Annotated in this window: 61 protein-coding genes and 1 tRNA gene (2 of these 62 cut by a window edge); 41 read left to right on the top strand and 21 right to left on the bottom strand. The window is 49.4% G+C overall.

Annotation, left to right across the window (positions count from 1 at the left end; all coding sequences use genetic code 11):
* The 9 genes from L3N51_RS05045 to L3N51_RS05005 form a co-directional block, all read left to right on the top strand.
* Positions 1-1,086 carry the 3' portion of an NADH-quinone oxidoreductase subunit D gene (locus tag L3N51_RS05045; protein ID WP_428846155.1) on the top strand. Its footprint begins 132 nt before the window's first position, so the window shows 1,086 of its 1,218 coding nt (coding positions 133-1,218); its start codon lies beyond the left edge, outside the window; the stop codon is at positions 1,084-1,086.
* Complete coding sequence (gene nuoH, locus L3N51_RS05040; RefSeq protein WP_238025850.1) at positions 1,086-2,144, top strand: NADH-quinone oxidoreductase subunit NuoH; 1,059 nt, start codon at positions 1,086-1,088, stop codon at positions 2,142-2,144. Before L3N51_RS05045 ends, nuoH begins: the two co-directional genes overlap by 1 nt.
* Positions 2,132-2,641 carry an NADH-quinone oxidoreductase subunit NuoI gene (gene nuoI / locus L3N51_RS05035; RefSeq protein WP_238025849.1) on the top strand — a complete coding sequence of 170 codons (510 nt, stop codon included), beginning with the start codon at positions 2,132-2,134 and terminating at the stop codon, positions 2,639-2,641. The genes nuoH and nuoI overlap by 13 nt, the downstream gene beginning before the upstream one ends.
* Entirely contained in the window at positions 2,622-3,122 is a 501-nt protein-coding gene (locus tag L3N51_RS05030) for an NADH-quinone oxidoreductase subunit J family protein (RefSeq protein WP_238025848.1), read from the top strand. Before nuoI ends, L3N51_RS05030 begins: the two co-directional genes overlap by 20 nt.
* A 1-nt stretch (position 3,123) precedes the next feature.
* Positions 3,124-3,414 (top strand): NADH-quinone oxidoreductase subunit NuoK, encoded by a 291-nt coding sequence (nuoK, locus tag L3N51_RS05025; protein ID WP_238025847.1) that lies wholly within the window; start codon positions 3,124-3,126, stop codon positions 3,412-3,414.
* Entirely contained in the window at positions 3,415-6,873 is a 3,459-nt protein-coding gene (locus tag L3N51_RS05020) for a proton-conducting transporter membrane subunit (RefSeq protein WP_238025846.1), read from the top strand. It abuts the gene before it with no gap.
* On the top strand, positions 6,873-8,264 hold the full coding sequence (nuoN, locus tag L3N51_RS05015; protein ID WP_238025844.1) for an NADH-quinone oxidoreductase subunit NuoN: 1,392 nt from the start codon (positions 6,873-6,875) through the stop codon (positions 8,262-8,264). Before L3N51_RS05020 ends, nuoN begins: the two co-directional genes overlap by 1 nt.
* Entirely contained in the window at positions 8,261-9,286 is a 1,026-nt protein-coding gene (locus L3N51_RS05010; RefSeq protein WP_238025843.1) for an inositol-3-phosphate synthase, read from the top strand. The genes nuoN and L3N51_RS05010 overlap by 4 nt, the downstream gene beginning before the upstream one ends.
* Positions 9,287-9,434: 148 nt before the next feature.
* Entirely contained in the window at positions 9,435-11,738 is a 2,304-nt protein-coding gene (locus L3N51_RS05005) for a hypothetical protein (RefSeq protein WP_238025842.1), read from the top strand.
* A 212-nt stretch (positions 11,739-11,950) separates the two neighbouring features.
* Here L3N51_RS05005 and L3N51_RS05000 read toward each other — a convergent pair whose 3' ends face one another.
* Positions 11,951-12,421, bottom strand: coding sequence for an STK_08120 family protein (locus tag L3N51_RS05000; RefSeq protein WP_238025841.1), 471 nt, complete (start codon positions 12,419-12,421; stop codon positions 11,951-11,953).
* 424 nt (positions 12,422-12,845) lie between these two features.
* Here L3N51_RS05000 and L3N51_RS04995 point away from each other — a divergent pair.
* Together L3N51_RS04995 and L3N51_RS04990 are read left to right on the top strand one after the other, a co-directional pair.
* A tRNA-Arg gene (locus L3N51_RS04995) sits at positions 12,846-12,920 on the top strand.
* Between the two features lie 171 nt (positions 12,921-13,091).
* Positions 13,092-15,710 (top strand): DNA-directed DNA polymerase I, encoded by a 2,619-nt coding sequence (locus tag L3N51_RS04990; RefSeq protein WP_238025840.1) that lies wholly within the window; start codon positions 13,092-13,094, stop codon positions 15,708-15,710.
* Positions 15,711-15,785: 75 nt separating this feature from the next.
* On the opposite strand, the gene L3N51_RS04985 is transcribed toward L3N51_RS04990, so the two are convergent.
* The 3 genes from L3N51_RS04985 to L3N51_RS04975 form a co-directional block, all read right to left on the bottom strand.
* A complete protein-coding gene (locus tag L3N51_RS04985; protein WP_238025839.1) occupies positions 15,786-16,229 on the bottom strand; it encodes a DUF2286 domain-containing protein in 444 nt (147 codons plus the stop codon).
* Positions 16,226-16,654, bottom strand: a complete 429-nt coding sequence (locus L3N51_RS04980) for a protein-lysine N-methyltransferase (protein ID WP_238025886.1) — start codon at positions 16,652-16,654, stop codon at positions 16,226-16,228. Before L3N51_RS04980 ends, L3N51_RS04985 begins: the two co-directional genes overlap by 4 nt.
* Positions 16,655-16,743: 89 nt before the next feature.
* On the bottom strand, positions 16,744-17,058 hold the full coding sequence (locus L3N51_RS04975) for a hypothetical protein (protein WP_012021837.1): 315 nt from the start codon (positions 17,056-17,058) through the stop codon (positions 16,744-16,746).
* A 48-nt stretch (positions 17,059-17,106) separates the two neighbouring features.
* Between L3N51_RS04975 and pgsA the strand changes: the two genes are divergently transcribed.
* A complete protein-coding gene (gene pgsA, locus L3N51_RS04970; protein ID WP_238025838.1) occupies positions 17,107-17,682 on the top strand; it encodes an archaetidylinositol phosphate synthase in 576 nt (191 codons plus the stop codon).
* Here pgsA and priL read toward each other — a convergent pair.
* Positions 17,655-18,578 carry a DNA primase regulatory subunit PriL gene (gene priL / locus L3N51_RS04965; protein ID WP_238025884.1) on the bottom strand — a complete coding sequence of 308 codons (924 nt, stop codon included), beginning with the start codon at positions 18,576-18,578 and terminating at the stop codon, positions 17,655-17,657. The genes pgsA and priL overlap by 28 nt on opposite strands.
* 66 nt (positions 18,579-18,644) lie before the next feature.
* Between priL and metG the strand changes: the two genes are divergently transcribed.
* Complete coding sequence (gene metG / locus L3N51_RS04960) at positions 18,645-20,351, top strand: methionine--tRNA ligase (RefSeq protein WP_238025837.1); 1,707 nt, start codon at positions 18,645-18,647, stop codon at positions 20,349-20,351.
* Here the strand turns inward: metG and L3N51_RS04955 are convergent.
* Positions 20,344-22,461, bottom strand: a complete 2,118-nt coding sequence (locus L3N51_RS04955; RefSeq protein ID WP_238025836.1) for a V-type ATP synthase subunit I — start codon at positions 22,459-22,461, stop codon at positions 20,344-20,346. The two genes, metG and L3N51_RS04955, sit on opposite strands and share 8 nt — an antisense overlap.
* A 69-nt stretch (positions 22,462-22,530) precedes the next feature.
* On the opposite strand from L3N51_RS04955, the gene L3N51_RS04950 reads away from it, so the two are divergent.
* From L3N51_RS04950 to L3N51_RS04895, 12 genes are all read left to right on the top strand, one after another.
* Entirely contained in the window at positions 22,531-22,833 is a 303-nt protein-coding gene (locus L3N51_RS04950) for a V-type ATP synthase subunit F (RefSeq protein ID WP_238025834.1), read from the top strand.
* A 4-nt stretch (positions 22,834-22,837) separates the two neighbouring features.
* On the top strand, positions 22,838-23,416 hold the full coding sequence (locus L3N51_RS04945; RefSeq protein ID WP_238025833.1) for a V-type ATP synthase subunit E: 579 nt from the start codon (positions 22,838-22,840) through the stop codon (positions 23,414-23,416).
* A gap of 1 nt (position 23,417) precedes the next feature.
* Positions 23,418-25,193, top strand: a complete 1,776-nt coding sequence (locus tag L3N51_RS04940; protein WP_238025831.1) for an ATP synthase subunit A — start codon at positions 23,418-23,420, stop codon at positions 25,191-25,193.
* On the top strand, positions 25,193-26,593 hold the full coding sequence (locus L3N51_RS04935; RefSeq protein WP_238025830.1) for a V-type ATP synthase subunit B: 1,401 nt from the start codon (positions 25,193-25,195) through the stop codon (positions 26,591-26,593). Before L3N51_RS04940 ends, L3N51_RS04935 begins: the two co-directional genes overlap by 1 nt.
* Positions 26,590-27,231, top strand: a complete 642-nt coding sequence (locus L3N51_RS04930; RefSeq protein WP_238025829.1) for a V-type ATP synthase subunit D — start codon at positions 26,590-26,592, stop codon at positions 27,229-27,231. Before L3N51_RS04935 ends, L3N51_RS04930 begins: the two co-directional genes overlap by 4 nt.
* Positions 27,221-27,382 carry a hypothetical protein gene (locus L3N51_RS04925; RefSeq protein ID WP_238025828.1) on the top strand — a complete coding sequence of 54 codons (162 nt, stop codon included), beginning with the start codon at positions 27,221-27,223 and terminating at the stop codon, positions 27,380-27,382. Before L3N51_RS04930 ends, L3N51_RS04925 begins: the two co-directional genes overlap by 11 nt.
* Positions 27,383-27,417: 35 nt before the next feature.
* Complete coding sequence (locus L3N51_RS04920) at positions 27,418-27,714, top strand: V-type ATP synthase subunit K (protein ID WP_425598005.1); 297 nt, start codon at positions 27,418-27,420, stop codon at positions 27,712-27,714.
* Positions 27,715-27,756: 42 nt separating this feature from the next.
* Positions 27,757-29,199: a proline--tRNA ligase gene (gene proS / locus L3N51_RS04915; protein WP_238025826.1), complete on the top strand. Its 1,443-nt coding sequence runs from the start codon at positions 27,757-27,759 to the stop codon at positions 29,197-29,199.
* 34 nt (positions 29,200-29,233) lie between these two features.
* Positions 29,234-29,521, top strand: coding sequence for a 30S ribosomal protein S26e (locus L3N51_RS04910; RefSeq protein ID WP_012021849.1), 288 nt, complete (start codon positions 29,234-29,236; stop codon positions 29,519-29,521).
* A 49-nt stretch (positions 29,522-29,570) separates the two neighbouring features.
* The gene (pdxS, locus tag L3N51_RS04905; protein WP_238025825.1) at positions 29,571-30,584 is read left to right on the top strand and encodes a pyridoxal 5'-phosphate synthase lyase subunit PdxS; all 1,014 of its coding nucleotides are present in this window, start codon (positions 29,571-29,573) and stop codon (positions 30,582-30,584) included.
* A complete protein-coding gene (gene pdxT / locus L3N51_RS04900) occupies positions 30,581-31,177 on the top strand; it encodes a pyridoxal 5'-phosphate synthase glutaminase subunit PdxT (protein WP_238025824.1) in 597 nt (198 codons plus the stop codon). The genes pdxS and pdxT overlap by 4 nt, the downstream gene beginning before the upstream one ends.
* A gap of 62 nt (positions 31,178-31,239) precedes the next feature.
* Positions 31,240-32,745 carry a PINc/VapC family ATPase gene (locus L3N51_RS04895; protein ID WP_238025823.1) on the top strand — a complete coding sequence of 502 codons (1,506 nt, stop codon included), beginning with the start codon at positions 31,240-31,242 and terminating at the stop codon, positions 32,743-32,745.
* Here the strand turns inward: L3N51_RS04895 and hjc are convergent.
* From hjc to L3N51_RS04865, 6 genes are all read right to left on the bottom strand, one after another.
* Positions 32,742-33,176, bottom strand: coding sequence for a Holliday junction resolvase Hjc (gene hjc, locus L3N51_RS04890; protein ID WP_238025821.1), 435 nt, complete (start codon positions 33,174-33,176; stop codon positions 32,742-32,744). The genes L3N51_RS04895 and hjc overlap by 4 nt on opposite strands.
* Before the next feature lie 18 nt (positions 33,177-33,194).
* On the bottom strand, positions 33,195-34,202 hold the full coding sequence (gene ilvC / locus L3N51_RS04885; RefSeq protein WP_238025820.1) for a ketol-acid reductoisomerase: 1,008 nt from the start codon (positions 34,200-34,202) through the stop codon (positions 33,195-33,197).
* Positions 34,171-34,557: an ACT domain-containing protein gene (locus L3N51_RS04880; protein ID WP_238025819.1), complete on the bottom strand. Its 387-nt coding sequence runs from the start codon at positions 34,555-34,557 to the stop codon at positions 34,171-34,173. The genes ilvC and L3N51_RS04880 overlap by 32 nt, the downstream gene beginning before the upstream one ends.
* The gene (locus tag L3N51_RS04875) at positions 34,535-36,253 is read right to left on the bottom strand and encodes an acetolactate synthase large subunit (protein ID WP_238025818.1); all 1,719 of its coding nucleotides are present in this window, start codon (positions 36,251-36,253) and stop codon (positions 34,535-34,537) included. The genes L3N51_RS04880 and L3N51_RS04875 overlap by 23 nt, the downstream gene beginning before the upstream one ends.
* A 195-nt stretch (positions 36,254-36,448) precedes the next feature.
* The gene (locus L3N51_RS04870; RefSeq protein ID WP_238025817.1) at positions 36,449-36,943 is read right to left on the bottom strand and encodes a magnesium-dependent phosphatase-1; all 495 of its coding nucleotides are present in this window, start codon (positions 36,941-36,943) and stop codon (positions 36,449-36,451) included.
* Positions 36,921-37,718: a GTPase gene (locus L3N51_RS04865; protein ID WP_238025816.1), complete on the bottom strand. Its 798-nt coding sequence runs from the start codon at positions 37,716-37,718 to the stop codon at positions 36,921-36,923. Before L3N51_RS04865 ends, L3N51_RS04870 begins: the two co-directional genes overlap by 23 nt.
* 33 nt (positions 37,719-37,751) lie before the next feature.
* On the opposite strand from L3N51_RS04865, the gene L3N51_RS04860 reads away from it, so the two are divergent.
* On the top strand, positions 37,752-38,714 hold the full coding sequence (locus tag L3N51_RS04860) for a hypothetical protein (RefSeq protein ID WP_238025815.1): 963 nt from the start codon (positions 37,752-37,754) through the stop codon (positions 38,712-38,714).
* Here L3N51_RS04860 and L3N51_RS04855 read toward each other — a convergent pair.
* Positions 38,670-39,524 carry a UbiA family prenyltransferase gene (locus L3N51_RS04855; RefSeq protein WP_238025813.1) on the bottom strand — a complete coding sequence of 285 codons (855 nt, stop codon included), beginning with the start codon at positions 39,522-39,524 and terminating at the stop codon, positions 38,670-38,672. The genes L3N51_RS04860 and L3N51_RS04855 overlap by 45 nt on opposite strands.
* A gap of 40 nt (positions 39,525-39,564) precedes the next feature.
* Between L3N51_RS04855 and L3N51_RS04850 the strand changes: the two genes are divergently transcribed.
* Positions 39,565-39,765 (top strand): PolB1-binding protein PBP2 family protein, encoded by a 201-nt coding sequence (locus L3N51_RS04850; protein ID WP_238025811.1) that lies wholly within the window; start codon positions 39,565-39,567, stop codon positions 39,763-39,765.
* Here L3N51_RS04850 and L3N51_RS04845 read toward each other — a convergent pair.
* Complete coding sequence (locus L3N51_RS04845) at positions 39,732-40,607, bottom strand: NAD(P)/FAD-dependent oxidoreductase (protein ID WP_238025810.1); 876 nt, start codon at positions 40,605-40,607, stop codon at positions 39,732-39,734. The two genes, L3N51_RS04850 and L3N51_RS04845, sit on opposite strands and share 34 nt — an antisense overlap.
* Complete coding sequence (gene speD, locus L3N51_RS04840) at positions 40,607-40,981, bottom strand: adenosylmethionine decarboxylase (protein ID WP_238025883.1); 375 nt, start codon at positions 40,979-40,981, stop codon at positions 40,607-40,609. Before speD ends, L3N51_RS04845 begins: the two co-directional genes overlap by 1 nt.
* Before the next feature lie 186 nt (positions 40,982-41,167).
* On the opposite strand from speD, the gene L3N51_RS04835 reads away from it, so the two are divergent.
* Entirely contained in the window at positions 41,168-41,449 is a 282-nt protein-coding gene (locus L3N51_RS04835; protein WP_238025808.1) for a DUF211 domain-containing protein, read from the top strand.
* Positions 41,446-42,387, top strand: a complete 942-nt coding sequence (locus L3N51_RS04830; protein ID WP_238025806.1) for a TIGR00269 family protein — start codon at positions 41,446-41,448, stop codon at positions 42,385-42,387. The genes L3N51_RS04835 and L3N51_RS04830 overlap by 4 nt, the downstream gene beginning before the upstream one ends.
* A gap of 115 nt (positions 42,388-42,502) precedes the next feature.
* Here L3N51_RS04830 and L3N51_RS04825 read toward each other — a convergent pair whose 3' ends face one another.
* Complete coding sequence (locus L3N51_RS04825; RefSeq protein ID WP_238025805.1) at positions 42,503-43,030, bottom strand: cob(I)yrinic acid a,c-diamide adenosyltransferase; 528 nt, start codon at positions 43,028-43,030, stop codon at positions 42,503-42,505.
* 74 nt (positions 43,031-43,104) lie between these two features.
* Here L3N51_RS04825 and leuS point away from each other — a divergent pair, with 74 nt between their 5' ends.
* Positions 43,105-45,921: a leucine--tRNA ligase gene (gene leuS, locus L3N51_RS04820; RefSeq protein ID WP_238025882.1), complete on the top strand. Its 2,817-nt coding sequence runs from the start codon at positions 43,105-43,107 to the stop codon at positions 45,919-45,921.
* On the opposite strand, the gene L3N51_RS04815 is transcribed toward leuS, so the two are convergent.
* Positions 45,922-46,509 carry a hypothetical protein gene (locus L3N51_RS04815; RefSeq protein ID WP_238025804.1) on the bottom strand — a complete coding sequence of 196 codons (588 nt, stop codon included), beginning with the start codon at positions 46,507-46,509 and terminating at the stop codon, positions 45,922-45,924.
* 34 nt (positions 46,510-46,543) lie between these two features.
* On the opposite strand from L3N51_RS04815, the gene hisC reads away from it, so the two are divergent.
* The 11 genes from hisC (at position 46,544) to serS (ending at position 54,842) form a co-directional block, all read left to right on the top strand.
* Positions 46,544-47,638 carry a histidinol-phosphate transaminase gene (gene hisC / locus L3N51_RS04810; RefSeq protein ID WP_238025803.1) on the top strand — a complete coding sequence of 365 codons (1,095 nt, stop codon included), beginning with the start codon at positions 46,544-46,546 and terminating at the stop codon, positions 47,636-47,638.
* The gene (hisG, locus tag L3N51_RS04805) at positions 47,610-48,467 is read left to right on the top strand and encodes an ATP phosphoribosyltransferase (RefSeq protein ID WP_238025802.1); all 858 of its coding nucleotides are present in this window, start codon (positions 47,610-47,612) and stop codon (positions 48,465-48,467) included. The genes hisC and hisG overlap by 29 nt, the downstream gene beginning before the upstream one ends.
* The gene (gene hisA, locus L3N51_RS04800; RefSeq protein ID WP_238025801.1) at positions 48,464-49,150 is read left to right on the top strand and encodes a 1-(5-phosphoribosyl)-5-((5-phosphoribosylamino)methylideneamino)imidazole-4-carboxamide isomerase; all 687 of its coding nucleotides are present in this window, start codon (positions 48,464-48,466) and stop codon (positions 49,148-49,150) included. Before hisG ends, hisA begins: the two co-directional genes overlap by 4 nt.
* Positions 49,143-49,724, top strand: a complete 582-nt coding sequence (gene hisBd / locus L3N51_RS04795; protein WP_238025800.1) for an imidazoleglycerol-phosphate dehydratase — start codon at positions 49,143-49,145, stop codon at positions 49,722-49,724. Before hisA ends, hisBd begins: the two co-directional genes overlap by 8 nt.
* The gene (gene hisF / locus L3N51_RS04790; protein ID WP_238025799.1) at positions 49,721-50,476 is read left to right on the top strand and encodes an imidazole glycerol phosphate synthase subunit HisF; all 756 of its coding nucleotides are present in this window, start codon (positions 49,721-49,723) and stop codon (positions 50,474-50,476) included. Before hisBd ends, hisF begins: the two co-directional genes overlap by 4 nt.
* The gene (hisD, locus tag L3N51_RS04785) at positions 50,473-51,660 is read left to right on the top strand and encodes a histidinol dehydrogenase (RefSeq protein ID WP_238025798.1); all 1,188 of its coding nucleotides are present in this window, start codon (positions 50,473-50,475) and stop codon (positions 51,658-51,660) included. The genes hisF and hisD overlap by 4 nt, the downstream gene beginning before the upstream one ends.
* On the top strand, positions 51,653-51,934 hold the full coding sequence (gene hisE, locus L3N51_RS04780) for a phosphoribosyl-ATP diphosphatase (protein ID WP_238025797.1): 282 nt from the start codon (positions 51,653-51,655) through the stop codon (positions 51,932-51,934). The genes hisD and hisE overlap by 8 nt, the downstream gene beginning before the upstream one ends.
* Positions 51,931-52,518: an imidazole glycerol phosphate synthase subunit HisH gene (gene hisH, locus L3N51_RS04775; protein WP_238025796.1), complete on the top strand. Its 588-nt coding sequence runs from the start codon at positions 51,931-51,933 to the stop codon at positions 52,516-52,518. The genes hisE and hisH overlap by 4 nt, the downstream gene beginning before the upstream one ends.
* Entirely contained in the window at positions 52,515-52,877 is a 363-nt protein-coding gene (gene hisI / locus L3N51_RS04770) for a phosphoribosyl-AMP cyclohydrolase (RefSeq protein WP_255776136.1), read from the top strand. Before hisH ends, hisI begins: the two co-directional genes overlap by 4 nt.
* Before the next feature lie 87 nt (positions 52,878-52,964).
* Positions 52,965-53,375, top strand: a complete 411-nt coding sequence (locus tag L3N51_RS04765) for a metal-sulfur cluster assembly factor (RefSeq protein ID WP_238025795.1) — start codon at positions 52,965-52,967, stop codon at positions 53,373-53,375.
* A 99-nt stretch (positions 53,376-53,474) separates the two neighbouring features.
* The gene (gene serS, locus L3N51_RS04760; protein ID WP_238025794.1) at positions 53,475-54,842 is read left to right on the top strand and encodes a serine--tRNA ligase; all 1,368 of its coding nucleotides are present in this window, start codon (positions 53,475-53,477) and stop codon (positions 54,840-54,842) included.
* Here the strand turns inward: serS and L3N51_RS04755 are convergent.
* From L3N51_RS04755 to L3N51_RS04740, 4 genes are all read right to left on the bottom strand, one after another.
* The gene (locus tag L3N51_RS04755) at positions 54,839-56,350 is read right to left on the bottom strand and encodes a B12-binding domain-containing radical SAM protein (protein ID WP_238025793.1); all 1,512 of its coding nucleotides are present in this window, start codon (positions 56,348-56,350) and stop codon (positions 54,839-54,841) included. The genes serS and L3N51_RS04755 overlap by 4 nt on opposite strands.
* A gap of 13 nt (positions 56,351-56,363) precedes the next feature.
* Positions 56,364-56,594: a hypothetical protein gene (locus L3N51_RS04750; RefSeq protein WP_238025792.1), complete on the bottom strand. Its 231-nt coding sequence runs from the start codon at positions 56,592-56,594 to the stop codon at positions 56,364-56,366.
* Between the two features lie 163 nt (positions 56,595-56,757).
* Positions 56,758-57,033, bottom strand: a complete 276-nt coding sequence (locus tag L3N51_RS04745) for a DNA-directed RNA polymerase subunit M (protein ID WP_238025791.1) — start codon at positions 57,031-57,033, stop codon at positions 56,758-56,760.
* 153 nt (positions 57,034-57,186) lie between these two features.
* Positions 57,187-57,216, bottom strand: partial view of an Lrp/AsnC family transcriptional regulator gene (locus tag L3N51_RS04740; RefSeq protein WP_238025790.1) — the end only. The gene runs 441 nt beyond the window's last position; only the last 30 of its 471 coding nucleotides appear in the window; the start codon falls outside the window, past its right edge; it ends in the stop codon at positions 57,187-57,189.

Raw genomic sequence — 57,216 nt, 5'->3', positions numbered from 1 at the left:
GGTGACATAATAGAGGACGCTGAGATAGACCCCGGATATGTGCACAGGGCGGTGGAGAAACTGGGAGAGAACAGGAACTACATTCACCTGATCCCTCTGGTGGAGAGGCCTGCCATCCTTGACTCGGTGAACATGAATCTGGGATATATCCTTGCAGTTGAGAAGATACTCAACGTCGACGTGCCTGAGAGGGCGCAATATCTGAGAAGTTTCGCAGCGGAGATCAGCAGGATAGCGAGCCACCTTTACGGAATGGGCATCCTCGCGATATTCATTGGTCATTCCACTGGTTTCATGTGGGGGTTCGGAGACAGGGAAGTGTGGGTTCAGATTCTGGAGGCCTTAACGGGAGCAAGGGTCACGAATTCCTACATTCTTCCAGGAGGGGTAAGAAGGGATCTCACTCCTGCCGTCATAGAGATGACAAAGAAAGCCATAGCCTATCAGCGCAAAAAGATGAAGGACTGGGAAAGGATTTTCCTCAACAACCCAAACATTAAGGCAAGGTTGCAGGACGTGGGAATTATGACAAGGGAACAGGCCATTGAGTGGGGAGCGGCCGGGCCAAATCTCAGGGGCTCAGGTGTGTATTACGACGTGAGGAAGGCTGAACCCTACGGTGCTTACTCCAAGTTGGACTTCGAAATACCTGTATACAAGGAGGGAGATGGTTACGCTAGGACGCTGGTCAGATTTGAGGAGATAGAGCAGAGCCTGAGGATACTTGAGCAGGTAATAAAGGATATACCCGAGGGGCAGATCCTCAGCGACAGGTTCTTCAAGCAAATTCCACCCACCAGACTAAAGAAGTGGTGGGAAGGGCAAAGGAGGATAGTCATGCCGGGATATTACGCGTCTTTCCGACCGCCCAAAGGCGAGGCAATATCCAGGGTTGAGGCAGGTAGAGGGGAACTGGTATATTACGTGGTAAGTGACGGTTCAGCTAAACCCTACAGGTTAAGGATGATAACTCCGTCATATAGGTCAATCTACGTAATGAAGAACCTTCTCAAGGGAGCTAGATACGCGGATCTGGTCTCCATTTATGGTAGTCTGGATTATTTCCCACCGGAGGCTGACAGATAATGAACATTCTATTTGATATCAGATATTATATTCTCTATCCTTCATTTTTCGCCCCAATTATCCTTCCGGGACTGATATTCACATCTATACTCCTCCTCACAACTATCTGGTTTGAGAGGAAAGCTGCAGCTAGGGTTCAAATGAGAGTTGGTCCCTATTACGCTTCCAAGAGGCTGGGTGGATATCTTCAACTGGTTGCAGATGCCCTCAAGTTCGTGTTCTCGGAGGTCATTGTGCCAGACGGCGTTAATCCTACCCTGTTTGCTCTCACTCCAGTGCTAGTTGTGGCCATGTCCTTCCTCCCCCTTGCCGTCATACCAGTGTCAGTGATTCCACCCTCAGGTTCAATTTTCTCCATCTATTTCCATGATTTCTATGATCCCAACGTTGGGCTGGGGGTACTGGTTGGCCTGTTTACACAGTACAACATGTTACTGATTCTCGCCATAGAATCCATTTACCCGGCAATGATCATACTGATGGCCTGGAGTACCAACAACAGATTTGCCATAGTAGGTGCCGTGAGGGAGTCCTACCTTTCCGTTTCCTACGACGTCCTCCTCCTGATGTCAACCATATCCATGGCCTTGGAATATCACACGCTTGATCTGGTGAAGATAGTGCAGTCCGGGGTTCCTGGGATACTGGCAAACCCCTTAGCAGCAGTTACCTTCTTCATTGCGATGATAATAGGAAGCGCCAGGTTCCCCTTTGACATAGCTGAGGCGGATACTGAACTGGTTCTTGGACCCGCGACGGAGTATAGCGGTCTCCTCTTCGTGTTGACCATGGCTGGCTCATATGTGGGCAACTTTGTGTATGCCTTGGTTTTCACCGACATGTTCCTGTGGGGCTGGTACCCATTGTCAGGGTTCCCTGGAGCCCTCCTGACCGTGATCAAGGCATCCATTCTAGTGTTTTTCTCTGTGTTTCTCAGGTCTGTGTACGGGAGATACAGGTTAGATCAGGCCCTTAGGGGTAGCTGGAAATACATATTCCCCTTGGCCGTTGCCTCCATGTTTCTAGGTTTGGTGGTGGGTTATCTATGGATTCAGTAAAAATTAAGGAATACAAAAAGGGAGAATCTCCTTTTAATGTGGTCTCTGGACATCTTCAGGCCGTTGGGGCTGGAATAAAGTATTTCGTGAAGCCCCAACGTATTACCCTGAAGTATCCAGACGAGTCGATGTCACTTCCCACGGGTTACAGGGGAATGATCAGGCTCTACAAGGACGTTTGTATAGGTTGTACCCTATGTGCCATGGTTTGTCCAGCCGACGCTATGAAGATGGTCACAGATCAGGGTAAGAAATTCCCCACAATTAACTACGGAAGGTGCGTTTTCTGCGCCTTCTGTGTGGATATTTGCCCAGTGGATGCACTCAAGGAAACCGGCGTACATGACGCAGCTTTCTCCAACAGGAGGGAACTCATATTTAATCCCGAAAAGTTCGATCAGGACTTCGATCAGCCACCCTTGCGTCCCGTGGTTAGGAAGGTAAAGGCGGTAATAGATGAGGATAAGGGGATAAAGTATGTACCTGACACCGAGTGACCTTCAGATTGGGATATTCTTCCTTTTCTCCATTTTTGCGTTAGCCACCGCTCTCTTCATAGTAAATTCCAAGAACGTATTCTATTCCGCAGTGTCCTTGGCCTTCCTAGGAATATCTGTGGCGGTGTTAATAGCAGACCTGGATCCTGAGGCTTACTCCCTGTACTCGGCCTTCCATCTCCTTCTGTACGTGGGGGCAACGGTAGTTTTCCTTTCAATCTCTCTCGTTATGTTCAGGGGACTGGAGGTGAAGGAGGTGAGAACTCCCTGGGCACCTGCAATGGCCCTTCTCTCTGCCGTGGCCTTCTTCGCAGTTCTGGTTCTCTCCACAAGCTCTATCACCCCGGTGCAGGTTCAACCCCTTAACCTGGCAGTGATTGGCGAGAAGATAGTGTCCCAGTACTGGTTCCCCGCGGTGGTCCTCGTGATAGCCCTGCTCACCACAATGATCGAGGCCCTATCCTTGGCAAGGAGGGATTGAAATGAACCCCATAGTTGTGGATACGGCACTGGTCGTGGCGAGCCTTCTGGTGGCCATAGGGATCTATGGGCTACTGAACAGCAAGAACGTGATAAGGGTGCTCCTGTCCTCTGAGATTATCCTTAACGCTTCAATCCTTCTGATCTTCTCCATGTCCTCCCTGGCGGGAAAGTCCTATACCCCGCTGATTTTTTCCGTGTTCGCCATAGGTATGGCCCTGACTGAGGTGGTGGTGGCGTTCGCTTCCGTGATCCTGTATTATAGGCAAAAGGGTACTCTGGAGGTGGAGTGAATGTTGGGCATCTATCTTCTGGTGGTTTCCCTTGCGCTCTCGTCACTGGTGTTTTTCCTCAGGGAGAAGAGGTCCTCGGCTGTCTTGACGGGAATGGCAATAGCGCTCAACGTATACTTCCTGTTCAGGAGAGGATTGTTTGAGAACTTCTTCGTGGCGAAGACCATTGGTTCCTTTGGATTGACCGTGACGGACCTGAACTTTCCCTTCGTGATCACCATTCTTGCGGTAACCATTCTCACCATCCCCTATTCCCTGAGATACATGGAGGAAAGGTTCCACGAACTGGGCTCTGGCAACTGGGGCCTGTTCTTCGGGCTCTACTCCCTCTTCTCGGTCTCAATGCTCTACACGGTGCTGTCCACCAACCTCCTGGAGATTTACATTTTCCTGGAGATTGCCCTGATAACTTCCTTCCTGCTAATCATGCTCTACGGCTACGGAGATAGGAGAAGGATAAGTCTACTCTACTTCATCTGGACTCACGTGGGTACAGTGCTGTTGCTCGCGTCAATAATTGTGATAGGACTGGAGACAGGTTCCATGGACGTTTACTCTGCCCTGAACCTGTTCCACGATTACTCCACTGTGGGTTACGCTGTGGCCATCTTCCTTCTGGCAGTGGTGGGAATGATGGTCAAGGGAGCACAGGCTGGAGTGAACGTCTGGTTACCCTACGCTCACGGTGAGGCTCCAACTCCCATTTCCGTGCTACTTAGCCCCAACATGGTGGGACTGGGCGTATTCGTGGTCATCCTCTATTTCTACATGTTCCCAGGGATGCAGTTCCTCGCTCCCATCTTTGTGGGATGGGCTCTCCTCACCATGATATACGGTGGAATTAATGCGTTAGCCCAGAGGGACTTCAAGAGGTTCCTGGCGTACTCCAGCGTCTCACAAATGGGGTATATGATGCTTGGAGCTGGGGTTGCGTTCCTGATGGGATTGACCTTAAGCTTGAACAGTCTTCCCCTTGGGATAATAGCTTCTGTCCTAATTTACGTGTCCCATGGCTTTGGAAAGGCGCTTCTCTTCATGAGCGCTGGGGCCAATATAACTGAGGCCCACGAGAGGGACATAGAGAAGCTGGGTGGGTTATATCAGAGTTCGCCTCTTCACACCACTCTTTCGTTCTTTGGACTGCTGAACATACTGGGTCTACCTCCCACGGTGGGATTGATAAGCGAGGTACTCCTCCTCTTTGCCACAGGGGAGCTGGTGCAGAGGGTGGGCATTTCCTGGTTCTTGGTTGTGGCCATAGGACTGTTCATAGCCATAGGCCTTTCCTCAGCCTACGCCACCTACCTCTTCAAGAAGGTGTATGCGGGAAAACCCCAGAACCCGGTGTCTCTGGACAAAATAGCGGAGTATAGCGTGCCCATGCTTATCCTGGCAGGACTCAGCGTTGTCCTCTTCTTCTTCCCGCAGGTTAGTGTGGAGTCACTCGTTAACTTCATACAGTTCGTCTCTGGACAGGACCTTTACCTACCCCTGATAGTCTTCCTTCCAGCACTGGGTTCCCTCCTGGCATTGATCACCACATCTAAGCTGAGCAGGGACGTGAGGGGGTGGATGGTTAACATCACGCTGGGCATTAGCATGATCCTAGCCTGGCTGAACCTGGGATCTACGCTGATTTTGAACAGAACGTTCTTCGTTCCTTCCCAGTTCTACACCATGTTTGGCTACCTCTCCTTCAGCTCCTCACTGCTCCAGTCAATTCTAGCGGTCTTCGTCTCAACCCTCTCCTTCTTCATAGGAATCTACAGCGTGGGTTACATGAGGGAGGACAACGTACTGAGGAGGTACTGGGGATTCTTCGGATTCTTCGTATCCTCCATGTTGGCTGTGGTTCTCTCCAATAACGTTCTTCTCTTCATGGCCGGCTGGGAGGGAACTAGCCTGGCCTCATACGGCCTAATCAGTTACTGGTTAGATGACAACGAGAAGAACGTGGTCGGGGACAAGGGCAGGTTCGTGTTCAACGTGGAGTTCCTATCCAAACCCACGACCTCCGGGATAAGGGCCATGATATTCACCAGGGTTGGGGACGTGGGCTTACTGCTGGGCTTGGGATATCTCGTTTACCTGACGTCTACCTCCACCCTAAGCGGGTCCACCCTTCTTTTCACGCAGATTGGAAACCTGCCTGGAGTGTTCCAGGTGCTGGGTGAGATGGCTACTCTCCCCTTTGGGTTGGCTATGTTGATCCTTCTTTTCCTGGGAGGTCTATCAAAGAGTGCACAGTTCCCCTTCACACAGTGGCTGGTTACGGCCATGACGGGTCCAACCCCAGTTAGCGCCCTGATCCACGCTGCCACCATGGTGAATCTGGGGGCCATGTTCACCTTCCTCACTTACCCCTACCTCGCCTTCCAGGCCAACAACCTGGATGTGACCACCCTCCTGACCTTCTTCTCCATCATGGCCGGGATATCGCTTTTCACTGCCCTCTACACCAGCTTCAACGCCCTGGTCTCCAATGAGCAGAAGGTGGTTTTAGCCAACTCAACTGCAGATCAGATCTCCCTCATGATTTTCGCCTCCTCCATGGGAGGTGTTCTAGCAATTCTTGACGGTAATCTAATACTTCTTTTCTCCGGCATAGCCATTGGTCTAATCCAGATGATTGCACACGGAATATACAAGGCTAGCCTGTTCATGAACGCGGGTAGTGTGATCCATTATACGGAGTCGAGGTACATGGGAACGGCATCAGGGCTTTACAGGGAATTGAAGTGGGTCTTTATCCTTCAGTTAATAGCTGCACTTAACCTTGCCAACGTGCCTCCCCTGATAGGATTCTGGGCACACTCCTATATTTCCTCATTGACCTCTGTCAGTCCGCCTCTCAACGTGTTCTATCTCTTCCTAGAATTTCTGGGGGCGATATACATCATAAGGTATGTGATGAAGACCTTCCTGTGGAGAGGAGAGTCCCACGAGGAGGAGAGGGGACACGTTTACCCTGAGATGCTGGTCTCTCCAACGGTTCTAGTGCTGGCGTCCATAGGGCTGGGCGCATCAATCTCCCTTCTCACTGGGTTCATGGCATCCCACTTCTTCGCTGTGGGATTCGGGCTGGACCTGGTGGAACTTGGACTTTCCCTTGTGGGGATAGCCATAGCTGTCGCAGTGTACCTGTCCCCAAGGGACTTTGCCAAGTACGCTGGATTGAGACCCCTCATCAACTTCCTCTACTACGGATGGTACATCTACCCAGCCCTCGATAGGCTAGGCATCTCCCTGTATAGGGGTGCACTGGCCACGTACAGGGCGCTGGAGTACGGTACCATTGATATGGGCCTCAATGTGAAGCTTCCCTCCGTGTTAATCTCAGCCGGCAACAAGTACTTCAAGGACATTCAAACAGGGCTACTGAGGGACTATGTTGGCCTTTACGTGGGTGGTCTGATCCTCTTGATGGTTATAGTTCTCCTAGTGTTCGGGGTGATCTAATGAACCTAGCTCCATATCTTCCAGTCGTTATCCCTTCAATCCTCATCCTTTTCTCCTCCATTGCAGTTCTCTTCATGGATAAGGATGATAGGGGATATCAGGGCGCCTTGGGGTTAACTGCAGGAACCCTGCTGGCTTCACTTGTGGTTCTTGGCGTCTCCCTGATTCTCAGGATGTATGGCTACTCCATTTTCACTGGCTCCCTGTACCTGGACGTCCCCGGTTACCTTCTTTCCATGGTTACGTTGGTGGGTACCCTGATAGCCCTTGCAGGACTGGGAGGACATATGAGGGATTGGAAGACAAGGTCCTCCATGCTCTCCCTAATGATGTTAACGGACCTGGGCGTGATCTACATGTCCTTTGCCTATGACGTTCTCATAATACTCACGGGCTGGGCGATCTCCTCTGCAGCCACCTACGCAATCACCATGTTAAGGAAGGACAGGAAATCAGTGGACGCAGGTATGAAGTATCTGATCCTGGGCCTTGTTTCGTCCTCCTTCATGATACTGGGCTTCGCTGCATACGTTGTTGCCACTGGAACCCTATCGCTGGCGTATTCGTCTCTGAGTTACCCTGACCTTCTGATCCTGGGCATAGCCCTGCTTTCAATGTCCTTCCTGTTCAAGATAGGGGCCTTTCCCTTCCAGGGTTGGTTACCGGACGTTTACACCATGGCCGATAGGGGATCCATCTCCTTCGTGTCCAGCGTGGGTAAGCTGGTGGGTATTGTACCCCTTCTCAGGATTCTCACGCTGGGCGATCCCAGCTATGAGGAGGAAATAGCAGTGATAGCGCTGTTTGTGACGATCTCGATCCTCAGTATGGTTGTGGGGAACATAGTTGCCTTCTCCAGGAATGACGTCGCCTCCATCCTTTCCTTCAGCAGTATCGCCCAGGTCGGTTTCATACTCATAGGCTTCGCCGTGATTCAGGTCAACACAGCGCTGGCGGAGGCAGGAATATTCACTCAAATTCTAGCCTATGTTATCGCCCAGGCAGGTCTGTTCAACTTCCTAGGTCACTTGGAGAAACTGACAGGTACCACAAATCTGGAGGGCCTCAGGGGTCTAGCTAAGGGTGATAGAGCCCTAGCTGCCTCATCCACGATACTCCTTCTAAGCTTACTGGGAATACCCCCTATCCTAGGTTTCTGGGGGAAACTGTTCCTGTTCGAGTCTGCCTATTCTCTTCCGTGGTTAGTGGTTATAGCCGTGATTAACAGTGCAGCGTCTGCGGGTTACTATATACCTGTTATCAGGGAGATGTTCAGGGAGGGTTCAGTGAAGGTTGTAAGGTCCGGCGAGAGGAACAGTGTTATAATCGCCGCAGTTCTCAGTATTGTAGTGGGAATATTGGCTCCCCTGGTGCTGGTGGTGTTCGGTTGATAAGAGTTGGTCTAGTGGGCGTAGGGAACGTAGCGTCGTCTCTAGTTCAGGGTGTGGAATACGTTAAGCAGGGCGGAGTTATACCAGGAATACTCGACCTTGAATACAAACCTGAGGACATAGAGATAGTTACTGCGTTTGACATTGACGAGAGAAAGGTGGGCAAGAGACTATCTCAGGCCATCTTCGAGAAACCCAACGTCGTGGGAAAGTATGTGGACGTGAATTCAGATGTGATTGTGTTGAGGGGACCTACCCTCGATGGAGTCGAAGGAATTCTGGGAAGGGTAATAGAGGAGTCCAAGGAGAAACCGGTTGACGTCAAGTCAGTTCTTAAGGAGAACAGGGTCGATGTAGTGGTTAACCTTTTACCAACAGGAGTTGAGAGGGCAAGTGAGTATTACGCCACCACTTCGTTGGAGGCAGGCTCTTCCCTGGTTAACGCTTCCCCAGCTCCCCTGGTGGAACTATTCGGAGAGAAGTTCAGGTCCGCAGGGTTACCGCTTCTCGGGGACGATCTAATAAGTCAGATAGGTGGAACTGCTCTACATGCTGGGATAATCAACTTCCTTACGGAGAGGGGAGTTAAGGTTACCAGATCCTATCAGATAGATATCTCGGGTACCACGGAGACCCTTGTTACCCTTGAGGACTCAAGAAAGGAGCTCAAGAAGAGGATTAAATCCTCCTACATATCCAGCCAACAGGACGGTGTGGAGGTGGTAGCTGGAACCTCGGATTACGTAGAGTTCCTTGGGGACAGAAGGGTGAGTTACATGGTGATTGAGGGAGAGTACGCCCTGGGTGCGAAGGTGAGAATAGATGTCTCCATGAAGAGCCTTGACGGCCCCAACGCTGTGGCTCCCCTCTTAGACCTGATAAGGCTGGCCAAGATACTGAAGGAGAAGGGAATAGGAGGATCTCCACCTCAGGTATGCTCCCATTACTTTAAGGGGTATAACGGTAAAGTGAGTGGAGATACTAGGGCTCGCCTCATCAGTTTCCTTCAAGCCCTGAAGTGATGAGTGAACCCCGGCCTGATATGTGATGGTTTCCGTGTGAGGTCTGATCTCCTGACAGACTTTTCTATTCAGGTTTTTCACAATGAGGAAAAACGAGATTTGGGTAAATCCTTTTTAAGCCTTTTCAAGACGTGCAGTTAGATCTAATATGGATGGTAAAATTGTAGGATTCTCCATAGCCATAATAGTCCTCCTCATAGCTTCAGTGGTCGGTTTTTACGAATACTCAACTGCATCGGGATCTCTAGCCTCTCTTCAAAGTTCCTACTCATCCCTCCAGAGCACGGTAAGTCAACAGAACAAGACCATCTCCTCCCTTTCCTCAGAGATAGCGTCCCTCAACTCATCCCTGCAGACTTACAAGGCACAGCTAGCCTCCGCTGAGCAAAATGCCTCAAAGTACGCTAACCTCTACATGATGTATCTCTCCATGTTCAACCAGGCGGAGAGCAATTACACCATGTACAAACAAATGTATCAACAACTTCTATCTCAGATTAGTACAGGCGGTGCCTCCTACAAGGAGGGAGCAGCGCTGGATACGGCATTCAAATTCTGGGATGGAATAGCTATTGAGAGCTTTGCTGACGTAACTCCCTACCTGGCCACCAACTTCTCCGCCACTATAATGGGTACACCCTTCCCCGGAACCTACTCCTACAGCTCCTTCAATCAGACATGGTTGAGCTCCTTCTTCAGCAACTACGAGACTGTCTACTTCTACACCACCGCCCTGCCCACCATAACTCCCATGAACAATAACACCTACCAGATATCTACCGTGATACAGTACTTCGTTGCTCCCACCAACGATCCCATCTATCTGCAGGTGTTCAATGCGTCAATAACTCTCACTGTCCAGTACATACAGGGAACTCCCCTGATCACCAAGTTAACGTGGATGGGAAATGAAGTACCGCCCTCCACCGTGATAGCGGGTTATCCATCCCAGCATGCCCTAGCCCAGTGGACCGCCCTCTCAGAGGTGCTATCTGAGATTAACGGTATGGGAGCGGAGTTCCCAGGTCAAGTCACGGCCCAGTACTTCTCACCTGGCGCTACCCTCACCATCACAGGCCAACTGCCTCCAGGTCTCATGAACGGAACATACTCTGGCCTCTCCTCAATAGAGAACTTCTTTAACACATGGGACAACTACTCCATATTCGTGATGGAGTACTCCCAGAACCTACTGCCCAATGGTACTGCAATTCCTCTGCAAGTTCACGTGATACTTAACTCCACCAATCCAGGAATGGCAGAGGTCGTAGCCAACGACACACCGTTCATGCTGTTCGTGAATCAGGGACAGCCTGGATTCCCTGGAATATATGATATTCACGTAAATATGGTATCCTATCTCATGTACAACTCCACTGCTGGTGAATGGCAGATAGTGAAGCAGACATGGACTGTAACACAAGTACCAACAATGAGTGATACCGTGTACTACAACCTCAATACTCCCACGTTCAACGTGATAGGTGAGCAAACAGTTACAGTCAACGCTACTCAGGGGGCAATTCTCAAGGTTGGACCTGTGATGACTATAGTCAAGCCCGGAACTTACGCTCTACTGCCCAATGGAAATATGTCGAGCCTTTACAACTTCTCACTCATTCTACTCAGCACCCAGGCAGTGCTGCCTCCAGCACCGGACTACAACAACCTAACCCCAACCTACGCGTTTGCCTTTGCAATCAACGGGCAAATATCACCAGCATACTCTCTGGTGAACAGCACTAAAGGACCAGATCCAGCAATAACCGTGGTGTACGCACCAAACACGTGGACAAGTTGGACTTGGTTCGGTGGCAAATTTAACGGTACCACTTACGTCGGAGGGTCATACAAGTTCGCGGATCACTGGATATACGGTAACGGCGTTATGGTGAACACCCAGTTCTTCAAGCCTGTAATATGGATATTCGAGGCCGGTGAGACACCACAGGGACCAGTAGCACCTCAGTCCTCTGTGCAGGTATCCACGGTTTACGGTCTCACGCCCATTAATGCTTACACTGAGGTTATCAACTCCCAGCAGGGAGGAGTCATAGTTGCAGGGAATATAATCACCGTGGTTCAGCCCGGTACCACAATAAGTACACCTGTGGGACAGCTCAGTAACTATAACTTCTCAGTTGTGTTCTACGCTCCGCAGAACGTCACCTCACCCGAGTCCGGACAGGTACCTTCACTGGTATTTGCATATGCGGTAAATGGTAACGTGACGTTCTCTTACACAGCGTCAAAGCCCTTCATTACCATCATCACTACTCCAAGTATGGGAGCGCAGATGTGGACATGGGGTTCCAAGAACGGAATGAACACTTACATATTCCACGACCCACTACTGGTGGGTAACGGAGTGGTAGTGAATCTGTCCTTCGTTAAGCCAGTACCCTGGGTGTTAACATTGCCTGAGATAATGTCAAGCTCTACAATGACATAATCAGGAACTTCCTCAGGAGGTTCGGGCTATTATTAACCAAGATCCTGTATAACAATATTCTTTTTTATCCTCTATCTAGAAACTTTCTCAATATACTCGTTTTATCCGCTTTAAACTGCGCCATAGATGTATGCACTTTACGTTAACCGTATCCAATTAGTTCTTGTATACAAATTACCAGGTCCAATTACCTAAATCAAGCCACTTAATTCTTATAAATGTCTCGAAACTCTTTCCTTCCAGATAACATCGTCAAGGTTCCTCAGGGACTTAAATCTTTTTGTAAGAGAGTTAACAACCATTTTCTCCCTCTCTCCCTCGTAGTCGAATTCAACATTGATTGAGGAACCCGCTCTGTTCACAGTAATCTTACCGTTACCCTTTGGTGGGGTAGGTTTGAAGGATCTATCAAGTTCCTTTCCAGGCGGTAGCTTAACTAGTCTAGGAGCCACGTTAAGAACATAAATAACCCCAGCATGGGAAACGTACCTAGTAACTTTAGCTTCTATGTCAACAAGGGAGAAAAGTGAAGTTAGCTCTCCGTAAATGAAGAAGTTGTTTTGATTTTCAAACTCCATTATTTTGAATTGTAGAAGCATTTCAAAGAAGAACTTTGGGTCAGAGAACAGCGCTATTATTATATCTGGCTCATGTTTGCTCTGAACTGAAACCGAAATCTTCACAAGTATGTTTTATAAAGTAATCTTTTAAATTTTCCCCTTATTGGTCAAGAAAGTATATTAAGTTCAGGGATGGGGTATGGCACAGTATTAAGGTTGAGTCACACTCATGGTGCCGTGGTAACAGTCTTCGGTTTAATTGAGAGTGTACAGATTCAGGTAAGGCAAGGCTACCTCGGATTGTCATTGTTCTTAAATCACTGAAACGTAAACGTTAATTGATACAATACTTGGCCTAGAAATGAAGGGATATAAAGATCATGACATGATCTTTCGCGAGAGAAAATAGAGGTACAACGTTTATGTTTAAGAGATATGAACGGTGAGGGAAAAGGGTATCTCACTTCCTCAATTGGTATGGTAAACTTTTATCTTTCTGCAAGGAGAAATGGGGATGTGGGGACAGAGCCCCCACAGTGGAAGGAAAGGACCCGTGGCTCAGCCAGGACAGAGCGAAGGCCTGCGGAGCCTTAGGTCCCGGGTTCAAATCCCGGCGGGTCCGCTGAGGATAACCTCCTCACTTTATTGGATCTCTGCCCTTGTGGTCATGGAATCACTTTCTAGAGTTTTTCAAATCAGCTGAAAACAGGATTACCCTAAGACGGATCTCCCTTTTTCCTCTAGTCCCTCTTAACCTCTAAGGTTTAAAGAACTTTGAGGGGATATAATTATAATGGCTAGACAGCTCACCCTTACTGACTTCTCGATAGTCAAGAAGGAGGAACCCGTCAAGCAAGAGGAAAAACAGGAGGAGAGGGTCCTAGAGAGGCCAGCCAGAATCAGGCAGGAAGCAGTCAAACAGGCTCAGGAGGAGAGGAGATACTTTCTTCTATCTGTGGACTATGACGGTAAAGCGGGTAAGGCACTGTGCAAGCTTTATGATCCTGAGACGGGTGAGCTACACGTTCTTTACGATAATACGGGTCACAAATCGTACTTCCTTGTGGACCTAGAACCTGATCAGATTCAGAAAATACCCAAGATCGTGAAGGATGAATCCTTTGTTAGAATAGAAAGGATCGTCAAGATAGATCCCTACACTTGGAAACCCATCAACCTGACCAAGATTGTGGTGAACGATCCACTTGCCGTCAGACGGCTGAGGGATCACGTTCCAAGGGCTTATGAGGCACATATTAAGTATTTTAACAATTACATTTACGATTTCAGCCTTATACCGGGGATGCCCTACGTGGTAAAGAAGGGGAGGCTTGTTCCCCTTAAGCCAGAGGTTGACGCCAGGGAAGTGAAGGAGGCATTCAAGGACGCAGATCAGATAGCCCAGGAGATGGCACTAGACTGGGCCCCACTTTTCGAGTCCGAGATTCCGTCAGTGAAGAGGGTAGCGTTGGATATAGAAGTATATACTCCCATGATGGGTAGGGTGCCCGACCCAACCAAGGCTGAGTACCCAGTGATAAGCGTGGCACTTGCAGGGAGCGATGGCCTTAAGCTGGTTCTGGTGCTGGATAGGGGAGAGGGTCCCATACAGAACCAGGAGGTGAAAGTCGAGGTTTTCAACACCGAGAAGGAGCTTCTCTCCAGGTTGTTTGAGGTCCTCAAGGACTATCCCATGGTTCTTACCTTCAACGGCGACGACTTCGATGTCCCCTATCTCATATTTAGAGGTTTGAAGCTCGGCCTCTTTCCGGAGGAAATTCCCTTTGAGATTTCGGGTTTTGGGAAGAAACCCGATGCCAAGTTCAGGTATGGATTTCACATAGATCTGTACAGGTTCTTCTTCAATAAGGCAGTCAGGAACTATGCATTCGAGGGGAGGTACTCGGAATACAACCTTGACACGGTGGCGCAAGCCCTTCTGGGGCTCTCCAAGGTTAAGCTGGACGAGTCCATCAGCGACCTCAATGCGTCTAAACTCGTGGAGTACAACTACAGGGACTCGGAAATCACACTGAAACTGACCACGTTCAATAACGAACTGGTGTGGAAGCTCATTGTCCTGTTCTCTAGGATATCCAAACTGGGCATTGAGGAGCTGACCAGAACTGAAATATCAGCTTGGGTTAAGAACCTCTATTACTGGGAGCACAGGAAGAGGAACTGGTTGATCCCCCTCAAGGAGGAAATCCTCGAGCGTTCCTCTGGGCTCAAGACAGCTGCAATTATCAAGGGTAAGGGGTACAAGGGAGCGGTGGTGATAGATCCACCTGTGGGAGTTTACTTTGACGTTGTAGTTCTGGACTTCGCCTCACTGTACCCCTCAATCATCAGGAACTGGAACCTGAGTTACGAAACCGTTGACGTGAAGGAATGTAATAAGAAGAGGGATATAAGGGACGAAAGTGGTGCCAAGATCCACGAGGTATGCGTGGATAGGCCAGGAATAACTGCGGTGGTCACGGGACTGCTTAGGGACTTTAGGGTAAAGATCTACAAGAAGAAGGGGAAGCAGAGTAATATTGACGAGGAAAGGAAGATGCTCTACGACGTGGTACAGAGGGGTATGAAGGTGTTCATCAATGCGACCTACGGCGTGTTCGGCGCAGAAACTTTCCCCCTTTATGCCCCTGCAGTTGCCGAGAGCGTTACAGCCCTTGGTAGGTATGTGATCACGTCCACAAAGGAAATGGCCAATAAACTGGGGCTTAAGGTAGTGTATGGGGACACCGATTCTCTCTTCATTCATCAGCCGGACAAGGAAAAACTGGATAAGCTGGTGGAGTGGACCAGACAAAACTTTGGCCTTGATCTTGAGGTGGACAAAACCTACAGGTTCATTGCTTTCTCCGGGCTGAAGAAGAACTATTTTGGTGTATTCAAGGATTCCAAGGTTGACATAAAGGGCATGCTGGCCAAGAAAAGGAACACCCCCGAGTTCCTGAAGCAGGCCTTTAATGAGGCTAAGGCTAGACTTGCCAAGGTCCAGACACAGGAGGAGCTGGAGAAGGCTATCCAGGACCTCACGGCTCAGGTCAAGGAAGTGTACAGGAAACTGAAGATGAAGGAGTATAACCTTGACGAGCTAGCTTTCAGGGTAATGCTATCCAGGGACGTGAAGTCATACGAGAAGAACACTCCGCAACACGTTAAGGCTGCAGCCCAGTTGGCGGAGATGAACGTACAGGTCATGTCAAGGGATATAATCAGTTTCGTGAAGGTGAAAACGAAGGAGGGAGTGAAACCTGTTCAGTTAGCCAAGCTTTCGGAAATTGACGTGGATAAATATTACGAGAGTGTGAGAAGCACCTTTGAGCAGTTGTTGAAGAGCTTCAATGTGAGCTGGGATAGGATCGAGTCAACAACGTCCATAGACGCTTTCTTCAAGACTTGAGGTGGAAGTGTTAACGCGCCTCAACAGGATTTTACAATCATGTTGAGACCTGCAAGTTCAAAAACATCGCCACTTTTACTCCTCTAAGTCCTCGTCCTCTTCTTCCATTTCTTCCTCTTTCTCCTCTTCCTCTGAAGTAACCTGCGCTGCGTAATCCGTCAATTCCTTTTTCAGTTCATCATTTATATAATAGGAGATGACGTACACCCTCTTATCCTGGAAGTTCTCCTCTTTCCACTGGTTCTCAAAGCTTATGATGAAAATTGGCAACTTTAGTATGGCAGAAGTCTTGTCCTTTCCCGTAAGGAAATTCTTCATCTTCTCATACATGTCAGGTTTAAGGGGTAATGGTATCCTGGCCTCCTGAGAATCTCTCATGATGATGAAGTCGGAGGTGAGCTCATTCCACTCCTTAAGTGCTCTCTCTGCTGTTTTCCTGACAACTTCACCTATTTCCCCTTCCTCAACACTGTCAGAGGTAACCTTTCCCGACTCGCTCTTAAGCACGAGGACCTTCACTGATGCTCACCTATTACGTAAAGGTAAACCAAGTGGTGCATGTTACCGTCCTCCACCTTGATGACCTCCTTTGGCTTCCAGCCCTTCATTTCAAATTCGTGGGAAACAACCCTCGTTCCAGGCTTGAGCTCCTTCTCAAACTTGGGTTTCAGCAGTTCGTTGGCATTGGTCAGGAGGAAGAGGGTAACAACAGTGGCGTCAGATACGTCCTCGTCCAGAAAGTTGTTCTTCCTCAACTCAATCTTATCCTTAACTCCGTTCTGAATGGCGTTCTGTTCCGCTTCCTTGAGTCTTTCGTCGCTTAAGTCAACTCCCACAGCCTTCTTGGCCCCAAAATTCTTGACCGCAGCAATGATTATCCTCCCATCACCGCATCCCAGGTCATAAACAATGTCTTCAGGACCTACCTTGGCAACCTCCAGCATTTTCAGCACTACCTTCTCTGGAGTTGGCACATATGGAACGTGTGGAATCTCCCTATGTGGTGTGCTCAATTATCTCACTAAGGTAATGTTCATGAGACCAGATTTTTAATTTTGTTAATTGCCTCTTGCCTTCCTGCCTCGGGATCCGGCTTTATGTCCTTGCCAATGGGCATTTGAGTCAGGATTGGATAGATCCTTCCGTCCTCCAGCTGAACCAGAAGTTGAGGTAACCAGCTCATCCCAAACTCGTCCTTCTCCCCGTAGTCTGAGAGAAATGCGTAGTCCTCCAACTTGGTTTCCAGTTCCAGGTTGAACTCCTTTGCTATGGACTCCGCTATGCTTAGAAAACCCTTGTGATTTGGGTGGGATTCAGATGTGACTAGGATCAGTTTTTTAGCTTTCATTGTGACCAACTCTCAACGTACTCCACAGCTTAAAACGGTAGTGGTACCATGATTACAAATCTGAGAAGTGCATCCAAGAAGGTTCTCAGGCCAATGGCTTCTGTCCTGGTGAAGGCAGGCTTCACGGGAAATCAGGTCACGACTATGGGGCTGGCCCTTTCCCTGGTTTATCTAGGGGTGATCTATTTCACCAGAAATCCCCTTCTTGGTCTGGTGACCTTAGCTATCTCTTCCCTGTTTGATGCCCTTGACGGAGAGGTGGCCAGAATGAGGGGCCTTGCGGGGCCAAAGGGTAGCTTTCTGGACTCCTCCTTTGACAGGCTTGAGGACACCGTGTTCATAGCCTCCCTTGTTCTGCTAGGTTTCCCTTCCATATTTACCGCACTGCTCGTGGGGATCTCCCTGACCATATCCTATCTGAGAGCCAAGGCAGAGTCACTGGGGATAAAGGCAGAGGGGAAGGGACTGATAGAGAGGGGGGAGAGGTTGATCCTGGTGGGATTAATTCTTCTCTTTCTACCCCTGGTACCTGTAGTATCAACTGTGCTTTTTTACGGGTTGCTGGTGGCATCCCTGGTAACTTTAGGCCAGAGATTTCACTTGGTAATGTCGGCGCTCCCGTAATAGAACTGCAGGGGAGATCTAGTCTTACAGTCAGAAACGCACAACCCAAGCTCCTTCATTTTTGGACAGGAGTACACCACAATCTTTTCCCTGAAGATCTTCATGACCTGTTCCATGGGGTTCTCGTCCCCGCTTTTCTCCAGGACCAGGGCTATGGAGTCTATGCTGGATCCCGTGTTGGCCATATAAACTGCCAGAACCAGGGCCTCCTGTGGGGTTCTTTCCCTCTTCTCCTGGAGTGCCCTTATACATGGGGGAGTTTTTCCACCCCTCATCATTATTATGTCCACTAGCGTTTCAGGGACTTCCTCCATGGGAATGGGCTTCACGGTTTCCCTTAACCTTCTCAGGAGGTTGAAGCCCAACAACCTGAGTAGAGTTGGTCTATCCATGTACACGTATCCTCCGTGTACTATTCTCTGTGTCAGGGAGAGGTCCTTACTCCCCTTTATGGCCCTCAGATACTCCAGGAAATGGAGGGCGTAGTCCAGCTTCTTGGTCACCGTCCTGTCCCCCTTGACTCTCTCGTGATACTTCAGGGAGGAAAGCCTGACGTTAAGTCCTAACCACTTGAAGACGGCTAGGAGATCCCCATCCTCCTCCTTCTGAAGGTCCTTCATGAAGAGTTCCACCTCCCTTCTCAGAACCCTCTCAGTGGTTCTCCTGTCGTTTAACACTCCTAGGACCAGGAGCTCTGCAAAGAACGTCAGCTGGGGAGAGGTGTACTCCTTTAGCCTCTTAACCTCCTTTCCCGTGACTATGTCCCTTATCCTGCTCTTGGCATCTCTTATGGCCCTTCCGTCCGTAGTGAGAAGGGTATAAAGGTCTACCGCGTTCTCCCTTTTTATTACCTCGTCCACAGAAACCATGAAGGGATACTTGTTGTAGTCAAGCACCAATTCAATGGAGTATTTGTGAATTCCTTTAATAAGTGAACTAGGTGAATCTGTTAGGGTGATTACTTGAAGATTCTAGTGGCATCGGCCTGGCCCTACGTTCAGTCAGTTCCCCATCTTGGCAACCTCATAGGCTCAATCCTTTCAGCGGACGTCTTCGCCCGTTACGCCAGACTTAAGTACGGAAAGGAGAACGTGGTTTTCGTGAGCGGGAGTGACGAGCATGGAACTCCCATAGAGATTGAGGCAATAAAGAGGGGAGTGAGTCCCAAGTCCCTCACTGATCAGGCTCACGAGTATGATACTGAACTGTTTCTCAAGACCTGGAACATTAGCTTTGACAACTACACAAGGACAGAGTCAGAGGTTCATAAGAGCTTTGTGAAGGAGTTCCTTCTGGGAGTTAGCAAGTATATCAAGGTGGAAGAGGAGGAACTTCCCTACTGTGAAAAGGATAAGCTATTTCTTCCAGACAGGTTCGTGAAGGGAACCTGCCCCTACTGCGGTTTTGAGGACGCCAGGGGAGATCAGTGTGACCGTTGCGGTAGATTGTTGACCCCATCCCTTCTCATTAATCCCAGGTGTGCCATCTGCGGAACTCCTCCCGTGAACAGGAAGACCAAACACTGGTTCTTTGACCTTAGGCCCTTCTCCGAGTCCATCAGGGAGTGGATAACCTCCTCTCCTGATATGCCGGAGAACGTGAAGGGTACTGCGCTCAGCTGGGTGAACGAGGGATTGAAACCCAGAAGCCTGACCAGGGACAACTCGTGGGGAATTCCCGCTCCCTTCCCCGGTGCAGAGGGAAAGACCATTTACGTGTGGTTTGAGGCCCTTCTGGGCTATCTCTCTGCTACCCTGGAGTACTTCCAGAGGAGAGGCGAGACGGAAAGGTGGAGGGAATTTTGGGAGAACGGGAAGGTGAGAAGTTACTACTTCATTGGTAAGGACAACATCCCATTTCACGCCGTGATTCTACCAGCCATGTTGCTCGCTTCAGAGAAGAATTATGCCCTTCCCACGGTGATAGCTGCCACGGAGTATCTCATGTACGAGGGACAGAAGTTCAGCAAAAGTAGGAAGATAGGAATCTGGATAGACGAGGCTCCCCTTATCATGGAAGTCGATTATTGGAGATTTCTTCTCATCAGGATGAGACCGGAGGAGAAGGACATGAACTTCACCTGGACTGAGGCGACAAGGATAGTGAATAGCGAACTCAATGACGATGTTGGTAACCTCGTGAACAGGGTGATAACAATGGTGAACAGATACTTCCAGGGGAAGATACCTGAACCCAAGAACCTGGGGGAGGTAGACAGGAAATTGCTTTCCAGGATAGGGCAGACCTTGGATAACGTTAGTTCCATGTTTGAGAAGGGAAAACTGAAGGGCGGAACAGAGCTTGTTCTGGAGCTAGCCAGGGAAACCAACGCTTACCTCAACGAGAAGGCCCCATGGGATAAGATAAAGACGGACGTGGAGGATGCCTCCAATACCCTTTTCGTGGCAAGCTCTGCAATCAGGGCAATAGCCCTCATGCTATACCCAGTTATCCCCGAGAAGGCCAAGATGATTTACGACCAGCTGGGGCTTGATATCACACAGGAAAGCTGGGACAACGCCAAGGAACCCCTTAAACCCGGTCACATTGTTGGAAAACCAACGCCGGTGTTCAAGAAGCTTCCACCCGAGTTTGAAAAGAACCTTAACGAGATTCTGGAAAAAGTGAGAAAGGAAGTAGAAAAAAGAAGACCTGCTCTTCTTAAGTAGCCAGCTCCACCGATGCCACTAGAGGCTCAAACTTTTTCCCTCTTCCTTCATAGAACTTGCTGAACATTTCGTAGAAGTGAAGCCTCATGTCCTGTATGAACACCACCAGTCCTTCCAGTCCAATTGCCAGAAGGTTACCTATTATCAGAATGATTATTGAAGCGGGGTTGGTGCCCAGCGCGAAGAGGCTTGGATGTCCCACCACTAGGTATGCCATGTAGGAGAAGGCGTAGAGAAGGTAATAGTGAGCCAATGCGAACACTAGAATTCTTATGAAGGATATTGTGTTTGATAACAGGAGAATGGCAGCCTCAAAGCCTCCCTCAATGAATCCCATGGCGAGGGCGCTCCCTGTGGACGCATGATCGTGTCTCTTCAGGACTATTGCCTTGGCGATCCAGTTGTAGATAAGACCTATCTCAACCCACACTATCAGCCCGTAAGCTAGGGCAGAGGTGGGGTTGCTCAGGTTGGGATGTATACCGCTCAGCAGGTTCTGCAGGATGTCGCCAAGAAGCACTCCAACGGTACTGAAATAGTGGGAAGGATCGGTCACACCATACCCGAATATCACCAGAGGTACTGTGTAAAGCACCAGGAGGGGTAGTTTCTCAAACACGAGGAATTCAGGGTCCCTCTTCTTCACGGCGTTTACTACTCCCAGGAGAGAGCTAACGAAGAGAGCTATTGCTCCCAGCAGTATGGAGAGGATTATCGTGTGTTCGATTGAGGTGCTGGTGCTGTACTCACCGAAGGGAAGCAGAGGTGAGAGTGCCTCAGTTACGCTCACTGGAACTGGCCACACACTGTCCAGGGGACCGCTCACGTTGGCTATACCCATCTCCTTGAGACCGCCCACGGGTAGAGGACCGAAGAAGTCCCTCGCCAGGAAACCTGTTATCATGGCAACCACGGAGGAGTAACCTAGGATAAGGGAAAGGTTCTTGATATTGTTGCTTCCCTTCTTAACGCCGTATCTGTGGAAGAAGATCGCAAAGATCAGAAGTACAAGGGCATTTCCCACATCTGGGAACATCAAACCGAACAGGAGGGGGAAGGTTATGACTAGGAACACTAGCGGAGAGATCTCCCAGTATGAAGGTGTACCGTAAATTTCCACGACAGACTCTATTGCCGAAATGCTCTTGGGAAGACGGATATACGTGGGAGGTTCCTCCTCCTCTCCAAACCTCCTTGGATTGGCGCTCTCAGTCAACGCAACCTGATCCAGTGACGACTTAAGTTTTTTCCAGTCCCTCTCAGGAACGTAACCTTCTACCTGGAAGAAATGTTCCGATATTCTTCCCTTGGAAAGCAGGGTGAGCGCATCTCTCACTGTGAGAAGTTTTCCATATAGCTCACTGAACTCCCTCTCGTTTTCCCTAATCTTCTTAATTAGACTACTTCTGGTCTCCTCCAGAATTTTCCTCAGTTCCCCTATCCTCTCGCTTATAACCTTGTATACCTCGTAGGGGGATTTCCCCTCACCTGTTTCAAATCTTCTAACTCCTAGCTCCTTCAATACCTGATCAAGGGATATCACATTCCTCCTAGAGATGAGAACGCAAGCGTACTTACCATCCTTTAGTGAGGATGTCTCCACTGCTATGTCCTTGTTCTGTCTCACCTTGTTAAGCTGTTCAGACGTCAGAACGGCTAGGGCCACATCCAACGTCTCCAGCGAGTAAAGGGTGGAAAGGTCAGTGGCAATTCCGCTGAAAGGCTCCAGTTCCCTGAGCTGTGCCTGATACAGGTCGATCTCGCCCTTGAGTTTTCCTATCTCCTCCAGTAGGTCCTTATATCTGAACTCCTCCAGAGACGCCTCCTCTGAAAGCTTCTTGGCCACGTCAGTCCAGGAGGAGTCCACCTTCATCCTTCCCCTGGGCTCCAGGGGAGTACCCGCTATCTCCATGATTAACCTGATCTTATTGACGTGTTCCTGAACTGCCGTTAGTTCCCTTCTGGCGTCCTCGAACCTCACGTTTGAGATAGGGTGGGCTGGCTCTATTACCTCTATTTTCCCGAACTTTAAGATCTCTGTGGCTACCTTATCTTTTTGGTCAACTGGTGATATAATTTCTACTTTTACCATGTTTTCAGGAAAGATCAATACACTATCGGGAGTAGTATGAGCTATATCTTAAAAATATTTAATCTTCATAGCAAATGAGAGCACGTCATGGGTAAAATATTGCTACTGGGAGACAGGTATACGGTTTCTCTTTTTAAAATGATGGGAACGGAAGGGGAAGTGATTGAGGATCCCCTTAACTTGGAGAAGGAGATTGATTCCGTGAAGAAGAGGGACGACGTGGACCTTGTGTTAATAACCAGGGATGTGTACGAGCCAGTCAAGGAGAAGGTGGACTCAATGATTTCAAATCTCACTAAACCACTGGTAACTATCATACCCTCTCCGTTCTCGGAATCCAAACCTATTGACGTCAAGAAGATGGTTTTAAAGGCTCTGGGATTCGGGTGATGGTATGGTCTCTGTAGAGGAATTGATGGAACAGGTGATCGACACGGAAATGCAGGTCATAAGCAAGGAATTAAGTAAGGCCCTTGAGGAGGCACTTAACATGATAAAGCAAAAGAGAGACAGTGTAGAAAAAACGTACACTGCCAAGATCCAGGACATGGTGACAAAGGCCAAGGAGGAGATAGAGGGGGAGAGGGCCAGGCTGGATATTGAGGTTAAGAGGGCAGTTCTTAGCGAGAAGAACTACTGGCTGAACAAGGTTTATGAGGGCACAGTCAAGTCCCTGGGGAAGGTTAAGAGTTCCCAGGGGTATAGACAGGGCATAGAGTCTGTTCTCAGAAGGGAGGCGAGGGACGGCTCTATTATTTACTGCTCTCAGGATGAGGTGGATCAGGTCCAGAAGATGGTGAAGGGATTGAAGGTTAAGGCCGAGGTCAAGTCAGACCCAAAGATCATGGGAGGAGTCAAGATACAGTACTCGGACGTTGGGCTAGTGAGGGATTACTCCCTGAACCTGATACTGGATCAAGTTTTTGAGTCACTAAAACCTAAGATAGCTGAGATTCTATTCGGTGAGATGTAAGATGGCACAGGGTAAAGTTGCTAGGGTGAACGGGCCACTGGTTGTGGCCGAGGGTATGAAGGATGCCCAGATGTTTGAAGTTGTCGAGGTTGGTGAACCCAGACTGGTGGGCGAAATCACAAGGATTGAAGGGGACAGGGCCTACATTCAGGTATATGAGGATACAAGCGGTATAAGGCCTGGAGAGCCAGTTGTGGGAAGCGGGGCTCCGCTTTCCGTGGAGCTAGGTCCTGGCCTTCTGGGGCAACTTTTTGACGGATTGCTTAGACCCCTGGGAGAAATAAAGGAGGTTACAAAGTCACCCTTCATCAAGAGGGGAATAAAGTTACCCACGCTGAACAGGGAAAAGAAGTGGCACTTCGTTCCCAAGATTAAGAAGGGTGATAAGGTTGAACCGGGTGATATCCTGGGAACAGTACAGGAGACTGGGCTGGTGGAGCACAGGATACTGGTTCCTCCTTACGTTCACGGAAAGTTAAAGGAAATTGTCGCAGAGGGCGACTACAGGGTAGAGGATAACGTGGCCATTGTGGACATGAATGGCGACGAAGTTCCAGTGAAAATGATGCAGAAATGGCCTGTCAGAGTTCCCAGGCCATTCAAGGAGAAACTGGATCCCACTCAACCACTGCTCACTGGTGTCAGAATCCTAGATACCATATTTCCCATGGCTAAGGGAGGTACTGCAGCCATTCCAGGACCCTTCGGGAGTGGGAAAACGGTAACCCTGCAGAGCCTTTCCAAATGGAGCGAGGCAAAAATCGTAATTTACGTTGGATGCGGAGAGAGAGGTAACGAGATGACCGACGAACTGAGAAGCTTCCCCAAGCTCAAGGACCCATGGACAGGGAGGCCCCTTCTGGAAAGGACAGTCCTTGTGGCCAACACCAGTAACATGCCCGTTGCTGCCAGGGAAGCAAGCATTTACGTTGGAGTAACCTTGGCCGAGTATTTCAGGGACCAGGGATATGACGTGCTCACGGTTGCCGACTCTACCTCCAGATGGGCTGAAGCCCTTAGGGATCTGGGAGGTAGAATGGAGGAGATGCCGGCGGAGGAGGGATTCCCAAGCTATCTTTCCTCCAGAATTGCCGAGTACTACGAGAGGGCAGGAAGGGTTAGAGCGCTTGGTAACCCGGAGAGGTTCGGCTCAGTTACCTTGGCTTCTGCCGTTTCACCGCCTGGAGGAGACTTCACCGAGCCAGTTACCAGCACTACACTAAGATTCGTCAGGGTATTCTGGCCATTGGACGTGTCCCTGGCTCAGGCCAGGCATTACCCGGCAGTTAACTGGCTCCAGGGTTTCTCGTCCTATGTGGACCTAGTGTCTGACTGGTGGATTAAGAACGTTGATCCAGACTGGAGGATAATGAGGGACTTCATGGTGAGGACCCTTCTTAGAGAGGATGAGCTGAAGCAAATCGTTAGGCTAGTGGGTCCAGAGTCACTCGCGGAGAAGGATAAGCTGACCCTAGAGGTAGCCAGACTCATCAAGGAAGCTTTCCTGAAGCAGAATGCCTATGACGACATTGACGCTTTCTCTTCGCCTCAGAAGCAGGCTAGGATTATGAAACTGATCTATCACTATAACCAGTACGCCACCAACGCTGTGGAGAGAGGGATACCAGTGAAGAAGATCGCTGACAAAATAACTGTAGTCCCTGACATAATTAGATCAAAGGCCACCATAAAGAACGACGAACTTCAGAAATATGACGAACTAGAGAACAAGTTAAAAGCTCAGTTCGATGAACTCTTGAAGGAGGCTGGTGCTTAATGGAGTCTTCCATGAATGTGAGGGAGTACTCAAATATTTCCATGATTAAGGGTCCCCTGGTAATGGTTCAGGGCGTTGCTGACTCCGCCTATAACGAGCTAGTTGAGGTTGAGATGCCCAATGGTGAGAAGAGAAGAGGAATTGTCGTAGATAGTCAGAAGGGAATTTCTGTAGTGCAGGTCTTCGAGGGAACCAGGGGAATATCTCCAGTTGGAACCACTGTGAGATTCCTGGGTAGGGGACTTGAGGTAAAGATATCGGAGGAGATGCTGGGAAGGATTTTCAACCCCCTGGGTGATCCCCTGGATAACGGCCCCATGGTGATAAAGGGCGAAAAGAGGGACATCAACGGCGAACCGCTGAACCCTGCAGTCAGGGACTATCCTGAGGAGTTCATACAGACCGGTATCTCCGCGATTGATGGCCTGAACTCACTGCTCAGAGGTCAGAAGCTTCCAATCTTCAGCGGGAGCGGTCTGCCTGCAAACATTCTCGCAGCGCAAATAGCCAAGCAGGCAACGGTTAGGGGAGAGGAGAGCAACTTCGCTGTGGTCTTCGGTGCCATTGGAGTGAGATATGACGAGGCACTGTTTTTCAGGAAGTTCTTTGAAGAGACAGGGGCAATAAACAGGGTAGCCCTGATCATGAGTCTGGCAAACGAGCCTCCAGTTATGAAGACGCTCACCCCCAAGACCGCCCTCACCCTTGCGGAGTATCTAGCCTTTGAACAGGACATGCACGTCTTGGCAATTCTGATTGACATGACCAACTACTGCGAAGCGCTCAGGGAGATAAGTGCCTCAAAGGAGGAAGTACCTGGTAGAGGTGGCTATCCCGGTTACATGTACACCGATCTAGCCCAGACATACGAGAGGGCTGGGAAGGTCGTGGGAAAGAAGGGATCCATAACCCAGATGCCTATCCTGACAATGCCAAACGATGACATAACTCATCCAATTCCAGACCTGACAGGTTACATCACCGAGGGTCAGATTACCTTGGACAGGAGCCTGTATAACAAGGGAATCTATCCACCAATCAATGTTCTCATGAGCCTGTCAAGGCTCGCCAAGGATGGAATAGGTGAGGGGAAGACCAGGGATGACCACAAGGACGTGTCCAACCAGTTGTTTGCGGCCTATGCAAAGGCCGTTGACACAAGAGGGCTTGCAGCGATCATTGGAGAGGATAGCCTTTCTGACACAGACAAGAAGTATCTAATGTTCGGTGATGCCTTTGAAAGGAAATTCGTAAGTCAAGGGGTTAACGAAAACAGGGATATAGAGACCACTCTAGATATTGGATGGGAGGTCCTCTCCATTCTGCCAGAGAGGGAGCTCACAAACGTGAAGGTGGACTTTATCAAGAAGTATCATCCAGCCTACCGTGGTAAGAAATGAGCTCTAGGAGGGTACTCCCCACAAAGATAAACCTCATCAGCATGAGGAATCAGCTCAAGCTCATCAGAGTAATCAAGAGGCTATTGGAGAACAAGAGGGAAGTTCTTCTCATTTATCTGAGGACTTACGTAAACGAGTACGAGAAGATCTACAACGAGGTTAACGAGGCTTTGAAGGTAGTCTATGACAGCTACATGAAGGCCGTTGTTGATGAAGGTATTGGGAACATAGAGACCATAGCCAATTCTCAGACCAGTTCACTTCAGTTAAAAAGCTCCACTAAGGTCATCTTCGGAGTCAAGATTCCCATCACCGAACTTAGTGAAACCAGCATTCCCCCAAAACCCTTCAGCGAAGTTGAAACCTCTCCCTACCTTTCCGAGGCTTACGACAGGATGAGGGAGACCATGATTAAGGTCATCAAACTTGTGGAGCTTGAGTCAACCATCAGATCGCTTGTTGCCGAGCTCAGAAGAACCCAGCGCCTAATCAACGCCATAGACACCTCAATACTTCCCTTCTACAACAACTCGGTGAAATACATTAGATCAATTCTAAATGACAGGAGCAGGGAGGAATTCGTTAGGCTTAAAGTCACAAGAAGGATCTTACAGAGGAGGAGAGGAGATGGACGCTAATCCCTTTATTTCAAATCTTAACAAGAGACTTGATGAAAAAATGAAGGAGATTCAGGACCAGCTGAACAAGGAGTATTCCTCGATACTGGAATCTAAACGAAAGGCCATGGAGGAAATAAGGAGAAAGGCTTTAAAGGAACTGCCAAAGTAAACAGTGGTGGATTTAACATGGAATATTCAAAGAGAATGAAATATGTAATACTCCTTCTACCGCTCCTTATGGGGTCTGCTGTGGCATTTGCTCAGTCTCCTGCAGAGACTTCAACTGGTTTTTCAGGGATTAACATTGGTGCAGGACTAGCTGTGGGTCTTGCAGCAATTGGCGCTGGCATGGCCGTGGGTATGGCTGCTGCAGCTGGTATAGGTGTACTAACAGAGAGAAGGGACATGTTCGGTACCGTGCTGATCTTCGTGGCCATAGGGGAAGGAATAGCAGTATACGGTATACTGTTCGCAGTGCTAATGTTGTTCGGTAAGTTCTAAAAACCCCCAAACTTTTTAGGTCAAGTTTTTTGGATTCCTCCCATGAAGATATCAAGGGAAAAATGGTCCTCTAATTTTAGCGAGTGGTTTGATTGGGTCATCTCTCAGGCAGAAATATATGACTACGGGAGGTATCCTGTTAAGGGTTCTGGCGTTTGGATGCCCTACGGCTTCAAGATTAGACAGAACGTTACCAATCTCATTAGGAAGTTGCTTGACGACACCGGTCACGAGGAGGTTCTCTTCCCCCTCCTCATCCCAGAGGGACTTCTCAAGAAGGAGGGCGAGCATATCAAGGGTTTCGAGAAGGAGGTTTTCTGGGTCACCCACGGAGGAGAAGAGGAACTAGAGGAGAAATTCGCCCTCAGACCAACGTCGGAGGTTGCCATAACCCTCATGGAATCTCTTTGGATAAAGGGCTACACTCAATTACCCAGGAAGTTTTACCAGATAGTTAGCGTCTTCAGATATGAGACCAAGGCCACAAGGCCCATGATCAGGGTTAGGGAACTGACCACGTTCAAGGAGGCTCACACGGTTCACGAGACATTTGAGGACGCCGCTAAACAGGTGGATGAGGCTGTGGAGATATACAGTAGGTTCTTTGACATTCTGGGCATACCCTATCTCATCTCCAGAAGGCCCGAGTGGGATAAGTTCGCCGGGGCGGAGTACACAATTGCCCTTGATACAATTATGCCGGATGGAAGGGCCCTGCAGATTGGAACGGCCCATCACCTAGGTCAGCACTTCACCAAGGCCATGGATTACAAGGTGCAGAGGGCTGACGGTTCCCACGTTCATCCGCATCAGACCAGTTACGGAATATCTGACAGGGTGATAGCCACTCTCATATCCATAAACGGCGACGATCATGGCCCCATCCTACCTCCCGTGGTGGCTCCCTTTGAGGCAGTGATCATACCAATACCCGGGAAGACCGACGAGGACACGGAGAAGATCAACAGGTATGCTGGGGAAATAGAATCAACCCTGAAGACCAATGGTATCCGCGTTACCTTGGATGCCTCAGAGGACAAGACCCCTGGGGAGAAGTACTATATCTGGGAGTTAAAGGGAGTGCCCATAAGGATAGAGGTGGGAACCAGGGAGCTGAACGCAGGCACAGTGTTCCTGAAGAGGAGGGATACGCTCGAGGGTAAGGCAGTGAAAAAGGATGATTTGATCAAGGAGTTTAGAAACCTTGAGGATCAAATCTCCGCCGACCTAAGAAAGAGGGCATGGGAGCAGTTCAGGGAGAGAGTGAAGAGGTTCCAGAATCTGGACGAGGCTAAAAAATTCCTTGAGAACAGGGGAGGTATAGCTGAGGTTCCGTGGTGTGGACAGGACTCGTGCGGTCTGAAAATAGAGGAGGAGGTTCAGGCCAGGGTTCTGGGTGCTCCCCTGAAACCGGAGCCTAGCGGTAACTGCGTTGTATGTGGAAAACCTTCAACCAACATCCTTCGAATAGCAAAAACTTATTAGAGGTCATAATGAAAAGAGGAGAGGTGCTAAAGTATTGCCCAAAAAGAGGGAGAACAGAGGCAGAAGGAAAGGAGATAAAGGTCACGTAGGGTATGTCATGTGCGATAACTGTGGAGCAAGGGTACCGGAAGACAAGGCCGTGTGTGTTACAAGGACCTACAGTCCCGTGGACGCTTCCCTGGCTAACGAACTGGAGAAGAAGGGTGCCATAATCACCAGGTACCCGGTCACCAAGTGCTACTGCGTCAACTGTGCGGTTCACTTTGGTCTAATCAAGATAAGGGCTGAGAACGAGAGGAAGTCTAGGGCAAGACTCTTCTAGGAAGGATCAGAAATCTAAGTTTTTAACCTCACTTCACCTCTATTTGCTTATGAGGCTATACGAGCTCTCATTTGATGAGGTAGAGAGATTCTTCTACAAGTTAGCTGAGTTAAGGGATACGGTGAAGGATTCGGGATTAATGTCTTACCTTCCTGAATCCCCTTCCTTCACGGGTCAGATTCAGGGAACCACTAGGGTAAAGCACGCCTTTCCAATCTTCCAGAAGGGAGGCGTGGTCATGGATGTGACCAGCGTGGAACAGGCAGGGATAGCGGAGGAAGCTGGTGCAGTCTCAGTTATGGTATTGGACAAGCTCCCCTATGACGTGAGAAAGGCTGGCGGAGTTGCCAGGATGGCAGACCCCAAGATCATAGAGGAAGTCATGAATTCCATCACTATTCCAGTGATGGCAAAGGTGAGAATTGGGCATTATTATGAGGCCAAGGTTCTGGAGGCCTTGGGAGTGGACATGATTGACGAAAGCGAAGTTCTGACTCCAGCTGATGAGGAGCATCACATCAATAAGTGGGAATTCAAGATTCCATTCGTGAACGGGGCCAGAAGTTTGGGCGAGGCCCTCAGGAGGATTTCAGAGGGAGCTTCAATGATCAGGACCAAGGGTGAACCGGGCACAGGAAACGTGAGTGAGGCTGTGAAACACATAAAGATAGTTAACCAGGAGTTGAGGGCTCTGCTCAGCATGGCTGAGGAGGACAGGGTAAAGAAGTCTAGGGAGTTGCAGGTTCCCTACGAACTGGTGGAATTGACCGTGAAGTACGCTAGATTACCAGTGGTCAACTTCGCCGCTGGCGGGATAGCAACCCCAGCCGACGCTGCCCTGATGATGTGGCTGGGCACAGATGGTATCTTCGTGGGTTCGGGAATTTTCAAGAGCGAGGATCCGCTGGAGAGGGCCAAGGCTATTGTTTTGGCCACCGCAGGCTGGGAGGATCCGGAGATAGTTCTGGAGGCACAGAAGATGATAAGTGAGCACAAGGCCATGATGGGTATTGACATAAAGACCTTGAAGCCTGAGGAACTCATGCAGGTGAGGGGAGCATGAAGATAGGAGTGGTTGCATATCAGGGAAGCTTTGAGGAGCATGCACTCTCCGTGAAGAGAGTGTTTGACAAGATAGGAAAGGGAGAAGTTATTCCAGTCAAGAAGCCAAAGGACCTTGACGTGGACGGCATAATCATCCCGGGAGGAGAGAGCACAACAATTGGCCAGGTAGCCCTAAGGCTGGGCCTTCTGGATCCCCTAAAGGAGAAGATAAATCAGGGAATCCCAGTGCTGGGAACGTGTGCTGGTGCCATCATGCTATCCAAGGAGGTAACGGATGCCAAGGTTGGAAAGAAGGGCCAGCCCCTGATAGGGGTGATGGATGCCTCAGTGATCAGGAACTATTATGGCAGACAAAGGGAGAGCTTTGAGGCCATAGTGGACCTGGAGGAGATAGAGGGAGGAAAGGAGAAGTTCGTGTTCATAAGGGCTCCAGCAATCTCCAAGGTATGGGGGAAAGCAAAGGCCCTCGCCACTCTGAACGACGTGATAGTAATGGCCCAGGAGGATCAGATTCTCACAACCACCTTCCACCCGGAGCTGTCAGGGACAACGTCAATTCATGAGTACTTCCTCAGGATGATCAAGAGATAGTGTTTTATTTTACTACTCAAAACTAGGATTAAACGGGGAATAATCTTTTGCCGAATGAGTTTTTGGTTGATAAGAGCTCGCTGCTTCAGGGCGTTACTAGGTATATAGAGAAGAACCTGATCAACGGAACGTTCCTGATACACAGGGCCCTACTCAGGCAACTGGAACAAGAATCCAAGCAGGGGCTTGTCACCAGCGACATTGCGCTTGAGGAGATTGAGAAGCTAAAGGATCTATCAGAGAGGTACCTATTTGCTGTGGAACTGGTGGGAAAGGAGAGCGGAGATGCGGAACAGGAGTTGAGGAATTACTGCGCGGAGAGAGGATGTAGCTTACTCACAGCAGATGAACTTACCAAGAAAATGGCGGAACTTCTGGGAATTGGGGTAACGTTTCTGGAACCCCTGCCTGAACCACTGTCCATAGAGACCTTCTTTGACGAGTCCACAATGAGCGTTCACCTCAAGGAGGACGCTGTTCCCAAGGCAAAAAAGGGGAAACCTGGGGATTGGGAATTTCACGTTCTAAGGGAGACTCCCTTGACTGGTGGGGAAATAAAGAAGATAGTTTCAGAGATACTGAACTCAATCAGGTGGACCAAGGGCTCTTTCATAGAGATTGAGAGGAAGGGCTCAACCATAGTTCAGTTGAGCACGTACAGGATAGTGATAACGAGACCTCCCCTGTCTGACGGCTGGGAACTCACAGCCACCAGACCGGTTGCAAGGAAGAGGCTGGAGGACTACGCTCTTAACCCTGAACTGGTGAACAGGCTTGAGCAGAGGGCGGAGGGCATCCTTATTGCCGGCTCTCCTGGAATGGGCAAGACAACCTTCGCTCAGGCACTGGCGGAGTATTACATGAAAATGGGCAAGATAGTTAAGACCATAGAGTCCCCCAGGGACATGCATCTCCCTGCGGATATAACCCAGTACTCCAAGAATTACGCGGAGATTGGGGAACTTCACGATATTCTACTCCTGAGCAGGCCCGACTACACCGTCTATGACGAGATGAGAAACGACGAGGACTTCAGGCTTTACATAGACCTCAGGCTTGCTGGAATAGGCATGATAGGAGTGGTACACGCAACGACGGCAATAGACGCCATACACAGGTTCCTGAACAGGGTTGACCTTGGAACCGTTCCGGGAATTCTGGACACGGTACTCTTCATAAATAAGGGCACGGTAGAGAAGGTTTACAGCTTGGAGATGACTGTAAAGGTTCCAGAGGGGTTAAGGGAGGCTGACCTAGCTAGGCCTGTAGTTCAGATCAAGGACTTCCTCAATGACAGGGTGGAGTACGAGATTTACGTGTTCGGCGAACAGACCATGATAGTTCCTGTGGGTAGACTTAACCTAAACACTATGGAGAACAGGATAACTAGGGCCATATCTGGGGTTATCCCTGACGCGAAGGTCAAGAAGGAGAACGGGGAGTACGTGGTGGAGATTCCAAGGGAGGGCATATCCAGCTTCAACAGGAAGATCAACACAAAGCTGAGGAAACTAGAGAAGAAGCATGGGATCAAGATAAGGATAAAGTTACAGGATAAGGAGTCCTAAAGGAAGGTATCCAGTGTTTTACTAAACTTGGATTCAACGTATCTGGCAAGGCCGTCAATGTCCACTCCCTTTTCTATAGCCTCCTGAGTTGCAACGTAGTTTCCACCGTCAGTCTTCTTGAGATCCTGAAACCTAATGAACTTGAGGAGTTTGGGATTTTTCACAGCTAGGAACAACTCGCCTCCGCTCCTTCTCGAGAACTCAAGTATTCCATCAGCCTGTTCCCTTGTAATGTACACATTTCCCTCCTTTTTCCTGCTCTTCACCTCTATCAGCAGGATTACTCCCATTTTGAGTGCCACGATGTCTGGGGCTGGGTCCTTTCTCTTGCTCCCGCTAGCTGGTGATCTTATGACCGCGAAGCCCCTGTCCCTCAGAAGCGAAAGAATATATCTCTCGACGTTAGAACCTCGAGCTTTCCTTTGGTTCACAAGTTTATAAAAAGAGATCTAGGATTTAGGCCTTCCTCTCTCTATGAGCTCTTTGAGCCTTCTGCCGGTCTGTTCCTCAAGGCTCTTATCCATTTCCTCCATGCCCTTACTTAGGGTTGGGCTACCCCTACCGTACTCCTCTATCCACTCCTCTGCAAACTTCCCTGACCTAACCTTCTCAGCAGCCTCCCTTATCCTTCTCCTTGTCTCCTCGTTTATCACCTGCTTGCCCACAGTGAATCCACCATACTTGGCTGTGTCTGAGACTGCCCTGAGCATTCCCATGAATCCCTTATCGTATATCAGGTCAACGATCATCTTGAGCTCATTTATGGTCTCAAAGTAGGCCACCTCGGGCTGGTAACCCATTTCCACGAGGGTCTCAAACGCGGCTTTCATGAGCTCCATCACGCCTCCTACCAGGATGGTCTGCTCCCCAATGAGGTCCGTTTCGGTCTCTTCCTTGAACGTTGTCTCTATTGCCCCTGCTCTGGTACCTCCCAGGGCCTTGGCTATGGCCAGCGCTTTCTCCAGGGCCTTTCCGGAGTGGTTTTGATGAACTGCAACTAGAACTGGGACTCCTCCTCCCTTTACGTAGAAATCCCTGACTATGGGACCTGGGCCCTTGGGTGCAACCATATAAACATCAACGTTGCTTGGAGGTTCTATGAGCCTGTAGTGGATGTTGAATCCGTGGGCGAACACAAGGTCCATTCCCTCCTTGAGGTAGGGTTGAACCCTTTCCCTGTAAACCAGTCTCTGAGCCATATCAGGAACCAAGAAGATCACCACATCGGCATCCTTCACGGCATCTTCAGTCTTCTTGGGTGTAAATCCGTCTGCCTTTGCCTGTTCCCAGCTCTTCCCTTCCCTTTCCAGACCCACTGTGACTTGAAGGCCAGAGTCCCTGAGATTCAGAGCCCAGGCTCTACCTTGACTACCGTAACCTAGTACGGCTATTCTCTTTCCCTTCATGGGATCGAGAGTTGTGTCCTTATCCGTGTAGATCTTTGCTATACGACTCACCCCAACTATAGCCTGTTATCTTAGAGTAAACTGGTACATAAACTATCATCTTTTCCTCATCGGGATTATCACTTATCTCGCCCTTGTTGTTAAAGGAGTATGAAACAACCTTACCCTCTTCCAGAACCTCCACCTTCTCCACATCCACCATCTTGCTCAGGTTCAGGATCGCAAGGTTTGTGTTCTTTCCTTCCTTAACCTCCATATAGATCTCATATAACCCGTCTTCGTTCACTTTCCTTGCGTTAATCCATTCCACATCCACCCACAGTTTCCTCAGGGTCCCCATTACCCTCTCCAGGAACCCTGGATCCCTATAGTAACCTGTTACCCTAAGTAGCCTTCCTTGGGTCACGCACTATCACCTGTTTCAGTTTTCCTCCAGGAGGTAGAGTGGGGAGTGCCAGTTCCTCCTTATCTATTGGGACCCTGATCACCGCCGGGATGTTCTCCTTTATGGCCGTCTTTATTGATCTTTCTATCTCGTCATAACTTGTGGCGTTGAAACCAAGGGCACCAAAAGCCTCCGCGAACTTCACGAAATCAGGGGAGGGACCATAATCAACCCCCACTACCCTTCTGCTCTGGAAGAGGTCTTGGACCTGCCTCACCAGGCCTAGGGTTCTGTTATCGAAGATCACTGAGATGATAGGAATGTGTTCATCCACAGCTGTGGCCAAGTTATTGGCCGTCATGAGGAAGGAACCATCTCCATCCAGGTCCACGACTACCTTATCAGGCCTGGCCATCTTGGCACCCATGGCCGCAGGCAGGCCAAAACCCATTGTTCCCATTCCAGTGGAGGAGAGGAACGTTCTGGGCTCCAGCACCTCCCAGAAGACCTCTGACCACATCTGGTGCTGTCCCACACCTGTGGTAACTATTGAGTCCCTGGGTATGGAGTTCCTTATGGTCTTAAGGATCTTCCATGGTTTCAGCTTCCCGTCCTCCTCGTGATAGTAGAACTGTGCGTAATAGTCCCTTAGCTCCTTGACCCTCTTCACCCAAGCTGAGTTGTCTCTCTTTCTTCCCAGCTCCCTCACTGCCTTAATTATCTCCCTCAAAAGGATCTTGGCATCTCCATACAATGGGACGTCTATTTTGAATGCCCTTTCCGAGTCCGTGGGATCAATGTTTATCATAATGAACTTCTTCCTTGTTTCAATCATTTCGTCGTAGGAGGTGAACGTTCTATCACTTAATCTAGCTCCAACCACCAGCATTGCGTCCGACTCAAGGGCGGCCATGGAGGCCTCCGCCCTTCCATAGTAGCCCATTGCCCCCAGGAAGAGAGGATGATCATGTGGAATTGCTGACTTTCCAGGCAGGGTGGAGACCATGGGAATAGCCAATATCTCGGAGAGTTCGAGGATTTCCGGGGTAGCATTGGACCAAACTGCACCAGTTCCCGCGAGGATGATTGGCTTCTCTGCCTCGACCAGAATCTCCGCTGCCTTTTTGATCTTGACCGGATCAATCACTGTCTTGAAAGGTCTATAACCCTTGACATCCGGTCTTTCAGGCCACTTAACGTCCTCTATCTTTTCCAGCTGAATGTCCCTGGGAATATCAACCACCACAGGGCCTGGCCTCCCTGTGGATGCTATGTAGAAGGCATTTTTTATCCAGATGGGAATCTCGTAGATGTTCTTGAGTTGCACGACGTATTTGGCTGCATTGGCAAAAATCCCAGGAGTGTCAGCCTCCTGGAAGGCCATCTTTCCTATAACCGGTCTAACCACCTGACCTGTGAGAGCCACTACTGGAGAGCTGTCCCAGTAAGCTGTAACCATTCCCGTTACGAGGTTCGTGGCGCCCGGTCCTGAAGTGGCTGTGCACACTCCAGGTCTCCCTGACGCCCTGGCAAACCCGTCAGCTGCATGAACTGCTGCCTGTTCATGTCTCATCAACACGTGCCGTAGCTCTCCATTCTGAAGGTCCTCGAGAAAGGCGTCATAGATGGGCATGTTGGTTAGACCAGGTATTCCAAAAATTACCTTGACTCCCTCCCTTTTGAGAGAATCAACTACTAACCTAGCACCTGAGGGCATACAAAATCACCTTTATACATAATTCTACATCTAAACAACCTTGAGAAAACGACAATCTTGGGAAAACGTTTAGACTTGGAGGGTATAACCACCGATCATCCTTATCACGACCATATAGCAGAGAATCAAGGTTTTTAAACTTTATTATCATGTATTAACTTTAACAAGATTAGATTTTGTTTACTAAACAATTGCTCATGTATAACGATTTTCCAATTTCGAGATTATTTCCAGGTGATCATTTATGTCTTTCCACATTTCGAGGCACTGAATTCTTCCTAGGTAAAGCCAAACATTACCGAAATGTGCCCTCCTGTCGTCCACGAAAAGAACCTCCTCTGGTTTGAAATGAAATCCCCTCTCCGCAAACTTTCTGAGAATCTCCGTAATCATTATGAACTTGAAGGGAAAATCTCTCGATACAATGACGTCGAAATAATTGTCCAGTTCAAGTGCCCTCAGAACCTTTTCCGTCTTGTGGGGATAGTTCCAGGTAGCCATGGCTATCTTCACCTCCTTCCTTTTCAGCTCATCCAGCGTTCTCCTGACGTTAGGGAAGAGCTTGAGGGTTCTTCCAGCGCTATCCCTCAACACATCCTTCCCTGGTAGTTGGAAAGGCTCCTCAAACTCTGAGATATTATAGTGATCCCAGAGAGTTTTATCCGCATCAAATATCACTAGTTTTATCATGTTTTAAACCCGGAGGTTTGGTATAGTAAGTTATCTTACCCTCATGATAGTCCCTTATAAGTTGAACTGAAGCCTGATCTATGTTGGGTTCCCTGTCGCTCTTGTATATCCAGCCCCTCTTTAGGGCGAGCTTCTCCAGAAAGTCCAGGGGAGATGAGAACTCTATCCTGTAGGCTAGGGTCAGGGAATTTGGATTGAACTTCACTATTCTCTCCACGAGCCTTATTGCCACCTTCACAGGGTCTTCCAGGTCCTCAGGTCTGCTTCCACGCAGGACCCTCTCGAATGGATCCCCATCGGGAGGTATCACGCCAGGGGAGTCTATGGCGTAGATCCTCGAATCTATCCTTACCAGCTGAAGGGACTTGGTGTAACCCGTTGACATGGGAATGGAAGACGTGGAGGCGGCATGTTTACCCTTGAGCGCATTTATCACCGAGGACTTACCGGTTTTTGGGTAACCTACCACTCCCACTATCCCCTCCTTACCCCTCAGCAATTCCTTCACCGAGTTTCTGAGGATCCTTGTCCCCTGATGTTCCCTTGAGGAAACAAAGACAGAACGGAGACCCCTCTCCTCAAAGTACTCCTTCCACTCTTTCAGAATCTCCAGGGGAACAAGGTCCGCCTTGTTGATCACGAGGAGGAGTTCTTTACCAGATTTCAGGATCATGTCCTCCACCCTTCTGGACCTGGTGAGCTCCGGCTCCCTGGAATCTAGAACTTCCATAACCACGTCTGACCTAGATATCACTGATTTTAGCACCTTCAGCATTTGCTTTATTTTGGATGTCCCCCATTATAACGTATGCCAGTGAACTTTGCGCCTTTTGACGAGGGTGAGATTACCGGTTACCTTGACTATCAGAGCTCCACTAAATCTACCACTCTGGGGAATACTCTCAAGGACTACTCCTTTTCCTTCTATGTTGAGGAGAAACCGGAGAAGGGATACCTCTTGGTGATTACGGAGTCTCCACCGGACTACGTTAAGTGGAGACTTTGGGTGAATAATTTCTCGCTAACAAAAGAGTTCAAACCAAACCTGAGTTACCTCACGGAGGATAAGAGAGAGTTACACTTTCACATTTTTGACGTGACGCACCTTCTAGTGAAGGGGAAAAATGAGCTCACCGTTAACTATAACAGCGCTCGCCCCCTTACCATAAGGCTGGCCAACGCAACCATGATAATGAGGTCAGAGGGTTTCTTCACCAGGTATTCCCTGAGGGGAGGGCTCCTTCAGCTCAGGCCTGGAGAGATGATGGAGCTGAAATCCATGGGCAGGAGTTACCTGGTGGTCAGGAGTAATTTCAGGGGAAAGGTGAGGGTCTCCAACGGTAAGAGCCAGGAGGATACCTTGGAGCTGGGGCACGAATGTGAGGAGATAGACGCTGAGGGGAACTTCGTGAGGATCTTCAATCCTTCCAGTGAGGAGCAAAGGAGCGTGGCCCAGATCCTCCTTCACTACTCCTACGCCTCCCAGACCCCTCAACTTGATTTTGATCTGATTCCAGAACTGATTGGGAATAGCCTTCAGATAAGGGTTGTGAACAAGGGAGATGTGGACATTGAGAGGCTGACCTTGAACGTGATGGTTAATGGGGTGACCGTTGGGTTCAGGACTCTCCACGATCTCTCAAGGGGAGGAGATACCCAGTGCACGATTCAGTTACCCCAAAAGAGGGGAATAGTCTACATTAGGAGCGTTGGTATGAGGGCGGGTTTAAGGAAAATTGTGGAAAAGGAACTGAAAAGGGAGACTGCCTAGGGCAAAGGCCATCATTCCAAGGAAGGCCGACCCCTTAAGAAGGGATCTGGCCCTTGACGCTCCCGCCTCCGAGGTTTCTGCCAGAACTGCCTTTGTCGTAACATAGAGGAACGGTACCAGGAGAACGCCATAGAGGAGGTTATATCCAAGGAAGAGAGGAAGAGGAGAGGTCACCTCGGTTAACACCAGGGATATCCTGGCCACTCTCCATGCGCTCACTATTCCCCTGGTGGTGGCTAGTGTATTCACGTGATTTGCCAGGTCGCCCCGGTAATCCTCTATTCCCTTAACTATTTCCCTGGAAAGGGTGAGCAGGAACGTGTATAGTACTGGAATCCATATCCTCTGAAGCCACGTTCCCTCGTGGTAGGAGAGCCCTCCATAAAACAGGGAAAGGGCAGTGGCTGTTGCCACGACCAGATTTCCGTAAATACCCGTTCTCTTCAAGTCCCTGGCGTAGAAAACCAGGGCTATGCTGACAAGAAACGCAACCAGAAACTGAAGGTAACCCTGTAGTGCTGATAGAATCACACCGGCTCCCATCAAACCGTAGGAAAGGGAGGTGGCAGTGCCAATAGATACTGCGCCTGAAGGAATTGGTCTGTCCGGTTTGTTTATCCTGTCTATCTCCACATCGTAAACGTCATTGATGGCGTTACCCCCTGCGTCCACGAGGGCTACGACCAGGACGGCGAGGATGAGTTCTACGGGATTGATTCTCCACATGGAGGAAGCTACGTACCCCGTGAAGGCCCCAAGCCCCGCACCTATCACGTTATGGATCCTCACCAGCCTTAGTAACGGATTCAAGTTAAAGTTAAATCCCTAGGGCGGAAAATAAAATTACAGCATGTCAGATTCTAGGGAACTGGAAATTGCAAGGAAGTACTTTCAGACAAACCTCTCTGTGGGGGAGATAATTGCCGTGAGGGATCTCAAGGGCCTCGGAATAAGGGAACCGGAGAGGGTTATAGCGGAGTTGATCAGGCAGGGCGTGATAGTCAGGGGCGAGGGGTGTTACAATTTCCGTAGGGAGAAAAGGAAGGAGTGAAAGTCGAACTCCTTGTCCACGTAAAACGTCTTTCCGTTCATAAATCTCAGGGTGGCTAGTCCCATCCTCCACGTCTTCTCCAGGAGAGATGTAATGAAGTACTGCCTAGCTATTTCCCTTTTCAGTCTGTCAAAGTTTGAGAAGTTTTCCAGCAACTCCGCTATTCCAAAGATGCCTCCTCCCGTGAACGTTTTTATGAGACCTGTCCTGTCACCTATTGCAGGAACAGAGGTAGGAGAAGGTTTAACCCTGGGGATGGCACCACCATGAACGCTCAATACTCTCCTTGAAACTGGGGGTATGAAGGGCCTGGGGTCCGATCTGGAGAGTGCCCCCACCAGCGTCCTATCGGGCAGGGGTACTATCCAGCCGAAACCAGCGGGATTCCTGGGATCAAGGGTCACCACTATCTCCTCCTGATCCATGGGCTCAGTGACGTACTCCACTGCTTTAACCCAGTTGGCCTTTCCCTTCCATCCGGACGCGTCAAATACATCACCGCGATACACGGATCCCTTCGCGAGGACCTCATCCCTTCCCCTAATCACCGCATCCACTGGCCTCATTACCCCAAGTTCAGAGTCTAACCATTTCTCTAGCCTTTCCCTTCCCAGCCTGATGAAATCTCCCCTTATGAAAATTTCCACACTTCTGTAAATTACCCTTATTTCCCTGAACTCCCTATCCACGAACTCCTTAGAGACGGAAAGTTTCTGAAACGTGGATCTGCTAATTATTCCAGTGCACTGCTTTCCCGGGTTTCTCCTCCTGTCAAAAACTATGGGATCTCTATCCCTTAACCTGTGGGCCAGAAGGAGTCCAGCTATCCCTCCTCCTACCACTAGAACTCCGATGACCTATCAGCCTCATTAACATTGAACCTCTTGGCTTTAAGTTCTGCCACAATATAGTTAAAGGCCTTCCTGGGATCAGTGTGGCTACCGCAGGAGTAAACGTCGACGGTGGCAAAGCTATGCTCAGGCCAGGTGTGTATGGTGACATGGCTCTCTAGAACAATGGCGACCACGCTCACACCTTCTCCTATCTTCCATGCCTTTACGTCTAGCAAGGTCATGTTGCCTTCCTTGGTTGCCTGCACAGCTATTTGCTTCAATCTCTCTGAGTCCTTGAGTATCTCAGTATCGCATTCGTAAAGGTTGCCAAAGACTTCCTTGCCCACAACTCTCGGTGTACCTCTTAGTTCAACCCCCATCATGTTTTGACCCCCCATTTATATACCCCCTATACGTTATTATATTTAAACTTATCCTGCTCTACCCGGGGGGTTAATAAATTGTTCCCGTAGATTTAGTAATGAAGGCTTTTAAACCCCATTTATCGAGAACATTGAAATAGTCAGAAATTTAACGGAGAGAGCAATAAAGTGGGGTATTGATGTAATTTGACTATAAGAAGAATTGTCCTAGATGTTCTCAAACCCATAAGGGGTTCATCCATTGTGGATTTAGCCGAGAGATTGGACAATTTGGAGGGAGTAGATGGAGTTAACATAAGCGTCTCGGACATGGACGTTGAAACCATGGGATTGATGGTTGTGGTTGAGGGAGAGAACGTAGACTTCAAGGAGGTTCAGAACATTCTTGAGGAGGAGGGATGTGCCATACACAGCATAGATGAGGTGGCCAGCGGTAGGAGACTCGTGGAAGGGAGACGTGGTAAATGAAGTGTGATAACTGCGAATTAAGGCAGGCTGAAATTCTCCAGCCCCACACAGGGAAGAGGCTCTGCAGGGAGTGCTTTCTGGCGGACATTCAGGAAAGGGTTGGAAAGGAGGCCAAGAGGCTAGGGATAACCTCGGCATCCAGGGTCCTCATAGCGGTGTCCGGAGGAAAGGACAGCCTCGTCCTGGCAGATACACTGTCCAGGATAGTGGATCCAGGTAAATTGATTGCGTTCAACATAGTTGAGGGCATCCGGGGGTATAACAGGGAGGATCAGGTTAAGGAGTTGAACCAGTACCTGAAGAGCCTTGGAATAGAGCTTATATCCACCTCATTCAAGGCGTCAGTGGGATACTCCCTTGATGAGATGGTCAGTTCCTCGAAGGCTAGGGGGTTAAATATAGCTGCCTGCACCTTCTGCGGTGGATTCAGAAGGAAATTAATAAACCAGGCTGGAAGGGACGTGAAAGCTGACCTGGTGGCTACGGGCCATAACCTAGATGACGAGGCCCAGACCATCATCATTAACCTCCTTCGTGGAGACGTTAAGAAATTAATGAGGGTGGGTGAAAGTCCCCTGAAGTTAAGCGATAAATTTGTCATGAGGGTCAAACCCCTGAGGAAGATTTACGAGTGGGAGACCACCATGTATGCGTATTTTAAGGGATTTAAGTTTCAGGAGGTGGAGTGCCCCTACATCTCGGCCAGGCCCACCATGAGAGCCAAGGTAAGGGAATTGATGTATGCCCTGGAGGAGAAATCGCCCGGCTTCCTGCTCAGGGTGGTGGAGAACTTTGATAGGATTGGGGAGGAGGCTAGAAGGGAAAGCAGGTTGTCAACCCTGCCTACGTGCAAGTTATGTGGCGAACCGACCAGTTTCGGCAGGGAGTACTGTAAGAACTGTGAACTTCTAATTTCCGCAGGGCTCAAGTCTAGCTAGTGGAGCCAGATGGTGTGGTCATGTTAGCTTTTTTTAAGGTTCTGAGGATTAGATTGAACTCCCAAGCCCACAAGACGAATTTATACAAGTTTGACCACATTATGAGCCAGACGTACTAGAAGTACTTGCCTATGTCGTAATATCTTTCTCTAACTCCCTTTCTGAGATTGGCAACAATTGCCATGGAAAACAGCATTGAGGAAAGCCTGTTGAGGTAAACAATGGTGGTCTTATTCTTGACCTCAAGCTCCTTCGAGTATCTCACTGCGTTCCTCTCCAGTCTTCTCACCACAGCCCTGGCTACGTGAAGTACGGAAGCCTCCTCCGATCCACCGGGGACAACGAAAAGCTTCACTGGACCGCTTTCTTTCCTATACGCCACAGTCCTCTCCTCTAACCACTTCACCTTCTCCATGGTTATCTTCTCTGAGCTCGTGCTCCAGTCCTCCCCCAGAGCGAATAGATCAAGCTGAACTCTTTCAAGATCAGATTTCATGTCCTCCCATGGAAGACGTGAGATGGCCAGGCCAATGAAGGAGTTAGCCTCGTCAACGTCTCCGAGGAAATTCACAAGGGGCGAGTCCTTGCCAACTCTGCCCTTGGGTACAGTGGTCTCTCCCTTATCTCCAGCCTTGGTGAACATTTAATAAACTTAAAAAAGTTGTTCTTAAATAGGTTTTGGTGATTACGATTCCATCGCAGGAATTTACAGATTTATTGAATGAGATCTCGAAGAAGTGGCAGGAGGAGTGGAGCAAGAACAGGATTTTTGAGGCGGATCCAAGGGATCAGAAGAAGTTCTTTACAACAGTTGCGTTCCCCTATCCCAACTCCCCGTTCCATCTGGGACACGGTAGAACCTACGTAACGGGCGACGTTTACGCTAGGTTCATGAGGATGAGGGGTTACAACGTCCTTTTCCCCATGGGTTTCCACTTTACCGGTACTCCCATCATAACCATGGCCGACGATGTGGCCAAGGGCGACAAGGATCTCCTTGATATATTTCGGAACATTTACGAGATACCTCCAGACGTCATTCCCAAACTATCGGATCCGCTCTTCATGGCCAACTACTTCAAGGAGGAAATTAAGGCCGCCATGAGGGAGATAGGGCTATCCATAGACTGGAGGAGGGAGTTCACCACAATAGATCCCCATTTCTCGGCCTTCATAGTGTGGCAGTTCTCCAAGTTACAGAAGAAAGGATATGTGGTCAAGGACACCCATCCGGTGGGCTGGTGCCCTGTTCATAACCTGCCCGTGGGAATGCACGATACCAAGGGTGATATGGAGCCCGAGATTGGAGAATACGTGGTGATATTCTTTGAGACCAAGATGGGTTCCCTTGCAGCTGCAACCCTCAGGCCTGAGACAATCTTTGGAGCAGTGGCAGTCTGGATAAATCCCAAGGCGACTTACGCTGTGGTGGAGAGCTGGGGTAGGAGGGTGATAGTGTCAGAGAGGGCCGCAGAGAAACTCAAGTTCCAGATAGACGTGAAGGTTCTGGAGAAGGTGAATGGGTCAGAGCTTCTGAAAATCACGGCAATTAACCCAGTCACAGGAAAGGAGATCCCTGTATTGCCGGCGGACTTCGTGGATCCTACCACTGCCACGGGAGTGGTAATGAGCGTTCCAGCTCACGCTCCCTTTGATTATTACTACCTGAAGAAGGCAAAGGTCTCCATCGAGCCCATACCTGTGGTGGCAGTGGAGGGTCAGGGAGAGTCGCCGGCGAAGGAGCTAGTGGAGTCATCCCACCCCAAGAATGACGCAGACCTGAAGAAGCTCACTGAACAGCTATACAGGCTCGAGTACAACAAGGGCGTCATGAGGAGCGATGTTCTCAGGCTGGTGAAGGAGGAACTCAGAGCAGAACTTTCCCCAATAGCGGGAAAACAGGTCCCTGAGGCAAGAAAGATGATCACGGACCTCCTCCTCCAGAGGAAGGCAGGCACCAAGATTCTGGAGATCATGAACAAGCCGGTGTACTGCAGATGCGGTAATGAGGTGGTGGTGAAGATCCTCCAGGATCAGTGGTTCCTGGACTACGGCAATCCAGAATGGAAGGCCAAGGCCAAAAAGCTTCTGGCCAACATGAGGGTGATCCCTGAGGAGACTAGGAAAGACTTCGAGTACGCGCTCGACTGGCTACAGAAGAGGGCATGTGCTAGAACCAGGGGACTTGGAACACCCCTTCCGTGGGATAAGAAGTGGATAATTGAGAGCCTCTCCGACTCAACGATTTACATGGCTTACTATACACTTTCGCATAAGCTGAGGGAATTTGGCCTGCACCCCTCCCAGCTAACTGAGGAGACATGGGATTATATACTACTAGGGGAGGGTGACGTGAAGGCTGTGGCCGAGAGGAACAAGATAGGAATCGAGGCCCTTCAGGAGCTGAGGAGACATTTCACATACTGGTATCCCCTGGATCTAAGGCACAGTGGTCCAGATCTTATACCAAACCACCTGAGCTTCTTTATCTTCAATCATGCCGGTATATTCCCCGAGGACCTGTGGCCAAGGGGAGTTGCGGTTAACGGCTTCATCCTGTACGAAGGAAAGAAGATGAGTAAATCCCTGAGGAACATAGTCCCGCTCAGGAAGGCCATAAGAACCTATGGAGCGGACGTAATCAGGATTGCCCTTTCCTCGCTCGTGGACATGAGCTCAGACGCCAACTTCACCGAGGCCGGGGCGAGGGCAATTACCGATAACCTGAAGAGGTTTTACGAGCTCATGCAAATGCGCAGTGGTTCCTCAATTGACGGAACTCCAGAGAGGTGGTTGAGGTCCAAGTTGCACAGACTGGTAAGGGATGTGACTCCTCTCATGGAGTCCATGAGGTTCAGGGAAGTTATCAATGAGCTACTCTTCAATCTGTCGTCCTATATTAACGAATACTTGGAGATGGTGAGGTCCGAGTCCAGGGAGTATAACAACGACGTGATCAGGGAAGTGGTGGAGACCTGGACAAAGTTGATGTCTCCCTTCGCTCCACACCTTACCGAGGAAATGTGGCACCAGATGGGTCACAATACATTCCTATCCCTGGAGTCTTGGCCTACCCCTGATTTCAATAAGATCAATGATGAGGTGGAACTGGAACATGAATATCACAAGCTGTTAATAGAGGATATCAGGGCAATCCTCAACGTATATAAGGGCAAACCTTCGGCAGTGGTGCTGTACGTTCACGACGGAAGCCTGAACCAGGTTGTGAAGAGCGCCCTAGACGTGCTAAGCAAGGGCGGAACAATGAAGGATTTCATGCAAATGAATACCCCCAAGAGCAAGGAAGAGGCAAGGACGCTTCAGAGGATTATGCAGTATGTGACTGAAATGCCGGAAACGGTGAAGAGATTGGTGCTCTCCAACGTAAATGAAATGGACGTCACGAGAAAGGGTGTACCATTCTTGAGGTATAAGCTGAACTTGGAAGTTGAGGTTCTTCCCTACACTCAGGAAGTGAGGCAGAAAATTAACAAGGAGGCACTGCCCTACAGGCCTGCCATACTGGTGAAATGACTAGTAGAACCGGGGCTTAACTATTTCAATAACGTTTTTCCGTGTCCTTACTTTTCCTATCCTGATCAGAAACGCTATTTCCTCCCTAACCTGCTCCTTGGGCATTTTCAGCCTTTGCGAGGCTGCATCCACCAGTTCCCCCAGCAGGGCAGTCCCACCGAAATCCTCCAACACTGAGAGAACACTTGACTTCTCGTAATCCACGTCTTCCACCCCTGCGTTGCTCACCTTAAAGAGGAACTTTGTACCTTCACCCGTAGCCATGTAGATTCCATCATTGATTCTGGTCAGCTTGAACTCCCTGGCACTAGGCAATCTGAGGTGTCTGCTTGAGGTTACGAGAAGGTAACTTGAGGGAACCTCACTCTCAGACATGGCATCGAAAACTAGGTTCACAGATCCCGGCCCGCATTTTAGGTCCACCGGGAAGGGGGCCAGGTTCCACCTTATTCTATCCTCGTTGATTATGCACACCTCCTCGCCCCTCTGCCTAAGTAGTCTGGCCAATGAGAGGGTTATGGTGAGACTAGCAGTATAGTAATAAGAAACTATGAGGTGCTTTCCTGAGGCCAATTCCTCCAGAAACATGTAATGGAAAAAGCTTAAAACAGGTTAAAAACTATTGTCCCGAGGGATTCTTATTGCACCAACCGATGTAAAGGATATTATATATCCATGGTTAAAGGAAGCAAAAGAGTACGATTTCTCGGATATTAAGGACGGGATAAGGTTACACCTCAATGAGTCTCCCTACTCACCTCCCGATTTCGTTCTCGATGCGGTGAAGAAATACCTAGTCCAAGGAAACAGGTATCAGCATCCGGATCTCACAAAGAGATTCAAGGAGCTTGCCGCTGAATACAATAGGGTGGAACCAGAGGAGATTTTCCCGACTCCGGGCGGAGATGGGGCAATAAGGTCTGTGTTTCTTAACCTGTCCATGCCAGGGGATAGGGTTGTGCTGAACCAACCCAGTTACAGTATGTACTCCGTTTACTCCTCCTTCAGGGGATTGAATCAGGTCAGGGTGCCCCTCAAGGAGGAAGGGGACTGGTGGAAGGAAGATTGGGAGAAACTGGTTAAAGAGGTCAGGGACGCTCGCTTGGTCGCAATTGACGATCCCAACAATCCAACGGGTTCTCCCATGATAATGGGGGATGAAGGAAGGTTAAGGGAACTGGTGGAGACCACCAAGGGGATTGTGCTTCTAGACGAGGCATATTACGAGTTTTCAGGTTACACCGCCTCCAGGCTGGTGTCCAAGTATCCGAACCTCATGATAGTGAGGACCATGAGTAAGGCATTCTCCCTTGCCTCCTTCAGGGTAGGCTATCTAATAGCCAACAGGGATGTGGTGAAGGCCCTGGAGAAGGGATCTACACCCTTTGATGTGGCACTTCCTTCCCTGGTTGCCGGGATAACTGCACTGGAGAACCCAGGGTATGCTCGAAGGATCGCTCAGGAGATTTCTGAGAATAGGGAGGAGCTATATCGTGGGCTTGTTTCCCTAGGAATGAAGACCTACAGGTCCATCACAAACTTCCTCCTCTTCAGGCATTCTGGAGAGCTTGTGGAGCCCCTGATGAAGAGGGGAGTGGCCATTAGAAATCCGGTGAGGGGATTTTATAGGGTATCAGTGGGGACAAGAGAGCAATGCAGAATATTCCTGGATAAGCTGGGTGAAGTGCTTGAAAATAGCAATACCGAACAAGGGTAGGTTGCAGGGTCCAGCCCTGCAGTTCCTGAACTCTGTGGGAATTAAGCCCCTGGCCAACGACGACAGGGCCCTCATGGTGCCCACCAGTTGGGAAGGGGTCCAGTTGGTGACCATAAGGACAGAGGATATACCCAACATAGTTGAGACCGGGGCAGTGGACCTGGGGATAACGGGTCTAGACTACGTGATGGAGTCTGGGGCAGACGTCGAGGAACTGGTGAAGCTTGACTTTGGAAAATCCAAACTTGTGCTGGCCGTTCCCACGGCGTGGAACATAGAGGATCCAAGGGATATGCCCAAGAATGTGAGAATAGCAACCAAGTATCACAACATAGCCAGAAGCTACCTTGAGAGGAAGGGGATCTCTGCCAGGCTTGTGAAGATCAGCGGAGCTGCAGAGATAATGCCCTCCCTCGGGGCGGCTGACGCCATTATAGACGTCACCAGCACCGGGACTACCCTGAAGCTTCACGGACTCAAAGCCATTGATGTGGTCAGCGAGAGTTATGCGCTGGTCATAGGAAACAGGAACTGGATGAAATCTGAGGAGGCTGACAGGATAAATCTCGTTCTGACCATGATGAAGGGGGCACTGAGCGCAAGGGGAAAGAAGATGATCTTTATGAACGTTGACGATATTAACCTTAGGGCAGTGGTCTCCTCCCTTCCCGCGATGTTAGCCCCCGCAATCTCCAAGCTGAGCAATTCAAACGCGTGGGAAGTTGTGACAGTTACCGACGAGGATATGTTACCTGAGGTAATAGCTAAGGCGAAGACTGCAGGTGCCAGGGATATAGTGGTGGTCAACATAGAGAAGGTGATAAAATGAGGGTCGTGCCCAGTATAGACATTAGCAGGGGAATGGCGGTAAAGAGGGTCAGGGGAAAGGATGGGACGGGGCTGGTACTCGGGGATCCAATCAAGATAGCTGAAGAATTGCGGGAAATGGGTTACGTCTCACTTCACCTGGTGGATCTTGACGCAGCCGAGGGGAAGGGAGATAACGTTGAGGTGATGGAGAGGGTCATGAGGGGGTTTTCAGAGGTCTCGGTCGGTGGCGGTATTAGGGACAGGTCCAGGCTGGAGAGATTTCTCTCAGCGGGTGCAACCAAGGTGGTCATGTCCACTCTGGCCTTCACACAACCCGATACATTCAGGAGAGTTGTAAAGGGCTATGAGGACAGGGTGCTGATATCTGTGGACTACTGTGATGACAGGGTGCTGATAAGGGGCTGGAATGAGTCAGCCACATCCCTGGAGGAGGCTATTTCCCACGTTAATTCCCTAGGGGTTAGGGGAGTGATCTTCACGTATGTGTGCAATGAGGGAACAAGGAGGGGGATAGACTTGAACGTGGGGAGTTACGCAAAACTGATTCGAGGAGAGAAAGGGTACGCTGGCGGGATAGGCTCAATTCAGGATCTCAGGGAACTCGATAGGATGGGATTTAATTTCGCGATAGTTGGAATGTCCCTATACACCGGAGTGTTAAGAGGTGTGATAAGTGTCTAGGTACGTGGAGAAGATCAGGGAAACAAAGGAGACGAAGGTCCAAATCAAGCTGGAACTTGACGGAGAAGGAAAGGTGGAGGTGAAGACTCCAGTTCCCTTTTTCAACCACATGCTTCACTCCATGCTCTTTTACATGGGTGCCAACGCAACTGTCGTGGGTGAGGATAAACTGGGTTACGATGATCATCACATAGTGGAGGACGTGGGGATCACCTTGGGACAGGCCATCAGGGAAGTACTGGGAGATAGGAGAGGTATCAGGAGGTTCTCCAACACTGTTGTTCCAATGGATGAGGCCCTGGTCCTGGTTGCAGTAGATGTATCAGGGAGGGGATATGCCTCCACCACCCTTGACCTGAAGAGGGAGAAGATAGGAGATCTATCCACCGAAAACGTGGCCCATTTCTTCTGGTCATTTGCAACCAATGCCGGGATAACACTGCACGTGAGGAAACTAGATGGGGTTAACGAACATCACATTGTGGAGGCTGCCTTCAAGGGAGTGGGTCTAGCCCTTGGAGAGGCCTGTTCCATTCAGGGAGAGGAAATAAGAAGCACAAAGGGATCACTATGACCACAAGGAGAATAATAGCGTGCCTTGACGTAAAGGACGGTAAGGTGGTAAAGGGGGTCAGATTCGTGGATCTGAAATCAAAGGGAGATCCCGCAGAGCTGGCCTCCAGATATGAGGAGGAGGGAGCTGATGAGATCGTATTTCTGGACATCTCGGCCACGGTAGAGGGTAGGAGGACCCTCTTGGAAAAGGTGAGGGAAACAGCCAGTGTGCTTTCGATCCCTCTGACAGTAGGAGGAGGTGTAAGAAGCGTAGAGGACGTATCCAACCTGCTGTCCAATGGTGCGGACAAGGTTAGTTTGAACACCATTGCTGTGGAGAATCCCTCCGTGGTCTCCATGGCTTCAAGGGAGTTTGGAGCTCAGGCCGTTGTTGTGGCAATAGATGCAAGGTGGTTGGGAGAAGGCTGGAGAGTGTTCACCAGGTCCGGGACCAGGGACACAGGTCTGGATGCGGTGGAATGGGCTAAACGGGTTGAGGAATTGGGAGCGGGTGAAATTCTCCTCACCAGCATCGATAGGGACGGAACCAGGGACGGATATGACCTGGAACTCACCAGGGCAGTAGTTAGTATGACCAATGTCCCTGTGATAGCCAGCGGAGGGGCTGGAAAACCAGATCACTTCCTTTCAGTCTTTAAGCAGGCAGGAGCGGACGCTGCCCTGGCTGCGGGAATATTTCACGATGGTGTGATCAGGATAAGGGATCTGAAGGATTATTTAAAAGTGGCAGGAATAGAGGTGAGAACGTGATAAAGAGGGAACTTCCAACAAGGAGAGTTCAATCCTTCTCTCAGGTTCTGGAGAAGGTAAATGAGATAACGGAAAGGGTTAGGAAGGAGGGGGATCGAGCATTGAGGGAGTTTGCCCTGCAATTTGATGGCGTCAAACTAGATGAACTTGTGCTTGGCGAGGCCCAAGTGACCAGCGCAGCCTCCAAGGTTCCACCCGAGGTTAAGGGGGCCATAGATGAGATCTGGGACCAGCTGGTTTCTTTCCACGAATTGATAATGCCTCCCAGTCTAGGCGGTGGAAGCAAAAACGTTGAGTATGGAGTACTTTGGAGACCCCTACAGAGGGTGGGGATTTACGTTCCTGGAGGGAAAAAGTCCTACCCCTCTACGCTTATGATGGCCGGTATTCCCGCCAAGATCGCGGGGGTGGAGGAGATACATGTGGCTACCCCCGTGAAGGATGAACTTGATCCTGCCATTGCTTACATCGCGACGAAGTTGAAGGTTAAGAGGATTTACCCAGTGGGCGGGGCACAGGCGATTGCGGCGCTGGCCTTTGGAACAGAGAGTGTAACCAAGGTGGATAAGATTGTGGGACCGGGTAACATTTACGTTCAGGCCGCAAAATATATTGTAAGCAAGGAGGTAGGGATAGATGGTATAGAGGGGCCCACTGAGCTGGTGGTAATAGCTGATGAGACCTCGGATCCCAAAAGCGTTGCGCTGGACCTCATGGCTCAGGGAGAACACGGTTCTTCCTCTTTCCTTGTGTTGATGTCTACCTCCGAGGAACTCCTGAATAAGGTTGGCGAGCTTCTTGGTGACGAAAACGAATACTACATGGTGAGGACTGAGACCCTGGAAAAGGCGGTGGAACTGGCAAACCAGCTGGCTCCAGAACATCTCTCGCTTTACACGTCGAGGTCTAGGGAACTTCTTCATTTAGTTAAGAACGCGGGGGCAGTAACCCTTGGAAATACACCTCCCGCCCTGATCGATTACTCTGCTGGCCCGGACCATATACTTCCCACCAATGGATGGGCTAGGTTCAGGGGAGGGGTCACAGTTTACGACTTCCTGAAGCCAGTGTCCTACGTCAACGCGGAGAGGGCAGACAGGGGGCTGGTCAAGGCAGCTGAGATACTGGCAGAGTATGAGGGTTTCAGGAACCACGCAAGGAGCATAGGTGTAAGATATGAGTGACGTTTTGGAGGAGTTATCAGCGGTCATAGGCCAGAGACTTAGGGATATGCCGGAGGGAAGTTATACCGCCTCCCTTGCCAGAAAGGGAAAGGGATATGTGGCCAGGAAGGTGGGAGAGGAAGCAGTTGAGGTTGTTGTCGCGTCGCTGGCTGAGGGGAGGGAAAGGGTTGTAAGTGAGACTGCTGACCTGCTCTATCATCTTCTGGTACTCCTTGCCCTGGAGGGAATATCCCTGGATGAGGTGAGAGAGGAGTTGAGGAGGAGGATGAAATGAAGGCCCTGATTCTTAATTACGGTGTGGGGAACCTATTCAGTATATCCGCAGGTCTAAGGAGGGCGGACTTCACTGTGGAGATATCCGGCGAACCCAGGGATGCGGACCTCCTGGTTCTGCCCGGTGTCGGGGCGTTTTCGGCGGTGGGAAATTTCATGAGAAGGTGGGAAAGCACGCTGAACGATCTCAGGAGGAATGGGGTGAAGTTCCTGGGGGTTTGCCTGGGTATGCAGATCATGTTTGAGGAGGGTAATGAGGGTGGTAAAACGAAGGGACTGGCCTGGCTGCCTGGTCAGGTTGACCTCATCAGGCATGCCCCAAAGTTACCTCACATAGGATGGGACAGGATCACAGAGCGGAACCCCTGCGCTCTCTCCGAGGGGCTTGACGGGAGATATGCGTACTTCGTTCACAGCTATGTGGCATACACATCTTACCCTGCAGCCATGACGAGTCACTACGGCGTGGAGTTTCCTGCCCTCGTGTGCAGTGAAGAGGTTGCAGGGACTCAGTTCCATCCAGAGAAGAGCGGGGAGACAGGGAAGATCTTCTTCCAGAACCTGAAAAGGTGGCTGAAAACATGAAATTCGACAGGAACACTGCTGAGGCCATAGCCTCTAAGCTGAACTATAGGCACGAGATGAACACCGTGATTGCTGTTCTACAGGACGCAGATTCCAGGGAGATTCTCATGGTTGGGAACATGAACAGGGAGGCTGTTATCCTGACTCTGACCACCGGATTGGTGCACTTCTGGTCCCTTTCCAGAAACAGGTTATGGCTTAAGGGAGAAACGTCGGGGAACTTTCAGTACCTGCAGGACTTCAGGATAGACTGCGACGGCGATGCCGTCATTGCCCTGGTGAAGTCAGGAGGACCGGTCTGCCACACAGGAAATAGGACGTGTTTCTACAGGGATTCCTCTAATTTCTTAAAGGAATAGGAATTTTAACATTCTCAGACAATTAGAAATAGATGGTTTTTAGGAAAAAAAGAATAAAACCCACGCTAACAATGTATTGTGATTGACATGAGTACACAAACAGTTAACAAAGAGGAATGGACTAAGAAACTGATGGAAGCCTTGAAAGAGGTGTATGATCCAGAAATTCCTGTGGATATAGTGAACTTGGGTCTGATTTATGACCTTAAGATCTCAGATGAGGGAGATGTTTACCTTAAGCTGGGCCTTACCGCACCCGGTTGCCCAGTTGTGGACGACTTGGTTTACACAGTTCAGGAAGTGGTTAAGGAGACAGTACCTGCAAGAAACGTGGACGTGGACATAGATATGGAAACCCAGTGGAGTCCTTTGAAGATGAGCGTTGAGGGAAGGGAGAAGTTCAAGAAGCTATATGGTTACGATATTGTGGAGATGTGGATCCAGACCTATGGACTTCCCTCAGAGGAGCAGAACACATCTCAGAATCAGGGATCCTAACACGTGTTTTCGTTTCTTGAAGATGAATTCCTTGAATGAGGAGTTGATATCCTTCCTCTTCGCCATAGAAGATAAAACCTCCCATCTTTTTATTCAGTTGTGTCTTGGAGTTTACTTGAGCTAATACGGAACAATCCAGATGCACTAATTGATAGTCTAAGGAAGAGGAACGTAAATCCTCAACTGGCGGAGAAGGCTGTGGAGCTAGACAAGAAATGGAGGGCAATACTTCAGGAAGTGGAGAGACTCAGACATGAGCATAATGTGGTCAGTTCCCAGATTCCGAGGCTCTCTCCCGATGAGAGGAAAAAGAAGATAGAGGAGGCAAGAGGGCTACTCGCAACAATTGAGGCAAAGGAGAAGGAACTAAAGAGCATAGAGGAGGAAAGGGACAACATCCTGAGAACCTTACCCAATGTGGTTCATGAGAGCGTTCCCGTGGGACCGGACGATTCATATAATTTGCCCATCAAGGTATGGGGTAAGTTCAGAGTTTATGAGAAGGATGTGAACGAGTTTCTATCTCAGGTTAAGGGTCTTAACCCCGAGTATGAGGTAATCAAATTCAAGCCCGTTGGTCATGCTGACGAACTGGAGAGTGTACTGAAACTGGGGAATACGGTGAAGGCCGGGGAGGTGGCGGGATCTAGGTTCTATTACCTTTTCGAGGATGTCGCGTGGCTGGAACAGGCCCTCATAGCCTATGCACTGGACGTGATAACTTCCAAGGGTTACTCGCTGGTAATTCCACCTTACATGTTGAGGGGAGAGGTGATACAGTCCGTGATCGATCTTGACACATTCAAGGATGCAATATACAAGATTGAGGGAGAAGACCTTTACCTCATAGCTACGGCAGAGCATCCCATAGCCGCACTCTACTTTAAGGAGGAGATAGAGGCTGAAAAACTCCCTCTGAAGTACGTAGGTCTAAGTCCAGCTTTCCGAAAGGAGGCAGGTGCAGCTAACAAGGATCTTAAGGGAATATTCAGGGTTCATCAGTTCAATAAAGTTGAACAATTCGTCTTCTCCTTACCAGAGGAGAGCTGGAAATTCCATGAGGAACTTCTAGGCAATGCCGAACAGATATTTCAGGGCCTAGAGTTACCATATAGGGTAGTGAATATTGCCTCAGGAGACCTTGGAGCCTGCGCCGCAAAGAAATATGACTTGGAGGTCTGGATGCCCGCACAGGCCAAGTTCAGGGAAATGGTTAGCTGTAGCAATTGCACGGACTGGCAGGCGTTCAGGATGAAGATAAGGTTCGTGGACAGGAAGAAGAACAGAAAGGGATTTGTACACACCCTCAACAGTACCGCAGTAGCCACGACCAGAGCCATTACTGCAATTCTTGAGAACAATCAGATGGAGGACGGTTCAGTGCTGATACCCAGAGTATTGAGACCCTATCTTGAAAGGTTCCAGAAAGCTCCTAAGGATTACATAACACCAAGAAAAAAGGGTTAAGCCTTCATCTGGCTTTCTAACCATGCCTCAACCTGTTTCATTCTTCTTTTTGCCACTCTCAGGAACAGCTTCAGTATCATTCTGACGGGGAAGTAAACTGGCCCCTTCATGTAGAAGCTGTTCAGGATGTTCTCAGCCCAGTAAACGTCGTGCCAGAACACTCTCTTGTACAGCTCGATGTGGGAGGGACTCAACTGGATTCTTGTGAACCAGTCCTTGTTCTTGAAGTAGCCCATGGGAACGAAGAACATGGGCACCAGTATGCTCCTGAATGGTTTCAGATTATCCACTAACTCAATGGTTCTAATGACGTCATCCTCCTTCTCCTCAGGTAACCCAACTATCATGGTACCCGCAGGGATTATGTTATGCTCGTGCATTATTTTGAAGGCTTCAGCAACAGTCTCAGGGTAGCTCTCGGGCTTGTATGGAGCAGATTTAGCTGGCATTATCTCCTTCGCCAGCCTGGGAGATCCAGTCTCTATACCTACCTCTACACCCAGATAGTTTTGCGACCCGTTTTCGTATATGATCTCAGATAACTTGGAGATGAGACCATACTTCTCCTCGGAGAACCTTATGGCAGCCAGACTTGCGTGACTCCAGGCTATTGTTTTATAGTATTTCTTTACCATCTTGTGGAGCTTGATCAGTGGCTCTGGCCTTGGAAGTATACCCACCGCACCGTAAAACAGGACGTCATCACTGTGAATCACACCATGTCTAACCCCAGCCCTGACGTTTACCTGCAACTCTCTCTCTATTTTTTCCAGAGGATAGTATCTGGTGGGTCTCAGAGTAACTGAGCAGAATCTGCAAGATCTAGCACATCCTCTCATTATCTCAATGAGACCGTTAACGCTGGCACCCTTGATGTCTGGGATGTCCTCTATACCGGGTACGTCCTCTCCGCTTACATACATGTATCTAGGAAGGTCCTCATTATCTAGGATCATTTGAGCCAGCTTACCAATGACCCTCTCTGCCTCACCATCAACCAACGTATCGATGCCAACTTTCTCTATCATGTCCTCTCTCCAAAGCCATTGCCAGACAGATGGACCTCCTGCTATCATCTTTACGCCTCTCCTCTTAGCCTCCTGAACCTCGGGCTTGTTAATCAGCTCCTGGAAGCTCTTGTAATTCACTGGTTCCTGCTTAGTTATACCCCACCATGTGGAAGACGGTGGTCCAAACGCGAAGTAGTCGTGATGGGAGAACATGAGGGCCTTGGCGTTCTTGAGGTGAGGCGCTAGGTGGTCGGGATCTATTATTGCAGCTCTGAATCCCTCCTCTATGAGCTTTGCCTCAACTTTTCTCATTCCGTAGGGGGCTTCCCATGGCCTGCCGATCTCGTCTGTCTTCATCTTTGGACAGGCCAGCCACTTCCACGCAGATTCAGGAACTCCCACAGCAGGTCCTGTTCCCAGGAAGCCTAGGAATTCCTTACCGTGGTGATTGGTCATCAAACAGCGGTCTGTTGTTAGGATGAAGTCAAAGTTCTCCATCGCTTCACCCCTCCTATTTCAGTGTTTGGAGGAGCTTCTTCAGGTCTGCATCCGCATTGTTCCTGTCCACAACCTTGTAGTCGCCCTTGTTAAGGGCCCACTCATCCCCATTCGCCAGTTTAGCATTTCCGATGAGGCTCACGGAAAAAAACCTTTCGCCCTTCTCGTTCTTAACCTCCTCAATGAAAAGTTCCGTACTACCTCTCCTCAGCAAATATTTGTTCGTAGTTTCCGAAATTCTCATAAGTCAATGAATAATGAGATTGCTAATATAATGTTTACGGTGTTAAAGTTACCATTCAACGAGTGGTATGAAGTTATATTATCTGCAGACTTATCTGGTTTCCCTCTCCGTTCAGAACAGTAATGTAAAGCCGTGATTTCAGAAAATCTTGAATGCTAGGATCCTATTCTTCCTCGTGTTCCTCTGAACCCTCAAGTTCATCTCTCAGTAGATCCAAACCAATCTCCTTATAGTACTCCTCCCTTTCCTGCTCCCATTCGTCGTCCTCTCTTCTTCTCCCTTCCTTCTCGCTCACAATGGACGTGGTCAACACTTTCCCGGACTTGGACTTATCCTCCTTTATTTGATACGCCTTCTTGGTCTTTTTGTCCAGCGGTTCCTCATATCCACACTTTTTACATCTCAGTATTTCCTTGTCCCCCTTCTTGGCAGGTAGCATTATGCCACCATCTTTAGGACAGAACTTCAATCAAAACACCATATAATAGGTAAGCCCTGGGATTCCTATTTAAGGATTTTGGGCATACGTGATTTTGAGAGAATTTTGGTCACAAAAATGAAAATAAATGTTAAAAATGAGATCTGAGCTGGCTCAAATCCTTACCCTTGGGTCCTCCTTAAC

It is taken from the genome of Metallosphaera javensis (ex Hofmann et al. 2022) (assembly GCF_022064045.1).
Taxonomy (GTDB): domain Archaea; phylum Thermoproteota; class Thermoprotei_A; order Sulfolobales; family Sulfolobaceae; genus Metallosphaera; species Metallosphaera javensis.
Note: the sequence above shows the minus strand (reverse complement) of the source record. Positions and strands in the feature narration are given on the sequence as shown.

Excerpts from the sequence above, each read along its gene's own strand:
- L3N51_RS04935 (WP_238025830.1), top strand. The coding sequence starts at position 25,193 with ATGGAGTCTTCCATGAATGTGAGGGAGTACTCAAATATTTCCATGATT.
- L3N51_RS04975 (WP_012021837.1), bottom strand. The coding sequence starts at position 17,058 with ATGAAAGCTAAAAAACTGATCCTAGTCACATCTGAATCCCACCCAAAT.
- L3N51_RS04950 (WP_238025834.1), top strand. The coding sequence starts at position 22,531 with ATGGGTAAAATATTGCTACTGGGAGACAGGTATACGGTTTCTCTTTTT.
- nuoK (WP_238025847.1), top strand. The coding sequence starts at position 3,124 with ATGAACCCCATAGTTGTGGATACGGCACTGGTCGTGGCGAGCCTTCTG.
- L3N51_RS04765 (WP_238025795.1), top strand. The coding sequence starts at position 52,965 with ATGAGTACACAAACAGTTAACAAAGAGGAATGGACTAAGAAACTGATG.
- L3N51_RS04925 (WP_238025828.1), top strand. The coding sequence starts at position 27,221 with ATGGACGCTAATCCCTTTATTTCAAATCTTAACAAGAGACTTGATGAA.
- L3N51_RS04980 (WP_238025886.1), bottom strand. The coding sequence starts at position 16,654 with ATGCTGGAGGTTGCCAAGGTAGGTCCTGAAGACATTGTTTATGACCTG.
- L3N51_RS04920 (WP_425598005.1), top strand. The coding sequence starts at position 27,418 with ATGAAATATGTAATACTCCTTCTACCGCTCCTTATGGGGTCTGCTGTG.
- nuoN (WP_238025844.1), top strand. The coding sequence starts at position 6,873 with ATGAACCTAGCTCCATATCTTCCAGTCGTTATCCCTTCAATCCTCATC.
- L3N51_RS05020 (WP_238025846.1), top strand. The coding sequence starts at position 3,415 with ATGTTGGGCATCTATCTTCTGGTGGTTTCCCTTGCGCTCTCGTCACTG.
- L3N51_RS04930 (WP_238025829.1), top strand. The coding sequence starts at position 26,590 with ATGAGCTCTAGGAGGGTACTCCCCACAAAGATAAACCTCATCAGCATG.
- nuoH (WP_238025850.1), top strand. The coding sequence starts at position 1,086 with ATGAACATTCTATTTGATATCAGATATTATATTCTCTATCCTTCATTT.
- L3N51_RS04850 (WP_238025811.1), top strand. The coding sequence starts at position 39,565 with ATGTCAGATTCTAGGGAACTGGAAATTGCAAGGAAGTACTTTCAGACA.
- L3N51_RS04755 (WP_238025793.1), bottom strand. The coding sequence starts at position 56,350 with ATGGAGAACTTTGACTTCATCCTAACAACAGACCGCTGTTTGATGACC.
- L3N51_RS04860 (WP_238025815.1), top strand. The coding sequence starts at position 37,752 with ATGCCAGTGAACTTTGCGCCTTTTGACGAGGGTGAGATTACCGGTTAC.
- L3N51_RS04875 (WP_238025818.1), bottom strand. The coding sequence starts at position 36,253 with ATGCCCTCAGGTGCTAGGTTAGTAGTTGATTCTCTCAAAAGGGAGGGA.
- speD (WP_238025883.1), bottom strand. The coding sequence starts at position 40,981 with ATGATGGGGGTTGAACTAAGAGGTACACCGAGAGTTGTGGGCAAGGAA.
- pgsA (WP_238025838.1), top strand. The coding sequence starts at position 17,107 with ATGATTACAAATCTGAGAAGTGCATCCAAGAAGGTTCTCAGGCCAATG.
- hisA (WP_238025801.1), top strand. The coding sequence starts at position 48,464 with ATGAGGGTCGTGCCCAGTATAGACATTAGCAGGGGAATGGCGGTAAAG.
- L3N51_RS05030 (WP_238025848.1), top strand. The coding sequence starts at position 2,622 with ATGTACCTGACACCGAGTGACCTTCAGATTGGGATATTCTTCCTTTTC.
- pdxT (WP_238025824.1), top strand. The coding sequence starts at position 30,581 with ATGAAGATAGGAGTGGTTGCATATCAGGGAAGCTTTGAGGAGCATGCA.
- L3N51_RS04870 (WP_238025817.1), bottom strand. The coding sequence starts at position 36,943 with ATGATAAAACTAGTGATATTTGATGCGGATAAAACTCTCTGGGATCAC.
- hisI (WP_255776136.1), top strand. The coding sequence starts at position 52,515 with ATGAAATTCGACAGGAACACTGCTGAGGCCATAGCCTCTAAGCTGAAC.
- L3N51_RS04990 (WP_238025840.1), top strand. The coding sequence starts at position 13,092 with ATGGCTAGACAGCTCACCCTTACTGACTTCTCGATAGTCAAGAAGGAG.
- nuoI (WP_238025849.1), top strand. The coding sequence starts at position 2,132 with ATGGATTCAGTAAAAATTAAGGAATACAAAAAGGGAGAATCTCCTTTT.
- L3N51_RS04830 (WP_238025806.1), top strand. The coding sequence starts at position 41,446 with ATGAAGTGTGATAACTGCGAATTAAGGCAGGCTGAAATTCTCCAGCCC.
- L3N51_RS04865 (WP_238025816.1), bottom strand. The coding sequence starts at position 37,718 with ATGCTGAAGGTGCTAAAATCAGTGATATCTAGGTCAGACGTGGTTATG.
- L3N51_RS04940 (WP_238025831.1), top strand. The coding sequence starts at position 23,418 with ATGGCACAGGGTAAAGTTGCTAGGGTGAACGGGCCACTGGTTGTGGCC.
- hisH (WP_238025796.1), top strand. The coding sequence starts at position 51,931 with ATGAAGGCCCTGATTCTTAATTACGGTGTGGGGAACCTATTCAGTATA.
- proS (WP_238025826.1), top strand. The coding sequence starts at position 27,757 with ATGAAGATATCAAGGGAAAAATGGTCCTCTAATTTTAGCGAGTGGTTT.
- pdxS (WP_238025825.1), top strand. The coding sequence starts at position 29,571 with ATGAGGCTATACGAGCTCTCATTTGATGAGGTAGAGAGATTCTTCTAC.
- L3N51_RS05005 (WP_238025842.1), top strand. The coding sequence starts at position 9,435 with ATGGATGGTAAAATTGTAGGATTCTCCATAGCCATAATAGTCCTCCTC.
- L3N51_RS04750 (WP_238025792.1), bottom strand. The coding sequence starts at position 56,594 with ATGAGAATTTCGGAAACTACGAACAAATATTTGCTGAGGAGAGGTAGT.
- hisF (WP_238025799.1), top strand. The coding sequence starts at position 49,721 with ATGACCACAAGGAGAATAATAGCGTGCCTTGACGTAAAGGACGGTAAG.
- hisE (WP_238025797.1), top strand. The coding sequence starts at position 51,653 with ATGAGTGACGTTTTGGAGGAGTTATCAGCGGTCATAGGCCAGAGACTT.
- L3N51_RS04815 (WP_238025804.1), bottom strand. The coding sequence starts at position 46,509 with ATGTTTCTGGAGGAATTGGCCTCAGGAAAGCACCTCATAGTTTCTTAT.
- L3N51_RS04825 (WP_238025805.1), bottom strand. The coding sequence starts at position 43,030 with ATGTTCACCAAGGCTGGAGATAAGGGAGAGACCACTGTACCCAAGGGC.
- L3N51_RS04745 (WP_238025791.1), bottom strand. The coding sequence starts at position 57,033 with ATGCTACCTGCCAAGAAGGGGGACAAGGAAATACTGAGATGTAAAAAG.
- L3N51_RS04945 (WP_238025833.1), top strand. The coding sequence starts at position 22,838 with ATGGTCTCTGTAGAGGAATTGATGGAACAGGTGATCGACACGGAAATG.